55 protein-coding genes (1 of these 55 only partly in view) are annotated in these 57,399 nt (G+C 41.7%); 27 read left to right on the top strand and 28 right to left on the bottom strand.

Features of this window, described 5'->3' with window-relative positions:
* Together ACRZ9O_RS00275 and ACRZ9O_RS00270 are read right to left on the bottom strand one after the other, a co-directional pair.
* A protein-coding gene (locus ACRZ9O_RS00275) for a c-type cytochrome (RefSeq protein WP_459455230.1) crosses the window boundary here: on the bottom strand, positions 1–444 show its beginning. Its footprint begins 606 nt before the window's first position; only the first 444 of its 1,050 coding nucleotides appear in the window; it begins with the start codon at positions 442–444; the stop codon falls past the left edge of the window.
* An 88-nt stretch (positions 445–532) separates the two neighbouring features.
* A complete protein-coding gene (locus ACRZ9O_RS00270; protein WP_459455228.1) occupies positions 533–1,201 on the bottom strand; it encodes a DUF2202 domain-containing protein in 669 nt (222 codons plus the stop codon).
* A gap of 145 nt (positions 1,202–1,346) precedes the next feature.
* Here ACRZ9O_RS00270 and ACRZ9O_RS00265 point away from each other — a divergent pair, with 145 nt between their 5' ends.
* Entirely contained in the window at positions 1,347–2,537 is a 1,191-nt protein-coding gene (locus ACRZ9O_RS00265) for an NAD(P)/FAD-dependent oxidoreductase (RefSeq protein ID WP_459455226.1), read from the top strand.
* Between the two features lie 39 nt (positions 2,538–2,576).
* Entirely contained in the window at positions 2,577–3,563 is a 987-nt protein-coding gene (locus ACRZ9O_RS00260) for a glycosyltransferase (RefSeq protein ID WP_459455224.1), read from the top strand.
* 50 nt (positions 3,564–3,613) lie between these two features.
* Here ACRZ9O_RS00260 and ACRZ9O_RS00255 read toward each other — a convergent pair whose 3' ends face one another.
* Complete coding sequence (locus ACRZ9O_RS00255; RefSeq protein WP_459455222.1) at positions 3,614–4,018, bottom strand: DsrE family protein; 405 nt, start codon at positions 4,016–4,018, stop codon at positions 3,614–3,616.
* Positions 4,019–4,053: 35 nt separating this feature from the next.
* On the opposite strand from ACRZ9O_RS00255, the gene ACRZ9O_RS00250 reads away from it, so the two are divergent.
* From ACRZ9O_RS00250 to ACRZ9O_RS00235, 4 genes are all read left to right on the top strand, one after another.
* Positions 4,054–4,647, top strand: coding sequence for a class I SAM-dependent methyltransferase (locus ACRZ9O_RS00250; protein ID WP_459455220.1), 594 nt, complete (start codon positions 4,054–4,056; stop codon positions 4,645–4,647).
* Between the two features lie 68 nt (positions 4,648–4,715).
* Positions 4,716–5,018, top strand: coding sequence for a rhodanese-like domain-containing protein (locus tag ACRZ9O_RS00245; protein ID WP_459455218.1), 303 nt, complete (start codon positions 4,716–4,718; stop codon positions 5,016–5,018).
* A gap of 113 nt (positions 5,019–5,131) precedes the next feature.
* A complete protein-coding gene (trxA, locus tag ACRZ9O_RS00240) occupies positions 5,132–5,431 on the top strand; it encodes a thioredoxin (protein WP_459455216.1) in 300 nt (99 codons plus the stop codon).
* Positions 5,428–6,129 carry a thioredoxin domain-containing protein gene (locus tag ACRZ9O_RS00235; RefSeq protein WP_459455214.1) on the top strand — a complete coding sequence of 234 codons (702 nt, stop codon included), beginning with the start codon at positions 5,428–5,430 and terminating at the stop codon, positions 6,127–6,129. Before trxA ends, ACRZ9O_RS00235 begins: the two co-directional genes overlap by 4 nt.
* Before the next feature lie 194 nt (positions 6,130–6,323).
* Here ACRZ9O_RS00235 and ACRZ9O_RS00230 read toward each other — a convergent pair whose 3' ends face one another.
* From ACRZ9O_RS00230 to dinB, 5 genes are all read right to left on the bottom strand, one after another.
* Positions 6,324–7,520, bottom strand: coding sequence for an MFS transporter (locus tag ACRZ9O_RS00230; protein ID WP_459455212.1), 1,197 nt, complete (start codon positions 7,518–7,520; stop codon positions 6,324–6,326).
* Positions 7,521–7,583: 63 nt separating this feature from the next.
* On the bottom strand, positions 7,584–8,150 hold the full coding sequence (locus tag ACRZ9O_RS00225) for a Crp/Fnr family transcriptional regulator (RefSeq protein WP_459455210.1): 567 nt from the start codon (positions 8,148–8,150) through the stop codon (positions 7,584–7,586).
* A gap of 116 nt (positions 8,151–8,266) precedes the next feature.
* The gene (gene msrB / locus ACRZ9O_RS00220; RefSeq protein ID WP_459455207.1) at positions 8,267–8,767 is read right to left on the bottom strand and encodes a peptide-methionine (R)-S-oxide reductase MsrB; all 501 of its coding nucleotides are present in this window, start codon (positions 8,765–8,767) and stop codon (positions 8,267–8,269) included.
* Positions 8,768–9,048: 281 nt separating this feature from the next.
* Positions 9,049–11,967: a DNA polymerase III subunit alpha gene (locus ACRZ9O_RS00215; protein ID WP_459455205.1), complete on the bottom strand. Its 2,919-nt coding sequence runs from the start codon at positions 11,965–11,967 to the stop codon at positions 9,049–9,051.
* Positions 11,968–13,215, bottom strand: coding sequence for a DNA polymerase IV (gene dinB / locus ACRZ9O_RS00210; protein WP_459455203.1), 1,248 nt, complete (start codon positions 13,213–13,215; stop codon positions 11,968–11,970).
* Between the two features lie 108 nt (positions 13,216–13,323).
* Here dinB and ACRZ9O_RS00205 point away from each other — a divergent pair, with 108 nt between their 5' ends.
* Complete coding sequence (locus ACRZ9O_RS00205; RefSeq protein ID WP_459455201.1) at positions 13,324–14,022, top strand: XRE family transcriptional regulator; 699 nt, start codon at positions 13,324–13,326, stop codon at positions 14,020–14,022.
* A 103-nt stretch (positions 14,023–14,125) separates the two neighbouring features.
* Positions 14,126–16,222 (top strand): Tex family protein, encoded by a 2,097-nt coding sequence (locus ACRZ9O_RS00200; protein ID WP_459455199.1) that lies wholly within the window; start codon positions 14,126–14,128, stop codon positions 16,220–16,222.
* A gap of 78 nt (positions 16,223–16,300) precedes the next feature.
* Here the strand turns inward: ACRZ9O_RS00200 and ACRZ9O_RS00195 are convergent, their stop codons facing one another.
* From ACRZ9O_RS00195 to ACRZ9O_RS00180, 4 genes are read right to left on the bottom strand one after another with little or no spacing between them, the layout of a single operon-like run.
* Positions 16,301–16,621, bottom strand: coding sequence for a heavy-metal-associated domain-containing protein (locus ACRZ9O_RS00195; RefSeq protein WP_459455196.1), 321 nt, complete (start codon positions 16,619–16,621; stop codon positions 16,301–16,303).
* 4 nt (positions 16,622–16,625) lie between these two features.
* Positions 16,626–16,829, bottom strand: a complete 204-nt coding sequence (locus tag ACRZ9O_RS00190; RefSeq protein WP_459455194.1) for a heavy metal-binding domain-containing protein — start codon at positions 16,827–16,829, stop codon at positions 16,626–16,628.
* Between the two features lies 1 nt (position 16,830).
* The gene (locus ACRZ9O_RS00185) at positions 16,831–18,831 is read right to left on the bottom strand and encodes a TonB-dependent receptor plug domain-containing protein (RefSeq protein WP_459455192.1); all 2,001 of its coding nucleotides are present in this window, start codon (positions 18,829–18,831) and stop codon (positions 16,831–16,833) included.
* Positions 18,832–18,875: 44 nt separating this feature from the next.
* Positions 18,876–19,271: a hypothetical protein gene (locus ACRZ9O_RS00180; protein WP_459455190.1), complete on the bottom strand. Its 396-nt coding sequence runs from the start codon at positions 19,269–19,271 to the stop codon at positions 18,876–18,878.
* A 35-nt stretch (positions 19,272–19,306) separates the two neighbouring features.
* On the opposite strand from ACRZ9O_RS00180, the gene ACRZ9O_RS00175 reads away from it, so the two are divergent.
* Together ACRZ9O_RS00175 and ACRZ9O_RS00170 are read left to right on the top strand one after the other, a co-directional pair.
* On the top strand, positions 19,307–20,905 hold the full coding sequence (locus tag ACRZ9O_RS00175; protein WP_459455188.1) for a S8 family serine peptidase: 1,599 nt from the start codon (positions 19,307–19,309) through the stop codon (positions 20,903–20,905).
* A complete protein-coding gene (locus ACRZ9O_RS00170; protein ID WP_459455186.1) occupies positions 20,902–22,011 on the top strand; it encodes an acyltransferase family protein in 1,110 nt (369 codons plus the stop codon). The genes ACRZ9O_RS00175 and ACRZ9O_RS00170 overlap by 4 nt, the downstream gene beginning before the upstream one ends.
* 160 nt (positions 22,012–22,171) lie before the next feature.
* Here ACRZ9O_RS00170 and ACRZ9O_RS00165 read toward each other — a convergent pair whose 3' ends face one another.
* From ACRZ9O_RS00165 to ACRZ9O_RS00155, 3 genes are read right to left on the bottom strand one after another with little or no spacing between them, the layout of a single operon-like run.
* A complete protein-coding gene (locus ACRZ9O_RS00165) occupies positions 22,172–23,101 on the bottom strand; it encodes an ROK family protein (RefSeq protein ID WP_459455184.1) in 930 nt (309 codons plus the stop codon).
* Between the two features lie 4 nt (positions 23,102–23,105).
* Entirely contained in the window at positions 23,106–24,038 is a 933-nt protein-coding gene (rsgA, locus tag ACRZ9O_RS00160) for a ribosome small subunit-dependent GTPase A (RefSeq protein WP_459455182.1), read from the bottom strand.
* Complete coding sequence (locus tag ACRZ9O_RS00155; RefSeq protein WP_459455180.1) at positions 24,025–25,266, bottom strand: 3-deoxy-D-manno-octulosonic acid transferase; 1,242 nt, start codon at positions 25,264–25,266, stop codon at positions 24,025–24,027. The genes rsgA and ACRZ9O_RS00155 overlap by 14 nt, the downstream gene beginning before the upstream one ends.
* A 53-nt stretch (positions 25,267–25,319) precedes the next feature.
* Between ACRZ9O_RS00155 and ytxJ the strand changes: the two genes are divergently transcribed.
* From ytxJ to metK, 5 genes are all read left to right on the top strand, one after another.
* Positions 25,320–25,652 carry a bacillithiol system redox-active protein YtxJ gene (ytxJ, locus tag ACRZ9O_RS00150; RefSeq protein WP_459455178.1) on the top strand — a complete coding sequence of 111 codons (333 nt, stop codon included), beginning with the start codon at positions 25,320–25,322 and terminating at the stop codon, positions 25,650–25,652.
* Positions 25,645–26,385: a hypothetical protein gene (locus ACRZ9O_RS00145; RefSeq protein WP_459455177.1), complete on the top strand. Its 741-nt coding sequence runs from the start codon at positions 25,645–25,647 to the stop codon at positions 26,383–26,385. The genes ytxJ and ACRZ9O_RS00145 overlap by 8 nt, the downstream gene beginning before the upstream one ends.
* A 7-nt stretch (positions 26,386–26,392) precedes the next feature.
* A complete protein-coding gene (gene lipA / locus ACRZ9O_RS00140) occupies positions 26,393–27,262 on the top strand; it encodes a lipoyl synthase (RefSeq protein WP_459455175.1) in 870 nt (289 codons plus the stop codon).
* Positions 27,263–27,265: 3 nt separating this feature from the next.
* Positions 27,266–28,447, top strand: coding sequence for a lycopene cyclase family protein (locus tag ACRZ9O_RS00135; protein ID WP_459455174.1), 1,182 nt, complete (start codon positions 27,266–27,268; stop codon positions 28,445–28,447).
* A 67-nt stretch (positions 28,448–28,514) separates the two neighbouring features.
* The gene (gene metK, locus ACRZ9O_RS00130; protein ID WP_459455172.1) at positions 28,515–29,771 is read left to right on the top strand and encodes a methionine adenosyltransferase; all 1,257 of its coding nucleotides are present in this window, start codon (positions 28,515–28,517) and stop codon (positions 29,769–29,771) included.
* 62 nt (positions 29,772–29,833) lie between these two features.
* On the opposite strand, the gene ACRZ9O_RS00125 is transcribed toward metK, so the two are convergent.
* Positions 29,834–30,175 carry an HPF/RaiA family ribosome-associated protein gene (locus ACRZ9O_RS00125; RefSeq protein WP_223130952.1) on the bottom strand — a complete coding sequence of 114 codons (342 nt, stop codon included), beginning with the start codon at positions 30,173–30,175 and terminating at the stop codon, positions 29,834–29,836.
* Between the two features lie 518 nt (positions 30,176–30,693).
* A complete protein-coding gene (locus ACRZ9O_RS00120; RefSeq protein WP_459455170.1) occupies positions 30,694–32,304 on the bottom strand; it encodes a VRR-NUC domain-containing protein in 1,611 nt (536 codons plus the stop codon).
* Positions 32,305–32,368: 64 nt separating this feature from the next.
* On the opposite strand from ACRZ9O_RS00120, the gene ACRZ9O_RS00115 reads away from it, so the two are divergent.
* From ACRZ9O_RS00115 to ACRZ9O_RS00100, 4 genes are all read left to right on the top strand, one after another.
* The gene (locus ACRZ9O_RS00115) at positions 32,369–33,559 is read left to right on the top strand and encodes a phosphoglycerate kinase (RefSeq protein ID WP_459455168.1); all 1,191 of its coding nucleotides are present in this window, start codon (positions 32,369–32,371) and stop codon (positions 33,557–33,559) included.
* A gap of 82 nt (positions 33,560–33,641) precedes the next feature.
* Positions 33,642–36,098 carry a bifunctional UDP-N-acetylmuramoyl-tripeptide:D-alanyl-D-alanine ligase/alanine racemase gene (locus ACRZ9O_RS00110; protein ID WP_459455166.1) on the top strand — a complete coding sequence of 819 codons (2,457 nt, stop codon included), beginning with the start codon at positions 33,642–33,644 and terminating at the stop codon, positions 36,096–36,098.
* A 297-nt stretch (positions 36,099–36,395) separates the two neighbouring features.
* The gene (locus tag ACRZ9O_RS00105) at positions 36,396–36,743 is read left to right on the top strand and encodes an ArsR/SmtB family transcription factor (RefSeq protein ID WP_459455164.1); all 348 of its coding nucleotides are present in this window, start codon (positions 36,396–36,398) and stop codon (positions 36,741–36,743) included.
* Positions 36,744–36,767: 24 nt separating this feature from the next.
* Positions 36,768–37,103, top strand: coding sequence for a hypothetical protein (locus tag ACRZ9O_RS00100; RefSeq protein ID WP_459455162.1), 336 nt, complete (start codon positions 36,768–36,770; stop codon positions 37,101–37,103).
* Between the two features lie 90 nt (positions 37,104–37,193).
* Here ACRZ9O_RS00100 and fumC read toward each other — a convergent pair whose 3' ends face one another.
* Entirely contained in the window at positions 37,194–38,597 is a 1,404-nt protein-coding gene (fumC, locus tag ACRZ9O_RS00095) for a class II fumarate hydratase (RefSeq protein ID WP_459455160.1), read from the bottom strand.
* Between the two features lie 57 nt (positions 38,598–38,654).
* On the opposite strand from fumC, the gene ACRZ9O_RS00090 reads away from it, so the two are divergent.
* A complete protein-coding gene (locus ACRZ9O_RS00090) occupies positions 38,655–38,996 on the top strand; it encodes a Spx/MgsR family RNA polymerase-binding regulatory protein (RefSeq protein WP_459455158.1) in 342 nt (113 codons plus the stop codon).
* Here ACRZ9O_RS00090 and ACRZ9O_RS00085 read toward each other — a convergent pair.
* The 8 genes from ACRZ9O_RS00085 to rsfS form a co-directional block, all read right to left on the bottom strand.
* Positions 38,993–40,303 carry an ABC transporter permease gene (locus tag ACRZ9O_RS00085; protein ID WP_459455156.1) on the bottom strand — a complete coding sequence of 437 codons (1,311 nt, stop codon included), beginning with the start codon at positions 40,301–40,303 and terminating at the stop codon, positions 38,993–38,995. The genes ACRZ9O_RS00090 and ACRZ9O_RS00085 overlap by 4 nt on opposite strands.
* A 3-nt stretch (positions 40,304–40,306) precedes the next feature.
* Entirely contained in the window at positions 40,307–41,200 is an 894-nt protein-coding gene (locus ACRZ9O_RS00080; RefSeq protein ID WP_459455154.1) for an ABC transporter ATP-binding protein, read from the bottom strand.
* An 88-nt stretch (positions 41,201–41,288) separates the two neighbouring features.
* Positions 41,289–41,822, bottom strand: coding sequence for a TrmH family RNA methyltransferase (locus tag ACRZ9O_RS00075; RefSeq protein ID WP_459455152.1), 534 nt, complete (start codon positions 41,820–41,822; stop codon positions 41,289–41,291).
* A gap of 2 nt (positions 41,823–41,824) precedes the next feature.
* The gene (locus ACRZ9O_RS00070) at positions 41,825–42,802 is read right to left on the bottom strand and encodes an acyl-ACP desaturase (RefSeq protein WP_459455150.1); all 978 of its coding nucleotides are present in this window, start codon (positions 42,800–42,802) and stop codon (positions 41,825–41,827) included.
* 45 nt (positions 42,803–42,847) lie between these two features.
* Positions 42,848–44,347: a glycoside hydrolase family 32 protein gene (locus tag ACRZ9O_RS00065; protein WP_459455148.1), complete on the bottom strand. Its 1,500-nt coding sequence runs from the start codon at positions 44,345–44,347 to the stop codon at positions 42,848–42,850.
* Complete coding sequence (locus ACRZ9O_RS00060; protein WP_459455146.1) at positions 44,301–45,104, bottom strand: UDP-2,3-diacylglucosamine diphosphatase; 804 nt, start codon at positions 45,102–45,104, stop codon at positions 44,301–44,303. Before ACRZ9O_RS00060 ends, ACRZ9O_RS00065 begins: the two co-directional genes overlap by 47 nt.
* A 38-nt stretch (positions 45,105–45,142) precedes the next feature.
* Positions 45,143–47,302: an ATP-dependent zinc metalloprotease FtsH gene (ftsH, locus tag ACRZ9O_RS00055; protein WP_459455144.1), complete on the bottom strand. Its 2,160-nt coding sequence runs from the start codon at positions 47,300–47,302 to the stop codon at positions 45,143–45,145.
* 68 nt (positions 47,303–47,370) lie between these two features.
* Positions 47,371–47,757, bottom strand: a complete 387-nt coding sequence (rsfS, locus tag ACRZ9O_RS00050) for a ribosome silencing factor (RefSeq protein ID WP_459455142.1) — start codon at positions 47,755–47,757, stop codon at positions 47,371–47,373.
* 93 nt (positions 47,758–47,850) lie between these two features.
* On the opposite strand from rsfS, the gene ACRZ9O_RS00045 reads away from it, so the two are divergent.
* From ACRZ9O_RS00045 to ACRZ9O_RS00030, 4 genes are all read left to right on the top strand, one after another.
* Positions 47,851–48,642: a biotin--[acetyl-CoA-carboxylase] ligase gene (locus tag ACRZ9O_RS00045; RefSeq protein WP_459455140.1), complete on the top strand. Its 792-nt coding sequence runs from the start codon at positions 47,851–47,853 to the stop codon at positions 48,640–48,642.
* Positions 48,643–48,659: 17 nt separating this feature from the next.
* Positions 48,660–50,327 carry an AMP-binding protein gene (locus tag ACRZ9O_RS00040; protein ID WP_459455138.1) on the top strand — a complete coding sequence of 556 codons (1,668 nt, stop codon included), beginning with the start codon at positions 48,660–48,662 and terminating at the stop codon, positions 50,325–50,327.
* A gap of 17 nt (positions 50,328–50,344) precedes the next feature.
* Positions 50,345–51,733, top strand: a complete 1,389-nt coding sequence (locus ACRZ9O_RS00035) for a BamA/TamA family outer membrane protein (RefSeq protein ID WP_459455136.1) — start codon at positions 50,345–50,347, stop codon at positions 51,731–51,733.
* 182 nt (positions 51,734–51,915) lie between these two features.
* The gene (locus ACRZ9O_RS00030) at positions 51,916–52,473 is read left to right on the top strand and encodes a hypothetical protein (protein WP_459455134.1); all 558 of its coding nucleotides are present in this window, start codon (positions 51,916–51,918) and stop codon (positions 52,471–52,473) included.
* On the opposite strand, the gene ACRZ9O_RS00025 is transcribed toward ACRZ9O_RS00030, so the two are convergent.
* Together ACRZ9O_RS00025 and ACRZ9O_RS00020 are read right to left on the bottom strand one after the other, a co-directional pair.
* On the bottom strand, positions 52,470–53,522 hold the full coding sequence (locus ACRZ9O_RS00025) for a branched-chain amino acid aminotransferase (protein WP_459455132.1): 1,053 nt from the start codon (positions 53,520–53,522) through the stop codon (positions 52,470–52,472). The two genes, ACRZ9O_RS00030 and ACRZ9O_RS00025, sit on opposite strands and share 4 nt — an antisense overlap.
* 12 nt (positions 53,523–53,534) lie before the next feature.
* Positions 53,535–54,086, bottom strand: a complete 552-nt coding sequence (locus ACRZ9O_RS00020; RefSeq protein WP_459455130.1) for a cob(I)yrinic acid a,c-diamide adenosyltransferase — start codon at positions 54,084–54,086, stop codon at positions 53,535–53,537.
* An 88-nt stretch (positions 54,087–54,174) separates the two neighbouring features.
* Here ACRZ9O_RS00020 and ACRZ9O_RS00015 point away from each other — a divergent pair, with 88 nt between their 5' ends.
* From ACRZ9O_RS00015 to tyrS, 3 genes are read left to right on the top strand one after another with little or no spacing between them, the layout of a single operon-like run.
* Positions 54,175–54,684, top strand: a complete 510-nt coding sequence (locus ACRZ9O_RS00015) for a hypothetical protein (protein WP_459455128.1) — start codon at positions 54,175–54,177, stop codon at positions 54,682–54,684.
* Positions 54,681–55,889, top strand: coding sequence for an S-adenosylmethionine:tRNA ribosyltransferase-isomerase (locus ACRZ9O_RS00010; protein ID WP_459455126.1), 1,209 nt, complete (start codon positions 54,681–54,683; stop codon positions 55,887–55,889). The genes ACRZ9O_RS00015 and ACRZ9O_RS00010 overlap by 4 nt, the downstream gene beginning before the upstream one ends.
* A 24-nt stretch (positions 55,890–55,913) precedes the next feature.
* The gene (gene tyrS / locus ACRZ9O_RS00005) at positions 55,914–57,206 is read left to right on the top strand and encodes a tyrosine--tRNA ligase (RefSeq protein ID WP_459455124.1); all 1,293 of its coding nucleotides are present in this window, start codon (positions 55,914–55,916) and stop codon (positions 57,204–57,206) included.
* The last annotated feature ends 193 nt before the right edge of the window (positions 57,207–57,399 follow it).

Here is a 57,399-nt window from a genome sequence, read left to right as displayed (position 1 = left end):
TTTTACTTGATCTTCAACCGCGCCTGAGCGAGCCCTAAATTTCGGATAGGTAGACTGAACGGCGAAATAGTTATTTCCCCAAGGCTGTGTCCCGGCATTTAGGTGGCAGTTTTGGCAATTCATTCCGTTAGAAATCGACTTTACTGAGCCTTTGGGACCTAAATATTCAGAGGTATGCGCAATTAATTCGCGACCATAAACAACCAATTCCTTTTCTTCCGGCGCTAAATACATCATGCGCCAGTCAGATGGCGCCGTCCACACATGGTTGAAATTAGAGTCTGGCTCAGCATATACCTGAGTGGAGTCAGTGGAAGCTCCTTTCTCATAGTCGTACGAATGAAAGACCAAGAAGAAAAAAAGCCCCACTAAAGCCACTAATATGGAATAGAGAAAAATGGAAAGGAAATTAGTTCCCGGTGTCGACGAATTTGATGTAGCCATAAGTAAAATTATATCTACGAATTTAGCCTTTAATCAACATCTCAACGTGACATTTATCACTCTGACCCTAAAATATTTGATTTTTCCACTAAAATCTCTCCATAGCTGAATTAACTATCGCATCAAATTCCGCTTGAGTAATGTAGACTGGGGTATACGTACCATTCCAGTTTTTAATATTCTTATAAAAAGAGCGCATATGATTTCTGCTACCCTTGTTTAAGAAATCATAGACTAATCGAACATCCTGATTATTCGTCACTGCTAATGAACTATTCAAATCACTTATATCTAAATCTTCAATCGTAGCTCCTACTTGATAAGCTGCTAATAAACTAACTCGCCCTTGGCTAACTAACTGTGTATAAAGTGACTGCAAAACAGGGTTAGCATATACTCCTCTCGCATTTGTTTCCATAGGATCAACTAAATTATACTTTCTAATAATCAATAACATCGCCTCCATGTGACTCAATTCACTGTTTGGGATATTTTGAAAAACATTTACGCCATAAATATCAAACATCGTTTGATATACATCATAGGCTAATTTTTCTTCTTCTCGAATAAAAAGAATGCGAGCTTTTTCAGCATCGTCTAAAGGTTCCGTAGGCAAATTAGATACGGTTTGCTGCATGGCCGCTAAACTCGCTGTCATATTTACTTGAGTCGTATTAATTGGGTCATCGTTTTTTGTACAACTTGCTAATCCAATTAAGAGTGCAAAGGCAAAGAATTTTGTGGTTAATTTTTTCATGTTATTATTTTTTGTTTTGCCAAAGGTCATCCTATTGAACCAAGCAAAACGTGATAAATCGCACGAATTCAGGAAAGTGACTATAATCACGTTTTACATTTTTGGTTTTGGCTAATATTACAGATCATACAGTAAATCGTTAACCATGAAAACTCATCACAGCATTTTAATCGTTGGCGGAGGGAATGCCGGCATATCAATCGCAGCACAACTATTAAGAAAAGATTCCACCTTAGATATAGCCATCATAGATGGAGCAAAGAGGCATTATTACCAACCAGCCTGGACCTTAGTAGGCGGTGGAGAATTTAACATAAAAGATACCGAGAGAGAGGAATCCTCTGTAATTCCTGACGGCGCCACCTGGATTCAACAAATGGTGTTAGGGTTCAAACCAGAGGAAAATAAAATCACCTTAGCAGACGGCACAGACCTAAGTTACGAATTCCTTGTTGCTGCCCCTGGCATTCAATTGAACTGGGGAGAGATAAAAGGATTAAAAGAAAACTTAGGAAAAAATGGGGTGTGTTCTAACTATAGCTTTGAAACGGCACCTTATACTTGGAAATGCATTCAAAATAGCAAAGGCGGAAAAGCCATCTTCACGAATCCGAATACGCCTATTAAGTGTGGTGGAGCTCCGCAAAAGATTATGTATTTAGCAGCAGATTATTTTAAAAAGAATGACATTGACTCGAAGGTCGAGTTTTGGAGCGGAGGAACACGAGTTTTTGGCGTAGAGAAATACGAGAATACATTAAAAGAGGTCATCGATCGTTATGGCATTTATACGCAATTCTTTGTCAAATTAACCGAAATTGACGGCCCTGCTAAAAAAGCAAAATTCGTGGGAATAGGAGAGGCAAATAAAGACCAGGAATACTGGGTGGAATTTGATATGATCCACGTAACCCCTCCTCAATCCGCCCCCAATTTTATCAAATCAAGTCCTCTTGCAAATCCTAATGGATGGATAGACGTGGAAAAGCACACGCTACAGCATACGAAATACAAGAATATATTTGCCTGCGGAGATGCCGCAAATTTACCTGTTTCTAGAACTGGTGCAGCGATTCGCAAGCAAGCACCTGTAGTGGTAAATAACTTATTAGCCGTAATGAAAGGAAAATCGATGACTGCTTCCTACAGTGGTTATTCTTCCTGCCCCATCATTACGGGTTATGATAAACTAGTCTTAGCTGAGTTTGATTACAACAATAATCCAATGGAAACTTTCCCCTTTGATCAGTCAAAAGAACGCTGGTCAATGTACCAAATGAAGAAATACCTACTTCCCTATTTGTATTGGAATCAGATTCTACCTGGTAAAATGTAGGATATTTTTGTAATTTAGATGGGTCAATTTCTCCTCAAAATGCACATTTTAATCGTACACGATCAGCAAATTCCAGTATCTGGTTACGGAGGAACCGAACGAGTGATTTGGGGGCTGGCAAAATCATTAAACAGTCTTGGTCACCAGGTCACTTTTTTAGTGCCTGCAGGATCCAGTTGTCCATTTGCTTCCATTCTTGTTTGGAATCTACAAAACCCATTAAACGAACAAATCCCGGAGTATATTGATGTGGTGCATTTAAATCAATTACCAAAAGAAAGCCTATCAAAACCCTATGTGGTAACCATTCATGGTAATCTTAATTCAGATACCCTTCTCGATAAAAACGCCATTTTTGTATCGCAAAATCATGCGCTTCGCTATGGTTCTAACTCATTTGTTCACAATGGATTGGATTGGAGTGATTATGGAAAACCTAATTTAGCTCAAAAGAGGACACATTTTCACTTTTTAGGTAAAGCAGCATGGCGCGTTAAAAATGTACAAGGGGCTATCGATACTATATTACAAAGCCCCCATGAACGGCTTGCCGTACTAGGTGGCACAAGATTAAATCTAAAAATGGGTTTCCGGATGACTTGGAGCTCTCGTATTCAGTTTTATGGAATTGTGGGAGGACAACAAAAGCTCGAATTGCTTTCCCAATCTAAAGGTTTGGTATTTCCCGTTCGGTGGCATGAACCCTTTGGACTAGCTATTACCGAAAGCCTTTATTTTGGCTGTCCAGTATTTGCTACTCCCTATGGCTCTTTACCTGAATTAATTACACCTGAATTCGGATTTTTAAGTGACCAACAAGAGGAAATGACTGAGGCTATTTCACACGCATCAGACTATAACAAACAAGATTGCCATTCCTATGCACGAGATGTATTTGATGCGTTAAGTATGGCTAAAAAATACCTAAAAGCTTACGAAAGCGTATTAAATGGAGAATGCTTAAATACACAAGAGCCTCAGCTTTTGGATAAACAAACTCCTAAATTTTTACCCTGGAATAAATAAAGCCTGTGATTTAAGTCACAAGCTTTATCATTTAATCGATCTAATTTACCCTAGTATTTTAAATAAGCCCAACCGGCTTCTTGCTTGAGGACAACCTCAGCTACCCCAGAAGGGACCGTTCCGGCTTGCATTAAAATGGTTGTGCGATCAATTTTACGCTCGCGAATGGTATTTTCACACGCTTTGAACAAAACTCCTGTTGCAGCTAATTCTGCGATTTTAGCTTTCTGAGTTGTTTTACCATCGATTAAAATACTTATACCAGAACCGTGAGCCACAAGTTCGATTTGCGTATTAGGCCCTAATGCAGTTTGAAGATTAGAGATATTCTTCAATGCTCCGTGCCAAACTAACGTGTCAGATGAATTTAATTGAAGAACTACTTTGTGTGATTGAGCATTTGCCGCAAAGGAAAACAAAGCCACAAATAAGGTTAACAATAGGATTTTTTTCATAGTTATAATTTTTTACTAAACTACAAATTTTACAAATGAAAGCAATGTGGAATGAGCGTTATCAAGCGGAAGAATACCAATATGGAATAAATCCAAATGATTTTATGAAACAGCAAATCACACCCCTACCTGCGGGCCGCATTTTATTTCCAGGTGCTGGAGAGGGACGAGATGCCGTTTTTGCTGCCAAAAAAGGATGGGAAGTCCACGCCTTTGACCTAAGTGAACAAGGGAAAGCAAAAGCGGAAAAATTAGCCTCAGCCGAAAAAACACGGATCCACTATAAAGTGGCAGATGCCGCGCTGGTAAAATTCCCTTTGGAATCTTTTGACGTCATTGCCTTAACCTATTTCCATTTGCCCTTAGAGACTCGATTACACTTTTACAAGCAATGCGTTTCGTGGCTTAAACCTGGCGGCTTACTTATTTTAGAAGGATTTAACCAGCGCCAACTCGGTTTAAGTTCAGGAGGGCCAAAAAACATAGATTGGTTATTTTCCTCTGCAACCATTGCTGCCGAATTCCCTGGTTTAAAGATTATTTTAAACGAAGAGAAGCAACGTACCTTAGACGAAGGCCCACTTCATCAAGGTTTAGCAGAGGTATTACAATTTATAGGTCAAAAATAGATAGCGGACAAATGTCACGATTATGCTAAATCCAGTGAACTATATTTGCCTTTATAAACACAGAAATTATGTTAGCATTACTAAAGAATTTATTTGGCTTTGGCCCTAAAGTAGACTTCAAAGCACTTTTAGCAGACGGCGCAACACTTGTAGACGTTCGTACTCCTGCTGAATTTAGAGATGGGCACATCAAAGGTGCCATCAATTTACCTTTGCAAACTTTAGGTTCTAATATGAACAAATTAAAGAAAGATCAGGTTATCATTACTTGTTGCCGCTCAGGAAGCCGCAGTGGAATGGCTCGCCGCCAGTTGCAAGCTGCCGGATTTACGCAGGTGTACAATGGAGGGGCGTGGAGCAGCTTGAGATAAGAGATTATAGAGTAGAGAGAGGAGTTATTTTGAATGGTAAATGGTGGATGGTGAATGTTTCCTCCGGACCACACACTGCCCACTGACAACTGCCCACTGAAAACTGAATACTTATGAGCAAATTCGCCGACTTATTGAAATCGCCAGAACCCGTTTTAGTTGATTTTTCAGCTGAATGGTGTGGCCCCTGCAAGCAATTAAAGCCTATTTTAGAGCAATTGAAGTCTAAAATAGGAGATTCTGCCAAAATCATTAAAATTGATGTCGACAAGAATCGTACCTTAGCAGATAAATTCCAAATCCGTTCCGTACCCACCTTAATCCTATTTAAGGATGGAAAATCGGTTTGGCGCCAGTCAGGAGTAATTCCTGCGAGTACTTTGGAAGGAATCATTAAACAACATTCAAAATGAGAAACGTATTATATTCATTCGTAATAGTTGGACTATTATTTTCTTGTGGGCCAAAAGAAGGACAACAAGATTTAGGTGCCACTGAATTTAAAACCGCTTTATCAGCTGAATCCACCGCGCAAATTTTAGACGTTAGAACAGCAGGCGAATTCCAAAACGGTCACATCGAAGGCGCAATTAATGCAGATGTAAGCTCAGCAGGTTTTCAACAAATTGCTTCTAGTTTAAACAAAGACGAAACCGTTTTCGTCTACTGTCTTTCCGGTGCAAGATCTGCTTCTGCAGCAGGAATGCTAAAAGAAATGGGCTTCAAATCCATCGTTAATTTAACTGGCGGTATGTTAGCTTGGCAATCAGCCAATCTTCCTATTGCTACTGTCGAAGCTAAACCAGCAGCTTCTGCAGGTCTAACAGAAGCGACTTTCGCAGAAAAAATAAAAGGTAAACCGATGGTCATCATCGACTATAACGCTACTTGGTGTGGCCCTTGTAAGCAATTAAGCCCTATTTTGAAAGAATGGGTGAAAGCTCAAAACGGGAAAGTCGAATTGATCGAAATCGACGTTGATGAAAACCAAGAACTAGCTAAAGCAAAGAAAATCGAATCGATTCCTTATTTAGAAATGTACAAGAACGGGGTTAAGACTTGGACGAGTGTGGGGTTGATTGGGAAAGAGGAATTAGATAAATCTCTCTAATCATTGCGACGGAAATTGTGCTCTGCAATAATTTCTTATCGCAATAATTAGAGAGATTATCCTATCTTTCAATTGAAAAGAGTCCGAAGGTAACATTCACCATTTACCATCATTTCTTCCCTCCTTGTTCAGTTGTTAAGGTTGATTCTTTTTTGAAAATTATTGCGCAGCACAATTTTAAAAAAGAATCAACCTTAACAAATCATCCTCCACTTAATCACCCCCGCGGAACCCAGAGTCAATAATCCAATGACGATTACACTTACTTCTAGTTCGAAATAGTCCGCTAAAATTCCAGTTAATATAGCTCCAAAAGCATAGCCTAAATCACGCCACAAGCGAAACGTACCTAAACTAGCGGCCCGATCAGCTGGGTGTGTATTTTCAGCGATGGACGCTAAAAAAGTCGGATAGACAATCGCTGTTCCTATGCCTATCACAAAGGATAGGATGGCGAAAGCGGCGAATGTTTGAGCCCAAATAAGACCTAATATGGCAAAGGCTTGAAGAAGCATGCCGATAAACAACAAATCTTTTTGGCAAATAAAATCAGATAAACGTCCTGTCCCTAATTGCGCTAGGCCCCAAACCAGGGGATAGATGGCCGTTATAATCCCTATTTGGCCTAAATCAAATCCTTTAGTAGCTAATAACAGGGGAAATAGCCCCCATATCATCCCATCATTCAGATTATTGACGAGCCCTGCTTGAGAGATAGCTCCTAAGTTTCTATGTAATAATGAAGTATCCCAAAATGGATTTTTAAGCAAAGGAAGGGTACTTTCCTGAGATGCTTTTTGGACAAATGACCGAGTATCTTTCACCCAAATCCAAGAAATCAACAGGCCCAAAAACACAAATACAATCCCTATATAAAAGGGATAAGGCCTAATTCCATACGCATTCGCTATCCAGGCCGTTAAAAGCGCCACCAAACCTACGGATAAATAACCCGCAAATTCATTAATTCCCATGGCTAAACCCCGCTGCTTATCCCCCACTAGATCAATTTTCATAGTCACGGTACTAGACCAAGCGAGGCCCTGATTAATTCCCAAAAGTACATTAGCAGCCACAATCCAATTCCAAGTGGGCGCCCACATCAACAAGAACGGAATGGGAATCGCAAAAAGCCAACCGAAAATTAACAAACGCCTTCTGCCTAACGCATTCGCAAAATGACCAGCGAAGTAATTTGTTAAAGCTTTGACAATACCAAAAACGACAATAAAGGAAAATATGGCCGAATGAGAGGCAATATGGAATTCCTGAGCCGCTAATTGAGGTAAAATAGAACGTTCAAGTCCGACCATCCCGCCCACAAAGGCATTCACTAAAACCAACAAACTGAACTGCTGCCAATTCTCTTTCAAGCCGAACCGAACTTCCATTTGTGCTATATTTAGACACAAAGGTGCTCAGCTGAACACTAAAAGCATTTAACAAATGTTAAATTAAGATTTCTTCGCGCGAATGCGACTCAAACTTACCTGTGTGATTCCCAGATAGGAGGCAATAAATTTCAATGGAGCCCTTTTTAATACCTCAGGCTGCTCCTTTTCTAATAAATGGTAACGTTCCTCTGCCGCATGAAACTGCAAATTTTCTATCCGTTGTATAGTCTCCACATAGGCCTTTTCAAACAATTTCGAGAACAATCGCTCGATATCCCGGTGATCTTCATACAGAGAAGTTAAAGCGGACGTATCTATGGACCAAAGCACCGAATCCTCCAAAACCTGTATGCCTTTTTGACTAGGCTTGCCCGCAAAAAGGCTTTCAGCCCGCGCAATCAAGTTGAATTCGCCATAAAAACCCTCTGTCACATCCGTTCCATCTTTGACGTAATAAATACGTGCCATTCCTTTTTTCAAAAAATAAAGGGTCTTGCAGGTTTGGCCGATGGATTGTAAATCCTGGTTTTTAGCAATACTAATCTCCCGGCAAATACCTGCCAAAGCCTCTTGAGAAGCTGCGCTCAGAGGGTAAATAGACTGGAAATAAGTGATGATGGGGGACATAATTAACAGTTGTCAGTGGACAGTGGTCAGTCGGCAGTGGAGAGTAGAGAGTAGAGAGTAAACATTTACCATTCATCGCTTACCATCCACCATCTCTTCTCTATACTCTCCTATCTCTACTCTTTTTTCACCGCTTCAAACCCAATCGACACCGAATTCACGCAATAGCGTAATCCCGTATCCGTAGGGCCATCGTCAAATACGTGACCTAAATGGCCTCCGCACTTCGCGCAGGTAATCTCGATACGTCGCATGCCTAAGGTATTGTCTACGGTTTCTTTGATAACGCCGGCCTTTACTTCTTTGTCAAAACTAGGCCAACCGCAATGCGAATCGAATTTAGAATCAGAACTAAAAAGAGGAGCTCCGCAACCTTTGCACGTATACATCCCTTTTTCGTTGTGCAACAAAAATTTACCAGTATAAGGCTGTTCTGTACCTTTTTGGCGTAAAATATAATACTCATCATCTGTTAATTTAGCCTTCCATTCGGCTTCTGTCTTAGGCAAATTTTCCATTGTCTTTTTTGCTATCGTTTGTGTAGGCGTTTGTTTGGGTTGTTGTCCACAAGCCTGCAGGCTTATGAATACGAGTACTAATCCTAGAATGTTTTTCATGTGATTATATTTTATAGCATAACGCAAGATAAGGGAAAAAGGTTTACGCGCCGCAAGCGGCAGTCACTAGTCGGGAGTCGATAGTCACTAGTCGATAGTCCGGAGGAAATGAGTCCGGAGGAAATTAAAGAGCATAGATTACAGAGTAGAGAGTATAAATTCTCCATCTCCTCTCTCTACTCTCTTATCTCTAATCTCCTTTATTCTTTGTGCTTTATGCTCTATGCTTTCCATCTCCTCTCTCTACTCTATTATCTCTAATCTCCTTTATGCTTTGTGCTTTAGACGTACCGCGGATCCACCCGCCATGCTAACTTCCGCAATTGTTGCACGCGCAGGGTTCTATGGCCAAAATCGTCCATCGAAACGCCCTGCATCCAATAAATTCCACTACCCCGGAAAGAATAGTTCTTCAAGTCAGAGGGGAAATGGACGGTATCAAAGAACTCGCCTTGCAGGTCCACAAAGTAGCCAAAATACATCCGTTCGCCCTGTTTGGTTCGGGTGGACTTCAAGGTGACGAGGTAGCCGATGATATCGCCTTTGGGCAATACCAAATCCGCATTCAACAAGGTTTCTGGTAATTCCTCTAATAATAAAAAGGGCGAACAGAGGGGAAAACCGAGAATTTCCCATTGGTCGAAAGCATCCTCCTCCGGTTCGTGGATAAGCGGTGGCAAAACCCCGATGTCAGGGGAAAGTTCCTCGAACATCTCCATCGATACCACCGTAGAGACTTTGCCTTGGAAACGAGCGTGCGCCTCCCATAATAGGGGCTTTTTGGCCTGACCAAGGTTACGAAAGGCGCCTATGCGAATCAACAGAATCGATTGCTCTAGCCCGATGGACACGCGGTGCACGAAATCCTCCCAAGAACGGAAAGGCCCAGACTGCCTCCGCGCCTCGAGTATTTCTTGGATGACCCGCTTCTCCAGCCCTTTGATGTGCACCCAGCCTAAATAAATCCGCTTGCCTTCGATCCGGGTTAGGTACTCGCTCTCATTGATCTCTGGCGCCTCCACCTCTGCTCCACAGCGCCGAGCCTCGTGCACGTAAAATTCAGTCCGGTAGAATCCCCCAAAATTATTAATCACTGCCACCATAAATTCGAGCGGGTAATAGGTCTTCAGATAGAGACTTTGGTAGCTTTCTACGGCAAAAGAAGCCGAGTGAGCCTTCGAAAAGGAATAGCCCGAAAAGCTTTCCATCTGCCTCCACACCTCGCGTGAAACGGCTTCTGGATAGCCTTTGGCAGCACAATTCTCGAAAAAAGCCTGCCTGATGCGGTCAAATTCAGCTCTAGAACGGTATTTACCTGACATCCCGCGACGCAGTACATCGGCCTCCGCTAAGGTCAAACCGGCAAAATAGTGAGCCACCTTGATGACATCTTCTTGGTAGACCATCACGCCATAGGTTTCCTTCATCAGCTCCCCCATCAGCGGATGCACCGGCTCGTAGGAATCCGGGGCATGGAAACGCTCGATGTAGGCCTTCATCATCCCGGACGAGGCGACGCCGGGACGAATAATAGAGGATGCGGCGACTAGGGTAATGTAATCTTGGCAACGTAGCTTCTTTAAAAGCGAACGCATCGCGGGCGATTCGATATAGAAACAACCCATCGTCTCGTGGCGCATCAGCTGTTTGCGCACGCCTTCGTCTTTCATAAAGTCCTGAACTCGGTGGACGTCTACATCGACTCCCCGGTTTGCACGAATGATATCGACGGACTCTTTGATGTGGCCGAGGCCTCTTTGGGACAAAATATCAAACTTCGCAAAGCCGATCTCCTCCGCCACGTACATATCGAACTGACAGATGGGGAAACCTTTGGGCATTCCCTCTAGAGCCGTGTAAGCGGATAAAGGCGCATCCGAAATCAGGATGCCGCCCGCGTGAATGCTGAGGTAATTAGGGAAATCGAGTAGGAGCTGGCCGTATTTGACGATCAGCGCCTGTATTTCGGAAGTCACTTCCCGCATCGCCGTGGCGGGATCGAGCCAGGCGTCTATCTCGGCTTTGGGAAGACCAAAAACTTTAGCTAGCTCCCGGTAAATCGACTTATCCCGAAACGTGACATAGGTGGCCAGCAGACACACATGCTTCGCCCCATAGCGCTTAAAAATGTAATCGATGATGTCATCCCGCTCATCCCAGGAGAAATCAATGTCAAAATCAGGCGGACTCGTCCGGTGTTTGTTGATGAAACGCTCAAAATACAGATCTAATTCGACCGGATCCACGTCTGTAATCCCGATGCAATAGGCCACAATGGAATTAGCCCCAGAGCCACGCCCCACATGAAAATAGCCCCTAGAGCGCGCATAGCGAATAATGTCCCAGGTGATTAAGAAATAGGCATTGAAATCTAGCTCGTGAATAATCTTTAATTCCTTCTCCACCCGCGCCTTCGCCTCGCGATTCCCTCGCGGATAACGATAACGCAAACCCTCGTAAGCTAGCTTGGTGAGGAGGGCTAAATCGTCTTCTTTGGAAGAACTAAATAGCGAACGATTCTTCGGCTTTTTAAAATCAAAACTAAAAGAGCAATCGGCTAAGATCTGATCCGCCTCCGCTAATAGCTGCGGATAATCCGCGCAAGAGGCCGCTATTTCAGCAGGAGTATAGAAACGTTCGTCTACCTGCGCCTGGTCTTTAGGCGAAAGTTTGCTCAATAAAGTATTCAAATCGATCGCGCGCAGCAATCGGTGCATCGAAAATCCACGCTGATCCAGAAAGGTAAACGGCTGACACCAGACAAAATCACGTAGGTCTTTTTCTTTCCAAAGCAAATTCCGATCACTCGCCCGCACGCCCCAGCGCTCCCGCGGACCAACCAGCATCTTGATCTTTTTCCGCATGGCTAACGGGTAAATCGTCCACACATCGTCTGAAACGGGAGGTCGCTCTGGCCAGGGCTCTTTGGAGACTAAATACTTCGTCGCAAAATCATTAATCTGTAAAAAACCGCGTTCATTCCGTGCTAAACACACATAACCCGCCTCGAATTCCATCCCCACCACGGGCTTAATCCCCTCCTGCTGACACGCCTGCACGAAATCAAAGACGCCGGAACTCCGGTGGATATCCGTTAAGGCTAACGACGTAATGCCGCGCGCCTTCGCCTCCTGAACTAATTGTTCAGGCGAAAGCGTACCATAGCGCAAGCTGTAGTAGGAATGGCAATTCAAATACATCTATTCGTCGTTTTTAGCAGGTAAAGTAGCAAGTGGCGCCCCAGCGGGTAAAGTAGCGAGTGGCGCACCAGCACCAGGCAGCCTATTTCTGCGTTCGGCACTCCCCATCAATCCACTCGCGCGCAAGATGGAAAACTCGCCATAGCGGTTCTTCAGGGAATCCATCGCCTGATACAGCGGCACAAGCTTCGCCCCGTCATCAAACAGGTTCAATTGCTCCTGCCCTTGTAGGAGTTTGGAGAATCGCACGCCGATCAGTCGGATCAACAACCTCCGATCATACAGCTTCTCGAACAATTCGTAGACCGCCGGAATCAGGCGGTGGTCGCTGGCGGAAGCGGGGATACTGATTTGGCGGGTATGGGTGTCAAAATTCGAGTAACGCACCTTCACCGTAATACAGGAGGTACATTGCCCCAGCTTGCGCAAATCATAGCTCAGCTGCTCAGTCAGCGAACCTAGGATCCGTCGTAATAAAATCACATCCGTACTATCCTGCTCAAACGTTATCTCCTTAGACAAGGACTTCTGTTCAGAATAAGGCACCACAGGACGCAGATCGATGCCATTAGCTCTTTCCCAAAGCATCGTCCCCGACTTCCCAAAGGTTCGCTCTAACACCCGTTGTGGCATTTGGCTGAGCGTCCCCACGTGGACGATGCCCATATTACGCAGGGTTTGGGCCGTGACGGCACCGATCATCGGGATCTTGTTCACCGTCATCGGCGCTAAAAAGGCTTTCTCCTGACCGGCTGGCACCTGGTATTCCCCGGCGGGCTTGACGTGATTCGTCGCGACTTTGGACACCGTCTTATTTACCGATAAACCAAACGACATCTGTAACCCAATCTGCTTTTTAATCCGATCCCGCAGATCCTGTGCAAAGGCATAGGAACCAAAAAAGCGCTCCATCCCCGTCATATCTAAATAAAACTCATCAATCGAGGCTTTCTCTACTAGCGGCGCGCGCTCCATAATCAGCGAGGTCACCATCTCCGAATGCTGCACATACGCCTCGTAATCACCCCTCAACACAATCGCATCCGGACACAATTTCAGCGCCATCTTCATGGGCATCGCAGAACGCACCCCAAAAGCCCGCGTCTCATAACTACACGCCGCCACCACGCCCCGATCCGAGCCACCGCCCACAATGACCGGCTGGCCCACGAGTCGCGTATCTCGGAGTCGCTCTACCGAGACAAAGAAACTGTCTAAATCCATGTGCACAATCGCGCGCTCCTGCATAAAATTGGTAGATATTTGGGTATTTTGAATACCTTTCGTAACTTCGAAAAGTATACGAAGAAATTTTAGATACGAATTTTATTCATTTTCCTTTAATAAGCAAATCGCATGAGCACTTTTTTTAGTCAGAATTTACGTTTTTTACGCAGCAAGATGTCGGAGAAAACTTCGCAGGAAAAACTAGCGGAATTACTGAATATTAAGAAACCTACTTTGGGCTCGTATGAGTCCGGAAGAGCGGAGCCTAAATATGCGGATTTGATCTCTCTAGCGGAATTTTTTAAGGTAGAAGTGGATGAATTATTGAAGGAGGATTTGTCCAAAAGAATCCCCGGCCTAGCCAGCAAGCCTAAGCTACGAATTTTAGCTACGACGGTCGATGCGAACAATGAAGAGAATATCGAGATGGTTCCGGTCAAAGCTTTGGCAGGATACACCGCCTCCTACGACGACCTCGACTTCGTTCGCGATCTCCCTACGTTCCAAGTGCCTTTCCTACCTAAAGACAAGAAATACCGTGTTTTCCCCATCAAAGGCGAATCGATGTTGCCCCTACAACCGGGCTCTTTAGTCTTCGCTGAATACGTGGAAGACTGGACCCAAATCAAGGACGGCACCATCTGCATCGTCGTGACCCGCGAGGACGGCGTCGTGTTAAAGCAGGTCATCAACCACCTCGCAGAACGCAAAGTCTTGATCCTGAACTCGACGAACAAGACCTACGATCCTTACCCGATTTTAGGCTCTGAAATCCAGGAAATCTGGAAGTTCGCGGGGTATTTCCACGATGCGTTTCCGGAAGTATAAATAAAAGAGTAGAGATTATAGAGTATAGAGAGGAGATGATTTTAATCCCTACTCTATTATCTCTTATCTATACTCTCTACTCTCCTACCTCTACTCTACTACCATGTACCAAAAGATATCCACCTCCCTTTCCATTTCCGAAAACCAAGTTCGCAAAACCATCGCCCTATTGGACGAGGGCGCCACGATTCCCTTTATTTCCCGTTACCGCAAGGAGGCCACTGGAAGTTTAGATGAAGTACAGGTGGCTGCGATTCGTGATTTACGGGACCAGTACGTGGAATTAGAGAAGCGCCGCGAGGCGATTTTGAAGTCGCTACAGGAACTGGATAAATTGACGCCAGAATTGGAGAAGGCAGTTAGAGGGGCTGAGACTTTGGCCAAATTAGAAGACATCTACCTTCCCTACAAACCCAAGCGCAAAACGCGCGCGATGGCGGCCCGTGAAAAAGGCTTACAAGAGCTCGCAAACCAAATCCGCTTACAAGGCCTAAAAGATTCAGAGGTCTTAGCGGCTGAATACTTAGACAACGTAGAGGAAGCACTTGCAGGCGCTCGGGATATTTTAGCCGAGGAGATGATGGAAACGGCTGAAGCGAGAGAGGAAGCGAGAAATCTATTTACGCGCAAAACGACGGTAAAATCGACGGTTGCCAAAGGCAAAAAAGACGAGGGTATTAAATACAAAGATTATTTCGACTGGTCCGAATCCTTGGCTCAAGCGCCGTCTCACCGGGTTTTGGCCTTATTCAGAGGCGAAAACGAGGGGATTCTAAATCTGAACTTAACAGGTCCAGACGAGGACGTATTAAATAGATTAGAGCGCCGCTTCTTAACCGGAAACAACGCCTGCGCGAAACAAGTGGGACTAGCGATTCAAGATGGCTATAAACGCTTGCTGATGCCAGCGATGGAAACCGAAATGCGGGCTGAAGCGAAAAAACGCGCAGACGAGGAAGCTATTCGCGTATTCGCAGAAAATATCAGACAACTGTTATTAGCGGCACCATTAGGCCAAAAACGTGTTTTAGCCCTCGATCCCGGCTTCAGAACAGGCTGCAAAGTCGTTTGCCTGGATGAACAAGGAACGCTATTAGCTAACACGGCAGTTTATCCGCACACCGGACCTGGACAAGCAACAGAAGCTGCTCACACCATCCAAGCTTGGGTGAAACAATACAAAGTACAAGCGATTGCCATTGGAAACGGAACGGCAGGTCGGGAAACTGAATCCTTTGTGCGTGGACTAAAGCTAGAGGGAATTACCATCATTATGGTGAACGAAAGTGGAGCATCCATCTATTCAGCCTCAGAAGCGGCGCGTGACGAGTTCCCAGACAAGGACGTGACGGTCCGTGGGGCAGTTTCGATTGGTAGACGTTTGATGGATCCTTTGGCAGAACTTGTGAAGATTGACCCTAAATCCATCGGTGTGGGACAATACCAGCACGATGTAGACCAAAAGAAATTACAAGCCTCCCTAGACGACACCGTTATCTCTTGCGTGAACTCGGTAGGTGTCGAATTAAATACGGCCTCTAAACAGATTCTATCTTACGTTTCTGGCCTAGGACCTCAATTAGCCCAAAACATCATCGATTACCGCACTAAGAACGGGCCATTCTTAAAACGTTCAGACTTGAAAAAGGTCACGCGTTTAGGCGAAAAGGCTTTCGAACAAGCCGCCGCTTTCTTACGCATTCGCAACGCGAAAAACCCGTTGGACGCCAGCGCAGTGCATCCAGAACGCTATGAAATCATAGAAAAGATGGCAAAAGATTTGAACTGCAAGGTTTCTGATCTTTTAGCGAACGAATCCTTACGCAAACAAATTCGCTTAAGTCAATACGTGAATGCGGAAGTAGGTATGCCTACGTTGACAGATATCATGGAGGAATTAGCAAAACCAGGTCGCGATCCACGGGAGCAATTTGAAGCTTTCGAATTCACGGAGGGCGTAAATTCGATTAAAGATCTTCGCGTAGGAATGATGCTTCCGGGAATTGTGACGAATATTACGAATTTTGGCGCCTTTGTCGATATCGGCGTTCACCAAGATGGACTAGTGCACGTCAGCCAATTAGCCGACAAGTTTGTGAAAGACCCGAATGAAGTGGTAAAAGTGGCACAAAAAGTGCAAGTCCGAGTGACGGAGGTGGATGAAGTAAGGAAGAGGATTGCGTTGAGCATGAAAAAATAGAGTATAGATAATAGAGTAGAGATAATAGAGTGTAGAGTAGAGATAAAGTGCTCATCTATACTCTATACTCTCCTCTCTTTAATCTACTTTCTTCTTACAGCAATTAGGCAACTTAGCATAATCTTTTGCTACCGCCTTCACCTCATCTGCATCGTATCCTGATTCAGAGATCACTTTTTTGATTCCAGCGGCATCGATTTTTGCTGCATCGAATTCGACAGTAATCACCTTGTCATCTAAATTCAAATCTGACTTAGCCACGCCTTTCGTCAGGGCTAAATTCTTTTCGATACGCTCTTTGCACATTTCGCAAATGGCTGAAGTTTTGATCTTCACTGTTTCCTTAGGGCCCATAAAAGAGAACAAAGGCAACATCAACAGAAATAGTAATTTTTTCATTGGTTTATTTTTTTACGAGTTTTAAATCCATTGTACAAGCAGGACATTTACCCTTTTTAGAATAGGTCTTTTTGCCTTCGCACTTCATTGGACACGCATATTCTTCTTTTTTGTTCTCTTTTGCAGCCTTTTGAGTGGCTTGAGATGTGGACGCAAAGGCCCCAAACATTCCCATTACTAGGGTCGAAACTAAGATGTACTTTTTCATATTAATTGATTTTATAACGTATTCCTGTGTAAACCATGGTGCCTACAATCGGCCCCCAAACCATGGAGGCATCAAATCCAGGAGCAAATGGATCCTTAGCACTCATAATTGGATTAGCCTGAGTAAAATTAAAAAGATTTTCGGCACCTAAGTATAATTCCCACTTTTTAAATTGACGGGTTACTTGCGCATAAACAGTAGAGAAAGGCGGTGCCGTTACTTCTTGAATTGCTCCCGTATGCAAATGGGATAACTTATGATCAGGTATCCTTCGAGAACCATTCCACTGCCAGGTTAAATCATATTTCCATATCTCATAAGGAGTCGAATAAGCTAAATTAACCAACACACGATCTTTGTTTAAGTAAGGCTTAGAAAGACGAATTAAACCACCTTCATGCAAATAATCTGCTTGAACATCCTGGTAACGATAGGCAGCCTTGATTTCAAACCGTTTGAATGGACTGTAATTAAACTCCCCCTGAATACTGGTAGAATAGGATACTCCAGGCATTGAATACATCCTTAGCCTGCTACCTGCCTCCATATCCACCATCCATTGGTGGGTAAAATCGGTCTGAAAAGCATCAATCACCAGATTTGCCTTTCGCGATCCGATGTTCATATTCTTCGTTAATGTGATCCCGTAATTCCAACTTACTTCTAAAGGATTAAGATTGCCAACCAGTTTTAAGGCACGGTTATTAATTAGGTAGCCCATATTTTCTGCCAAAGGATTCACCCTTCTCCACCCCTTTCCGGCAGATAATCGAACAATCCAATCAGGTACTGCATCCCATTTTACATGCAAACGTGGTACCCATTGGGTGCCTAATTGATTATGAAAGTCGACTCTTTGGCCTAAGACCAAAGTCAACGCATTCGGAATCGTCCAGGTGTATTCTCCATAAATACCAGGTACTATTTCCGTGCGAGCAAAAGTGGAGTCTATATACGACTCTTGATAGGAGTCCATCAAGAAACTCGCTCCAGCTTTCCAAGTGTGGTTCGTGTTATCGATGATGGATTGAAAAATCAAATTTCCATAAATACTTTGCTCCCGACCTTGGTATTTTTTGACTGAAAAATAAGAATCGTTCACGTGATTAGCCGTACTTAAAATGAGCGCTAAACCTTGATAAGGCTTTTGAGGAAACAAGCGAGCAATTTTAGCGAAGGTTTCCAAACGCTCCGTCTTACTTCCAAAACCATAGATTTTATAGCGATCAGAATTCGATTCGATGCCATTTTGACCACCTAAACGATCCTCCATTAAGTAATTAGCCCCCCATTGAATCATCCAGCGATCCGTCGCGTATTTCCAGCGATTTAGGACGTTGATTAAATTAAATAATGGTAAATCCAGAAAGCCATCCCCATTTCCATCCAAGCGAGCCGCCTGCTGAGAATAATGGGTAAATACCCCGGTTGATAAGCGTGAATTAAATCGGTGTGCTCCTTGTTGATTGACTTCAAAACGACCCTGAGAGTTCGTATAGGTATTTAAATAATAGACCTCCGAAGTATCTGGCTTTGCCAGCTCTACATTAATGGCCCCCGCCATCGATTCATAACCATTGACGACAGAGATGGTACCTTTCGCTAAATCAATTGATTTAATCCAAGTACCTGGTAAATAATTTAAGCCGTAGGTAGATTTCAAGCCCCTAATCGACGGGATATTTTCCACGTTTGTTTGAACATAATTTCCGGCCAAACCCAATAATTGAATCTGTTTCGAACCCGTCACCGCATCCGCATAGCTAACGGAAACGGATGCATTTGTTTCAAAACTCTCAGATAGATTGCAGCACGCCGCCTTCCCTAAGGTTTTGATGGTCATTATCTCGGTGGCGAGAACCGCATTATCATCTTTTTGGCCTGGATTAGCAATGACACGAAATTCTTTCAATTCCGTATCGCGTTCGATACTGTCTTTGCGCGCAACCTTTTGAGCCTGCAAAAGCGTTGAAAAACTTAAAAACAAAAGTAATTTACACATGGTCATTTGATTTAGATGTTAGAAATAGATTTTACCCTATTTCATCAAATCAAATACGTTTGCAATTGAGCTAAGCGAACCTGCCTAGCGAGAGGTGGTGCATTAGATGGGTGAGAAAGAGAACCCTTTTCTTGGTAAATTACAGAGGGTGCTTCAAACTTTGGAATTATTGGGGTAGTTGAAAAAGCAAAAATGATATTATTATTCCCCTTCGTCAGATCAAAATTAAACTTCACTTGGTATTTATCCAGCAAACAACATTTCGCTCTTGATAAATGCGCTTGCAGTGGATTTTCACAACAAGATGCCGCTTTCGAAAAAGTCGACTTTTTGGCGCCTGTAAATACACACGTTTCCTCTGTCCAAGAAATTCCTAAGCTACCGACTAAAATCCAGGCGGCGAGGAAGAGGGATGTAAAGCTTTGGACAAAGAATTTCATACCACGAAATTAAGGACAATTCACTAATTTGCTTTATGTTTCAGCGATTTATCTTCTTTTTACTTTTTAGTGCAAGTCTGCCATTACAAGCACAAACGTATCGCTATCTGGTTTTGTTTAAAGATAAAGCCTCTTCAACGTTTTCAGTAAACAATCCCACTGCTTTTTTAAGTTCCAAAAGCCTCGAACGCCGTCGAAAAAATCGCGTTCCCGTCATTGAACAAGATCTACCCGTTAGCATTACTTATCTAAACCAAGTAAAAGCAACAGGTGCAAGAATTGTTTTCCCCTTAAAATGGATCAATGGTGCACTGATTACTCAAAAACCCAGTGAACTCAAAAAAACACTTGCTCTAAGCTGCATTAAAGGGCTTTATTGGAATTTTCCAGCTGATTCAAGTTCATCGAATCAAATTACATCTGGGACACAATCAAACTTAATAAGTCCTGATTATGGAAATTCATTAACCCAAATCGCCCAACTTGGAATCGATCAAATGCACGCTAAATCCATTCGTGGCGAGGGCACGCTCATAACATTGCTAGACGATGGATTCAAAAATGCGAGCACAGTACCTTACCTTCAAAAATTAGTCGCCGAAAAAAGAATCATAGCCACACTTACTACAGATCCAACTGTAAACTCTGTTTATGCGACTGGAGGCCATGGAACGAATGTACTTTCTACCATTGCCGGTTTTGAATCGGGAAAATTAATCGGGACGGCCTATCAAGCCTCTTTTGCCCTTGCCCAAACAGAAGAAAATAGGCACGAATTAATCGTGGAAGAAGCTAATTGGCTAAGAGGAGCTGAATGGGCAGATAGCTTGGGGACAGATATTATATCATCTTCTTTGGGCTATTCCACCTTTGACAACCCCTTGCATAATCATAGCTATGGAGACATGAATGGAAAATCTACACTTGTCTCCAAAGCCGCCAGCTGGGCCGCCAGTAAAGGGATCCTATGTACCATTAGCGCAGGAAACGAAGGGGCTAATGCCTGGAAATATATCACAGCGCCAGCAGATGCGGATTCGATTTTAACGGTAGGTTCAGTCAATGCCCTAGGAAGTTTATCTTCGTTCAGCTCCATTGGTCCTAGTTATGATGGCCGAACGAAGCCCGATATGGTAGCCATGGGATCTTCCACCGTGGTAGGACTTATCGATGGAAGAATTGGTCTCTCTAATGGAACCTCCTTCTCAGCTCCCTTAATTGCTGGACTAGCCGCAGGCCTAATGCAAGCTTTTCCTACACACACCACTCAACAAATCAGAAATGGCATCCTAAAATCAGGATCTCAATTTTCACGAGCTGACATGTTGCTGGGATTTGGCATTCCCAATTTTGACAAAGCAAGTAAATCTATGGATCTCATTTTAAGCAACTCAGAAGAACTTAATTTTAAGATCTACCCTAACCCCGTATCACCAGGTATGGCTTTACATATTTCTATCCCAATTCATTCTGCGCAGGTAGAGATTTTAAATAACGCAGGACTAGTCGTCCAAACCTTTCAGCTAAATCAACGAGAATCAACAATTTACCTTGGACCTTTCGTTTCTGGGAAATATTATTTTAGATTTACTACTGAATCAACCTTAACTATCAAACCTATCTTAATTCTATGAAAACACGCTTTCTATCACTTGATATCCTCCGAGGAATCACACTTGCGGGCATGATTCTTGTGAACAATAATGGAAATGGGGATTTCACATATTGGCCCTTATCACATGCAAAATGGAATGGATTTACACCTACTGACCTCGTTTTCCCTAGTTTTCTCTTTATGGTGGGCGTTGCGATGCGCTTTTCATTCAAGGCTTTTAATTATGAATTAACACCATCCGTTCGGAACAAAATTTTAAAGCGGACTATCTATTTATTTTTAATCAACTACTTCGTTTTTTACTTTCCCTTTACTGATTTCTCTTTGGGGAATTTACGTATTCTAAACGTTTTACCCCGAATAGCACTTTCCTATTGCGCAGTTTCTTTCATAACGCTTCAGGTTCCTTCCAAATGGCTCACCTGGATCAATGCGGGTATTTTATTGTCATTCTGGGGGATTTTATATGCTTTTGGCGATTCTGGATTATGGATGGATATTAGTCATAATGCGGTACGAAAATTAGATCTATTCTTATTTGGCGAGTCTCATTTGTATCATGGAAATCTAGTAAATGGCATTCGAATCGCTTTCGATCCAGAAGGATTTTTGAGTACACTTCCGGCTATTTCCACCTGCCTATTTGGCTACCAAGTCAGTTTATATTTAGAGAATCAGGCCAAAGAGGGTAAATCAGCCTTAACTGGTTTACTTGGATGGGGTGCAGCATTAATTGTAGTAGCCTTGATCTGGGATCAGGCATTTCCCATTAACAAAAAGCTGTGGACCAGCTCTTTTGTTCTTCTATGTGCCGGCATTGACTTTATCTTAATCGGACTTTTAAACTGGTGGATTGAGACCAAAGAACGTCACTTCGGAAATACTTTCTTTCTCGTTTTGGGTACGAATTCCATACTAGCCTACGGTATTTCAGAAATCATCGCGATCCAATTAGGTAAATACCAAATCCAGGGTCAATCTGGCAGTGATTGGCTGTATTGGCATATTTTTGAACCCATCTTTGGCAAATACAATGGGTCATTAGCCTATGCGATTTCTTTCGTCTTGGTGTGCTGGGGAGTGTGTTGGGTGTTTTGGCGCAAGAAATGGTTTCTCAAGGTTTAATAAAAAAGAAGTTCTAAAATTGGGCTTTGCCATAATTTTGTGAACTTCTTTTTTATTAAACCTTTCGAGTCTTATTAGAGAGCGAGCAATTTTTGGCTGAGGGTAGTTTAGTTGAGGGATTTTAGAAATTATGGCGTAGACCAATTTGAAAATCCCTCAACTAAATAGCCTCAGAATGAAAAAGGAGCGCCGCACCAAAAACCCCAGCCGAATCACCTAACTTGGGCTTCACTATCGGCGTCAGGACTTCCCCAGAATTGAAAATGTATTTCTTGATTCGTTCGATTCCTTCAGAATAAAGTAAATCGATATTGCCTACTCCACCACCTATAACGATGACTTGGGGGTCTAACACATTTATTAACGTGGAAACGGCGCGTCCAAAATTCTCCAGCATTCGATCGATCGTTGCAGATGCGAAAGCGTCCGTACCAGCTAGATGAGCTTGTAAGATTTGTGGCAGGCGGAGTTTTTGGCCTGAAATAGAAAAATAAAAATCTTCGAGAGCGGGCCCTGAGATCACATGTTCTACGCAGCCTGATTTACCGCAATAACACGGCTTTCCGCCCTCCTCCAAGATATTATGCCCCCATTCGCCTCCAATTCCATGCAAGCCGTTGATTACTTGGCCGTGAACGACTAATCCACCGCCTACACCGGTACCCATGATGATTCCAAAAACAACTTCAGCCTTTGGATTAACGTCCTGCACAGCACCCATCAAGGTTTCTGCCAATGCAAAACAGTTTGCATCATTGGCTAAGCGGACTTCAGCACCCAAAGCTTTCGCTAAATCAGCTGCCATCGGACGACCATTCATGGAGGTCGTGTTGCAGTTTTTCATCGTTTGGGTGGCTGGATTCAAAACTCCAGGAGTGGCGAAACCAATTTTAGAGGGAGCTACCCCTACTTGTTTTGAAACGCGAGAAGCTAAAAGAGCAACTTGTGAAATAATGTGCTCGTAGCCTTTTGAAGCTTCTGTATCGATACGTTCTCGGGCGATGACTTGCGTTACATCAGTGGCAGACAATACGGCACATTCGATTTTGGTTCCCCCTAAATCGATGCCCCATAAATAGGAATTTTCCATAGGTTTAGCGACGGTTATCGTTGTTCTCAAAAATACTCAAATAACTCAAATATCGGCTATGCGCAATATCTCCGGCTTCAAAAGCTTTCAAAACGGCACAAGACGGTTCCGAAATATGGAGGCAATTATTGAATTTGCATTCGCCAATCAGCGCGCGCATTTCGGGAAAATAATGAGAAAGTTCTTCTTTTTCGATTTCCATGACTCCTAATTCATTAATGCCAGGGCTATCTATTAAATAGGTTTCAGGGCCTAATTCCCACATGGTGGAATAAGTGGTGGTATGCACCCCTTTTTGGGCAAAATCAGAAATCTCATTCACTTTAATATTCAAATGTGGAGATACTAAATTCAATAAACTGGATTTCCCTACGCCCGAATGTCCTGCTAATAGCGAAACTTTCCCGGCAAACATGGCTTTAAACTCGTCTACACCTTGGCTTCGAGGTATGGACGTAAACAAAATGCCATAACCTAATTCTTGGTAGAGCGCTGCGTATTCGAAGATTTGATCCTCTTCCTCCTCGTTCAATAAATCCATCTTGTTAAATACGATGGTTACGGGAATTCGAAACGCCTCTGCAGTTACTAAAAAACGGTCTAAAAAACCCAAAGATGTTTTAGGAGATTTCAAGGTCATCACGAAGATGGCTTGATCCACATTCGCTGCCATTAACTGCCCCTGCCCTGTTTTGTGAACAGATTTTCGAATGATGTAATTCGTACGTGGGATGATTTCTTCGATGATAACCGTCTCGTTAGCCTCATCTTCGACCGCATAAATGACACGGTCACCTACGGTGATTGGATTCGAAGTTTTAGGACCGTTGAGTTTAAATTTACCCTTCAAACGTCCCTTAAAGACCTTTCCTGACTCGGAACGAATTTCGTACCAAGAACCGGTTGAACGCATAATTAAACCCTTACTTCCTTCCATTAGCTGCTAAATTACGCACAAATTCGATGATTCTTTCCGTTGCTCCCGCTTGTAATTGCACGTATGCCCGTGATTGTACTTGCTTGTTCACAAACACATCGTCATTTTCATAAATCACGCGCATAGCCTTTTCTAATTCATCCGTCGTTTCTATAGGAAATGCCAGCCCTAATTCAATCAGTTCTCTTGCCTCCCGGAATTTTAGGTAATTTTTATTGCCAAAAAAGACCGTTGGTCCAAAAACCGCAGCTTCCAAGGTGCTATGCAAACCATCACCAAAAGCCCCACCAATATAGGCAAAAGATGCACCCCGGTATAGATTGGCAAGACGTCCTACCTCATTGACAAAAAGAACATCTGCTTTTTCGTGAAAAAGGCCCTTTGAATAAGAAACAGTTAAATCGATCTTCTCCTCCCATGCCTTCAATTCTTCGGTGTGAATTTCGTGCGGCGCAATAACCCATTTAAAAGGATATTTCTTCGAATTGATGAGCGGAATCAACACATCCATATCGGCCTGCCAAACAGAACCCACCACCATAAATTCTGTATTGTCTAAAAAATTCGTCAACAAATCCCATGAAACGGGATTTCGCAAGGTATCCAGCACGCGATCAAATCGGGTATCTCCCGCTACCGTTACATTGACGCGATTCAACAAATCTGCAGATGACTGATCTTGCACAAATAAATGCGTAAAACAGTCCAATAAACGACGGTAAAAACCACCATAACATTGAAAAAATACCTGGTTTGGTCGAAAAATGGCGGAAACTAAAATAGTTGGAACTGCGCGCTTTTTTAACCCTGTTAAATAGTAATGCCAAAATTCATATTTGATAAACACGGCCAAAGAAGGCTTTACTAAATCTAAAAAACGGGCACTATTGAAATAACCATCCAATGGTAAATAACTTACGAAATCTGCTCCAGTATAGTTTTTGCGCACTTCATAACCAGAAGGTGAGAAAAACGTAACCAATACAAAATGCTGAGGATTTTCTTTTTTATACGCCTCGATAATGGGTCTTCCTTGCTCAAATTCCCCCAAAGATGCACTGTGAAACCAGGCCACCGATTTATCATTCGAGTTGAAGTGTCGCTCAAGACCTACCCAAACCTGATTTTGGCCCTCATTCATTAACGCAGCTTTGCTTTGAAATAAAGCAAACAATCGAACAAGAACTCGATATAAAAACAAGACAAAAGAATAGAGGCAAACCCTCATTTTTTACTAAATTTGAAGTTGAATTGATAAAATTACGAAAAAGGCAGGTGAATATGAATTGGATACCCTTGACAGACGAGAAACAATTAGCTGAAATTGTGGAAACTTCACAGGAAAAACCGGTGGTTATTTTCAAACATAGTACGCGTTGCTCGATCTCTTCTACCGCTTTGAATCGCTTTGAAAGAGCCTGGGATTCAGAAATTACACCCGCTTATTATTTGGACTTAATAGCCTACAGACCTATTTCAGGCCAAATTGCTGAACAATTTGCTATTGAACATCAGTCACCTCAAGTTCTTGTGATTGACAAGGGAATTTGTCCTTACTCGGCTACCCACTGGGATATTTCTGTAGATGAAATTAAACCGTTTCTCCATGCCTAGATTTTTTTTATTGTGGGTTATTTTAGGGATACCATTCGTTCTGATGGGTCAAAGGAAATCAGCCGTACCTCAGAAAAAAGAAATCAACAATACGGGTTCTTGGGGCATTGGAATTAACACAAATACCAATTCTGGTCTTTTAGGAGGTTTTAGTTTTGTCAAAAACTTGCCTAATCGCTCCTTTATAAATATCGACTTTACCAATACCAAAGACTACCAAGAATTCGACTCCCCTTATTCATTTAATGGACGAACCTATGTAGAAGGTAAATTGAATTACCTTCTTAATCTTAGAGCGAGTTATGGTAAACATTATTTGCTTTTGACTCAGGCGCAAGAAGGAGGAACTAGTTTAGCTGGCCGTATTTCCACAGGACCTACCATAGGTCTATTAAAACCCTACTATGTAGATTTAGCATATACTGACGCTGGAAAAACAATAACGACCAGTGTACCAATGGCTGATGCATTAGACAATACCTACAACAAATCCTCCATCAATGGCGAAGGAAGTTTTTTTTCAGGGTTTTCTCAGTCTAAAATAGTACCTGGATGGCATGTGAAAACGGCTCTAGAGTTTAAATTTGAAACCTTAAAGCAAAATTATCTAGCCATCGAAACAGGTTTTATCCTCGATGTTTTCAGCCAACCTGTTGAAATTTTAAACCAAACCAATCCTCGTTCTGTTTATACGACGGGTTATGTGACCTTTTTCTTTGGAAAGAGTAAATAGAAAAAAAATGATTGAATTACCTCAAGTAAGTCCTGCCGCTAATACCCGCAAACCAGACTGGCTGCGCGTTAAATTGCCCATAGGGGAAAAATATACGAATGTTCGCAAAATTGTAGACGAGTACAAATTGCACACGATTTGCCAATCCGGTAATTGCCCTAATATGGGGGAATGCTGGGGCGAAGGAACGGCCACATTCATGATTTTAGGTAATGTCTGCACCCGTTCTTGCACCTTCTGCGCCGTAGCCACCGGCCGTCCAAACGAATACGATGAAGACGAACCACGCCGCGTGGCCGATGCCATCCAATTAATGAAAGTAAAGCATGCGGTAATCACCTCTGTGAACCGCGACGAATTGAAAGATAAAGGAGCTGAAATTTGGTACCAAACCGTTCGCGCGGTGAAAGAAACCACCCCTTTGACGACCATCGAAACCTTGATTCCAGATGTGAAAGCGAATTGGGATGCTTTAATCCGAATGATCGAAGGTGGACAAGAAGTCGTTTCACACAATATGGAAACAGTGGAACGTCTGTATCGTTACGTTCGTCCACAAGCGAAATATGCACGAAGCTTAGAGCAAATCAAGCGGACGAAAGAGTTTGGCAAACGCAATAAATCAGGCATCATGCTGGGACTAGGCGAAACCCAAGACGAAGTATTGAAAGCGATGGATGATTTAGTAGAAAACGGATTGGATGTGTTGACTTTAGGACAATATTTACAGCCTACTAAAATGCACCACGAAGTAATCGAGTGGATTCACCCTGACACTTTCGCGATGTACAAGGAGGAAGGATTGAAACGCGGGCTAGCCTATGTGGAATCTGGAGCCTTAGTACGTTCGAGTTACCACGCAGAAAAGCACATCTAGTTTATGCAATTACCCGCTCCAGCCTATCGAGAATACGATTTTATCCTGGCGGGAGGGGGTATGGCCGGTTTATCTTTTGCGTATTATTTAGCCCAAAGCAGTCTAGGCGACAAGCGCGTTCTGATCATCGATCGAGGCGTTCGAAACGAACAAACCTTTTGTTATTGGAACTCCAATTCAGGCGAATTCGATTTACTAGCCGAAAAATCCTGGGATTCCCTTTATTTTCATAGTGCCAGACCTTCCTCATTGAAGATTTCTATTCAGCCGTATACTTATCAAAAGATTAACGGTAATGCGTGGTTTTCATACATAGAAGCGGAACTCGGTAAACACCCTAACATTCATTTTTTAGCAGCCGAAATTCAATCGATTAATTACCAAGGGCTAGGATCTTGTGTTACTACCTCAGAAGGGACTTTTTATGCTTCTGAAAAAATCATCGATAGTTTCAGCCCTTTCCCTTGCGAAAATGACAATCCCAAACACCTCAAGCAACACTTCTTGGGCTGGGTAGTCGAATGTAACTTCAATAACTTCGAAACAGACGCAGCTCATTTATTCGACTTCAGAGTTGCATTTGGGACTGAATGTGTATTCATGTACGTATTACCCACTAGTCCACGTAGGGCCTTATTTGAATATACTTTTTTCTCTACAGCTTTACGTGAACCCGACTATTACCGCGATAAAATCAAATCCTACTTATTTGCCTACTATGGGCTAACAGAGGATGATTATTTGTTAAAGGAAGAAGAAAGTGGTGTGATTCCTATGCGAAACAATCCGAATAAACCGGAGAATTTATACCAAAAACACCTAAAAATAGGAACAAGTGGTGGCTTCGTAAAATCCACAACCGGCTATAGTTTTTACCGCACCCAAAAATTCTGCAAAGACCTCGTTGCCGCACTTGAAAAAGGTCCATCTGCCACACTGGTTATTCCTGTTAATCCTTGGAAAATTTGGCTGGATGAGGTCTTATTACAAGTACTGATCGATCAAAAAATTGCTGGCTCCAAAGTCTTTGAAAGCCTTTTTTACAACAACAAACCAGCGCTCTTGTTGAAATTTTTACAGGAAGAAACCTCCTGGAAGGAAGACCTTCGATTGATGTGGTCTGTTCCTACTTTGCCCTTTGTAAGAGCCGCGCTGAAAACTATTTACCGGTCAAAAATTAAATAAGTGTGACACTTTTGTTGCTCCTAGTATTTGACTAAATTTGCACTTTATTTAAACATAATATTCGCCCATGGCTTATCTATTCACCTCTGAATCGGTTTCTGAAGGACACCCAGATAAAGTAGCTGATCAAATCTCTGATGCGTTAATTGACCATTTTATGGCCTTTGACCCCACTTCTAAAGTAGCTTGTGAAACACTTGTAACCACAGGTCAAGTCGTGTTAGCTGGAGAGGTGAACACAACAACGTATTTAGACGTGCAAGCCATCACTCGTGAAGTCATTCGCAAGATTGGTTATACGAAGTCAGAATATATGTTTGAGGCAAACTCTTGCGGTATTTTATCTGCGATTCACGAGCAATCAGCTGATATCAACCAAGGTGTTGATCGCAAAAACCCAGAAGAGCAAGGTGCAGGTGACCAAGGAATGATGTTCGGTTTCGCTACAAAGGAGACTGACAATTACATGCCTTTGGCCTTAGACTTAGCTCACAAAATCTTACAAGAACTTTCAGCTATCCGCAATAACGAGCCATCCTTAATCGGATACCTTCGTCCTGATGCAAAATCTCAGGTAACGATCGAATACAGCGACAATCACGTACCTCAACGCATCGATACGATCGTTGTTTCGACACAGCACGATGATTTCGCCTCAGAAGCAGAGATGTTAGCTAAAATCAACAAGGACATCATTGAGATTGTTATCCCTCGCGTTAAGGCTAAATTGAAGCCTGAATTGCAAGCATTATTCAACGATGCGATCACGTACCACATTAATCCTACAGGTAAATTCGTGATCGGTGGTCCACACGGAGATACAGGTTTAACAGGCCGCAAGATCATCGTAGATACGTATGGTGGAAAAGGTGCTCACGGTGGTGGTGCATTCTCTGGTAAGGATCCGTCCAAAGTAGACCGTTCTGCTGCCTATGCAACGCGTCACATCGCGAAAAACTTAGTTGCTGCTGGTTTATGTGACCAAGTATTAGTGCAAGTTTCTTACGCGATTGGTGTAGCTAAACCTTGCGGTTTATTCATCGATACGTATGGTACTGCCAAAGTTGATATGACAGACGGCGAAATCGCACGTAAAGTAGAGGCGATCTTCGATATGCGTCCATACTTCATCGAGCAACGTTTGAAATTACGTAACCCTATCTATTCTGAAACAGCAGCCTATGGCCACATGGGACGTAAGAACGAGATCGTGAAGAAACAATTCACTGGTCCTAACGGTCAAATAGTAAGCAAAGAAGTGGAGTTATTCACTTGGGAAAAATTAGACTACGTAGATGCGGTGAAGTCTGCATTCGGAATCTAATCTGAATTACCTTGATATGAAAAGAGGCGACCTTCGGTCGCCTCTTTTGTTTCATTTTTTTTCTAAAATTCCTCGCTCTCCAAATCTTCTGCTCGAAGCGCCTTTACGGAATTGTTTTTCGATTTAAATCGCTTAATCTGTTCTGCGATGGCATTCAACGCTAAGTCTAATGCCTCTTCAAATGATTTCGCTGTTTCTTTGACAAATAACACCGCCCCGGGGACCGTGATCTTAATCTCTAACATTTTCTCCTTTACCTTTCCTAGACTTGTCGCCACTTTCAGGAACACCTCACCTCCGGTTATTCGGTCATAAAAGGTATCTAACTTGTTTAACTTTTCTTGAATGCTTTCTACCAATTTGCGGTCCGCAGTAAAGTGGATCGCGTGAACTTGCACTTTCATAAGCTTAAAATTTAATGGTGAAACACGCTTTGGGAATCTTAGCAAAGCTGACAGAAAAAAGAACGTTTTAGATTCGTTATAAACGTATTGTATTTTTTAGGGGAAGTCAAGTTTTTAACAGATTTTATTTCTGTGGGCAGTGGACAGTCGGCAGTGGACAGTCGGCAGTGGACAGTGGACAGTAGGCAGTGGGCAGTGGGCAGTGGCAAGTCCGGAGGGAATGAGTCCGGAGGAAATTAGGACGAAGAAAAATAGGCCGGAGGCCGCACCACTATACTCATCGCCGCAGGCGATTACACATTTGATTTTTTAACTTTGCTCTTTGAAATTTGCCTCGGCGATTCCACCATTCACCACTTACCATTCACCATCTCTCCTCTCTCTAATCTAAACCACCATACCATCGCCACAGGCGATTCCACATTTGAAATTTGAACTTTGCTCTTTGAAATTTGCCCTCGGCGATTCCACCATTCACCACTTAACATTCACCATCTCTACTCTATACTCTCCTATCTCTAATCTTTATATTTCAACCTCACCAACCTCACATTCACCCCATTTTTTCTCATAAAATCGTGCCAGAAATGCTGAATAGCCGATAAATGATCATTAGGAGACTTCACTTCGACGAAGGCAAATTCATCGCCTTTTTGGATAAATAAATCAGGGAAACCCTTCACATGCGTGCCTAAATGTTCCCATAGGTATTGAGCTATTGCGGCTAACCCATCCGGTGGCATCACTTGTAAAAACCGTTCCATCAGATCGAAATCAAGGGAATACCAATCCACTAAAGGATTCATCGCACCTTGATTTGCCTCAGCACGAGAGCGCAAAATCTCAAGAAGCGCGTAACGATCTTGCAACAAATGCAAAGGCAATTCACCTGCAAAACTTTCTTTTCCATAGTGACTCGGTGCCCATTGAAAGGGATGGTGAAAGCCTTCTTTACGATCTGCAAAAATCAAATCCCAGGCAAAAAGACCGAGGAAATTACGCCAAATCTGGTTCTCGGTAAAAGCCGCATAATAGCCTTCTGCCTCAAAATAGGCCACCACACCGGCTTCCACTTGACCGATGTATTCCGGAGATATTTCAATTAATTCAGCCTGCTTCAGCGAGGCAGTCACTTGTTTGATGGATTTCTTGGAGGCTTGTTTGGCCAGAAAATCTTCAAAAAAATGAATCTCCGTGGGCGAAACACACAGCTCTAATCCCACCCTGGCCCAAGAAATCGCTTCGTCTAACTCCCCCATTTTCTGTAAAACACGCACACGCCGCTCCAAAGATGCACCCGTTAAGGAGACCTCATATACTTCCAAAGCTTCTATATAAGCCTTTTCACGCTCCAACAAACGCCCTAAAGCATAACAGGTCTTTTCAAATGCGCGAATCGAAGGCTCTAACAAGGAAGAAGCCAATGGCAACATATGCACTCGCCAGGAAGCCAGCACCTCATCTGCATTTAAGTCAGTCGTGTAAAACCATTCCCTCCACATTGAAATGGCCCATTTCTGTTCTGCCTCTTCCCTGGTTTGAAAATAGGGCTTCAAGTCCTCCTCTTGCACCTCCACAAAGGCTCGATGCCCTAAATCACGCACCACGAAGTCTGTTAAATCCCGAGATCGAGTCCCAAAAAATAAGAACTGAATGAACGCAAACTCCTCCACTCTCGCTGGAGCAACCACGCCAGAAGAAAATGCAGCGATTAAGTCAGAAGATGAAACGAGTGACGCAGCCTCTTCTTTAGAGGCTGAGCTAGGGATTTTGATGCCTTGTTTTTTGGCCAAAGAAACACATTCTTGCTTCGTAAATATCCCCTCCACTCCTTCCGAAACCTCTAATAAAAAACCGGATGTGCGTAAAACTCGCAGCGGAGTTGCTAAATCCCCTATTTCTGGATAATTCAACTTCTCAATTCTAAAACAAGCTGAACGACGTGACGCCAGACGCAAATACAGGCATTGTGCTGCAAATGTGAGTTCAGAAAAATCTTTTAAAAATGCTATTTCTATTTCCTGCAAAAGGGGTAAATAATGGCGGTCAATGTAGCGCAGAATATAGCTAAAATGATCCCAATAATAGGTTTCAGACAATTCTATCTCAATTTTTCGATCATTCGCCATTATTGTTTATCTTTGTCTACCTTTTTAGGGGAATATCCTTTTATTCATAAATCAAAACAAAAATATGCAAACTGTTGCTAATTTCAATTTTGCTGGTAAAAAAGCGCTAGTACGTGTTGATTTCAACGTTCCATTGAATGAGCGTTTCGAAATTACAGATGATACCCGAATTAAGGCGACGATTCCTACGATTCAAAAGATTTTGAAAGACGGTGGATCGGTTGTATTGATGTCTCACCTAGGTCGTCCGAAGGATGGTCCTACCGAAAAATATTCGTTAAAACACTTAGTGACGCCTTTGTCATTGGTTTTTGGCGTGAAAGTAAAATTTGCAACAGATTGCATTTCAGATGAAGCGGTTGAATTAGCGAACGGTTTACAACCAGGCGAAATCTTGTTATTAGAAAACCTTCGTTTCTACAAGGAAGAAGAAAAAGGGGATGTTGATTTTGCCAAAAAACTGGCTCGTTTGGGTAATGTTTGGGTAAATGACGCTTTCGGAACTGCTCACCGTGCGCACGCTTCTACTGCTGTGATCGGACAATTCTTCACTGATAAAGTGAGTGGATATGTGATGCAAGCGGAATTAGATAACGCACAAAAAATTCTTGAATATTCAGAGCGTCCGTTTACAGCAATCATGGGAGGATCGAAAATCTCTGATAAAATCTTGATCATCGAACGTCTTTTAGACAAAGTTGATAACTTGATCATCGGTGGTGGAATGACTTATACCTTCTCCCTTGCTTTAGGCGGAAAAATTGGTAAATCCATCTGTGAGCCAGATAAAGTGGAATTAGCAAAGCAATTAATAGAAAAAGCGAAGGCAAAAGGCGTGAACTTAATTATGCCTTTGGACAACGTTTGTGCAGATGATTTCAATAACAACGCAAACCGTCAAACGGTAGAGCGCGGATGTATTCCAGACGGCTGGGAAGGTTTAGACATTGGTCCTAAGTCGATCGCTTTATTCCAAGAAACGATTGCGAAATCCAAAACAATTCTTTGGAACGGTCCAATGGGCGTATTTGAGTTCTCAAACTTCGCTATCGGAACGAACGCAATTGCGGATGCTGTGGTTAAAGCTACGGAAGAAAACGGAGCGTTCTCTCTTATCGGAGGGGGCGATTCAGCTTCTGCGGTCAATAACGCAGGTTATGGAGATCGCGTGAGTTACGTTTCTACAGGCGGTGGAGCATTACTAGAATATATGGAAGGTAAAACTTTACCAGGTGTGGCTGCTTTAGAAGCTTAAAACCTAATTTTCATTAAAAATGTAAAAGGCAAGGAATGTTTCCTTGCCTTTTTGTATTTTAGTATTTTGACACGGATTAATCATGATTCAGCATAAAAACCCTGCCCACCTACGCGCAAGCTACTTAAGTCTTGATAGCCGCCAAATTTATGAACCCGCTAAAACTGCCTTCTTTGCAGTAAACGGTCTTAATCACGATGGGCACCAATATGTGGAATCTTTGTATGCTAAAGGAGTTCGGGAATTTATTGTTGAAGAATCGGCCTGGCATGGTTCAATAATTGAAAAAGCGGCCAAATGGGAACAAACAAATATATATGTAGTTGAAAACAGCATTAAAACGCTGCAGACTATAGCAAAACAACACCGGGAGCAATTCAATTTCCCTGTCATTGCCATAACAGGTTCGAACGGTAAAACTATTTGTAAAGAATGGCTTGCCACCCTTTGCGGTTCCAGATACAAGGTGGTTAAAAGCCCTAAGAGTTATAATTCCCAAATTGGGGTTCCATTATCACTCTGGGCGATTCAAGAGAAACATAACTTAGGTATTTTTGAAGCAGGTATTTCCCTAAAAGGCGAAATGAGCAAAATAGAAACCATGCTCCAACCTGACTATGGCATTTTTACTCATTTTGGTGAGGCACACGGCTCTAATTTCAGTTCAGATGAGGAGAAACTAAGAGAAAAGTTACAACTCTTTAAAAAGACTAAAAAACTCGTCTATCGAATCACTAATCTCCAAGATGATCCCATCAAACGAATCATGCAAGAAACCAACCCCTCTTGCGAACTCATCGGATGGAATACCATTAGCCCAGACAAAGGCTTGTTCACTTTTTGGCAAACAAAAGGTAAAACAGCCCAAATCAAAGTAATAAAGGCAGCACAAAGTGAAACATTTATCGACAGTCTAATCGATTTTAACGACGAAGCTTCACTTGAAAACAGCACACATTGCCTCATCTTGGCATCGATTCTAGGACTCAGCAAGGAAGAATTAAGTATAAAATCACACGCATTGAAGCCCATATCTATGCGGTTAGAGATGAAAGAAGGTTTACGTGGAAATACCTTAATCGATGACTCATACAACAATGATTTAGACGGTCTGCGACTAGCATTGCCACTTTTGAAAAAAAATAGTACGAAGAAAAGTGTATTAATTCTGAGTGATTTTCTAGAAACAGGCATACCCGAAGAAGAACTATACACAACCATCGCCACCTTAATTCATCATCATAAAATAGATCGAGTTATTGGTATAGGCGATCAAATAATCCGAAATAAAAGTTATTTCAAAGAAATTGACGTTTATCACAATACAGAAGATTTGATTGCTTCAGGACAATTAAACACCATTAGCCATAGCCAAATCCTGCTGAAAGGAGCTAGAAAATATAATTTTGAAAAATTAGCCAACAGGCTTGAAAACAAGTCCCATAGAACACAGCTAGAGGTCAATTTAGACGCCATACAACACAATCTAAGGTATTTTAAACAAGATATAGGCCCAGAAACAAAATTAATGGTAATGGTCAAAGCCTTTGCCTATGGCACTGGCGCCATCGAAATTGCCACCTTATTACAAAATAGTGGTGTTGACTATTTAACAGTAGCCTATACAGACGAGGGAGTTTACCTCCGTAAACAAGGAATATATCTACCTATCATGGTCATGAATCCTCAAATAGATGATTTAGATATACTAACAGAGCATGGATTAGAGCCCGAAATTTATAGCTTCGAACTACTAAAAGCCATTGACGAATACGGCACTCAACAAGGTAAAAATATCAAAATCCATATCAAGCTTGATACTGGAATGAAAAGACTAGGTTTTGACAGTTCTGAAATAGAAGAATTAAGCGAAAATTTAGCTCAAATGCCTCACTTATGGGTAGCCAGCATATTAAGCCATTTGGCAGCTGCAGACAGTCCACAACACACAGCATTTACAGAAGATCAAATCACTAAATTCAAACTTGCTGCCGCTAAAATTGAAAGTAGCTTAGGCTATCAAACCATAAAACACATCGCTAACTCGGCAGCCATCTCCAATTTCCCATCAGCGCGACTAGATATGGTCCGTTTGGGCATCAGTTTATATGGAATTACCGGTAATCCGAACGTAAAAAACAAAATCGAGAACGTATTAACCTTAAAAACGTCTATCTCACAGATCAAAAACATCGCTCCCTATGAGACAATTGGCTACGGAAGACGTGGTAAATTAGCCGGTACTGGACGCATTGCTACCCTCGCCATTGGCTATGCTGACGGCTATTCTAGAGCCCTGGGAATGGGCAAAGGAAACTTCGAAATCAAAGGTCATTTATGCCCCACCGTAGGGTCGATTTGTATGGACATGTGCATGGTTGATATTAGTGAATTTCCAGACATTTCTGTCGAAGATACCGCTATTGCCTTTGGCGGAAAAATACTATTATACGAATTAGCAAAACAAGCCGAAACTATCCCATACGAACTGATGACAAATATCAGTGAACGTGTGAAGAGGGTTTATGTTACGCAGTAGGCAGTAACCAGTTGTCAGTCGACAGTCGGCAGTGGTCAGAAGACAGTCCGGAGGAAACAAGTCCGAAGGAGTGTGTCTATCTCTACTCTATACTCTCTAATCTCCACTCTATTATCTCCTCTCTCTAATCTAATAATTAGCAATATTGCTATGTACAAACTACATATTTAACATTTTTGCTAATTATTGATTACCCATTCCGCTAATTAATTAGTACGACTGCTAAATAGGCCATCAATAAACTGATTTGGAGATTTAATATCAATATATTAACTTAGCTAAATATCAAATAATAGCATGGCTGTAGAGAACATAGCAAAAGCTTTAGGGGATGAGTCCAGAAGGAAAATCATCGAACTATTGAAGGAAGGAGAACTTCCTGCTACGGCTATATTTGATCAATTTGAGTACGCTGCCCCTACTATCTCCAGGCATTTATCTGTTTTAAAGGATGCTGGCTTAGTGAGTACACGCAGAAATGGAGTCTTTATTTACTATCAATTAGAGAAGGATGCGCTGCGTCAATTAGACGAATGGCTCTCCCCTTTCCTACCGAAAGCAAAGGCCACACCTAAAGAAAAATCGAATCCTGTACCTAAAATTCCGAAAGAAAACCCTTTCGATAAATTTCAGTCTGAATTCTAAAATAGTAGAATAATACAATTTAAAATGAAGCGATTTGTGTTCATCATTCGAGGTCCAGTAGCCGGAATTTCCAGCGAATCTAGCTTAGCATCGGAGGCAGAATTAGACCAAATTCGCACCTGGTTAAAGGGCTTAAAATCGACTTATGCGGACATGCTTTTTCAGAAATTTTCAGGTGAATTACAGGCGCTAAATCAGAGTGGAAAATTAGACAGCCGACTGATCCAACAAATTGATGGAGGAGAAATTTCTCAGATCGTTACACTGATTTTGCCTAGCTTAGAAGTGGCCGAAGAAATCGCAGCCAGTTTCCCCTTCCCTAACGAGTTTTATAGTCTCGAATTAAGAGAAATGGCCTAGACATCCATAAAATCAATAAAAAAAGGCCTATACATAGCGTACAGGCCTTTTTTATGCATTCGCGACGAGAATCGCGTATTTTTTCTCTCCTTATAGATTGATCTCGCCTACCATATTCTCAGGCTTTACCCAAGCATCGAACTCTTCGGCAGTTAAATAACCTAAAGAAATCGCTGTTTCCTTAAGCGTAGAGCCATTTTTATGAGCTGTCTGCGCAATCTCCGCTGCTTTATAGTATCCGATCTTCGTATTTAAAGCAGTTACTAACATCAAGGAGTTATTCACATGCTTCTTAATGTTATCATGAAGTGGTTCTATACCTACCGCACATTTATCATTAAATGCAACACACACATCTCCGATTAAACGAGCTGAATGTAAGAAGTTATAGATCATCACTGGTTTGAAAACGTTCAGCTCGAAATGGCCATTTGAGCCACCAATTCCGATGGCTACGTCATTACCCATCACCTGCGCCGCAACCATCGTCATCGCTTCGCATTGCGTTGGATTCACCTTACCAGGCATAATAGAAGAACCAGGCTCATTATCAGGGATATAAATCTCACCAATACCCGAACGAGGACCAGATGAAAGCATACGAACATCGTTACCAATCTTCATTAAACTTACTGCAACCGTCTTTAAAGCACCGTGAGCCTCTACAATCGCATCATGTGCGGCTAAGGCCTCAAACTTGTTCTCAGCCGTTACAAAAGGTAATCCTGTCAATGTAGCGATATGCTTTGCTACGTTCTCTGAATAGCCTTTAGGCGTATTAATACCCGTTCCTACCGCAGTACCTCCTAAAGCTAGCTCTGAAAGGTGTGCAAGGCTGTTGTTAATCGCGCGTAAACCATGATCTAATTGCGACACATAACCAGAAAATTCTTGGCCTAGGGTCAAAGGAGTCGCATCCATGAAGTGCGTACGACCGATTTTAACCACGTTTTTGAAGGCTTTTGCTTTGGCAGCTAAGGTATCTCTCAACTTCGTAATGCCAGGAATCGTTACCTCCACTAAAGATTGATATGCAGCGATATGCATCGCCGTAGGGAACGTATCATTCGACGATTGAGACTTATTCACATCGTCATTGGGGTGTACAAATTTCTGCTCATCAAGCAAATTTCCTCCTTGTAAAACGTGAGCGCGGTAAGCAATCACCTCATTACAATTCATATTAGATTGCGTACCTGAGCCTGTTTGCCAAACCACTAAAGGAAACTGGTCTGCCCATTGTCCACCTAGAATTTCGTCACAAACTTGACCGATTAGATCTTTTTTCGCCTCATCTAAGACACCCGCCTCAAAGTTCGTAATAGCCGCTGCTTTCTTTAGGTAAGCAAATGCTCGAATGATCTCTTTCGGCATTTTATTAATATCCTGAGCTATCGGGAAATTCTCAATCGAACGCTGCGTTTGAGCTCCCCAATAAACGTGAGCAGGCACTTGCACCTTACCCATAGTATCTTTTTCAATTCTATACTCCATACGATGTTTTGTATTAAATTTGTCTTAGTCCACAAAAATACCACCAAAATCAATAAGATGCTTACTATTTACGGAATTCCTGCTTGCAATACGATGAAAAAAGCGTTTGATTATCTAACGGAAAAGGGGATTCCTTTTGTGTTCCATAATTACAAGAAAAGTGGCATTGATGCAGCACAATTGCGCTATTTCATCGAGCAATTAGGCGAGGAAACGGTGTTAAACAAACAGGGAAGCACCTATCGTCAATTAAGCGATACGGAGAAAGAAAATTTGGATGTTTTCTCGTACTTACAAGAAAAAACATCTGCCATCAAGAGACCTATTTTCGTCTTGAATAACAGATGTTTTGCTGGGTTCAAACTAGAAGAATTAGAACTTTGGTTAGGCAAAAATTAGCCTTTATAAAAAAGCCATTTGGTCATTTCTTTGACCGTAATTTTCTTACCGTACATCAAGATTCCTACGCGGTAGATTCGTGCGGATAGCCAGCTACAACCTAAGAATCCTAGCACTAATAAAACCATAGAAGTGGCTAATTCCCACATGGGAACGCCATAAGGCAAGCGAACCATCATATTAATAGGTGATGTGAATGGGATCATTGAGGCCCAAAAAGCAATCGTACTATCAGGCTCCTGCATCGTAAACTGCGCCATTACAAAAGCTAAAATGATTGGCAACATGACGATAAATGTAAATTGCTGCGCTTCAGCTGTATTCTCTACTGCACTACCTATCGCCGCGAAAAGAGAGCTATACAATAAATAACCAAACAGGAAATAGAATAGAAATCCACCTACTACCAAAGGTATATTTGTACTTTCAATCACTTTAGTCACTTCAGCCATGGGAGATGCATCATCTACCTGCTTAGCTACTTCGGGATCTGCCTTTTTCATTTGCTCCATTTTCTGCTTCACCGGACTTGCTGTATAGAAAGTTGAAGCCACCTGTGATAAGCCAATCGTCAACACAATCCACAATAAAAACTGGGTTAATCCCACCATTCCTACTCCTAAAATCTTACCTAACATTAACTGATAAGGCTTGATGGACGATATAATCACTTCAATTATTCGACTACTTTTCTCCTCAATCACCCCATTCATCACTTGGGATCCATATAATAACAAGGTGATGTAAAGTAGCATTCCCATCACTCCAGCTAATATCATAGCCCCTCCAGATGATGAGCTCGTTTCATTACCTGAGTCAGAAACCGTAATCGTCTCACTACCCACATCTACTTGCGTTTTATCATAAATATCTGAAGCTATTCCTGCTTCTTTCATGAGTGTAGCTCTTACCTTTTTCTCAATGACCCGCTCAATCGTCGACTTTAAAGGCAAGCTTAAATTCTTCTCAGAATAGATTTTGAGCTCTTTTGATTGCGTCAAAATATCCTTGGGAAGATGTACAAAAGCAGCATATCCCTCCTTCGTAAATGACTTTTTCAATTCCTCTGCAGGCTTATTCACCAAGGTAAACTCCACTTCCTTGTCCTTCAGATCAGCAACTTGAAACAAACCACTCTCATCTAAAATCTCTACCCGTTTTACTTCCTTATCTTGCATAGCTAACCAAATAGGCACCGCATAAATCGCCGTAATTAAAATAGGCCCTAACAATGAGGCTATCCAAAAGGATTTTTTTTGAATGCGGGTCAAATACTCCCGCTGAATCACTAATAATATCTTGTTCATGGCTTATTTCGTTTCGGCTACTACTTGAATAAATATGTCATTAAAGGACGGAACCACCTCTTTAAACTCGAATAAATCTACTTGCTTTAGTAAGGCTGCAATGGCCTGATTCGTTTGATCAGGCTGGGTCAACTTAATTATGGCTCTGTTCTTTTCAGGAGCAACACTAATTAGCTCAAATGACTTAGAATCGGCTAATTGGCCTGAATAAGAGATCTCATATTCAAATTTTTTGAATCGATTTCTAACCTCATCTTTCTCACCCGTCAACACCACCTGAGAATGATTAATCAACGCAATGCTATCGCATAATTCCTCAACAGATTCCATGCGGTGAGTAGAGAACAAAATCGTTGTTCCTCTATCTTTTAGGCCTAAAATTTCGTCTTTGAGCATATTTGCATTGATAGGGTCAAAGCCAGAAAAAGGCTCATCAAGAATCAATAATTTAGGCTCATGCACCACGGTAGCAATAAACTGAGTCTTTTGCTGCATCCCTTTGGAAAGATCATCAACGTGCTTATTCCACCAATCTTTTATATCCAGACGGATAAACCAATCTTTCAATCTATTCTGCGCCTCAGCTTTAGAAAGCCCTTTCAACTGAGCTAAATACATTAGCTGCTCCCCTACTTTCATTTTCTTGTACAAGCCACGCTCCTCCGGCAAATAACCTATCTGCTCGACGTGCTTCGGTTGTAACAATTCTCCATCGAATAACACCCGTCCTTCATCAGGAGCAGTAATCTGGTTAATAATTCGAATAAGTGAGGTTTTGCCGGCACCGTTGGGGCCAAGAAGCCCAAAAATTTGTCCTTTGGGAATGTCTAAACTTACCCCTGCAAGAGCTGTATGTTCTGCATAACGCTTTACCACGTTCTGAATAGATAGTATCATAGATTGAAATTAACGAAACGAAAGTAAACAAAAATTGCGCTCAAATCCTGGTAAAAGGATGAACGCAAAATATAAAGGATGAACGAAATTAGGCGATGATTTTGGACACAAAATCCCAAATAACCACCCCCATGCTAACCGACACATTTAAGGAATGTTTTGTTCCAAACTGAGGTATTTCTAAGCTAAAATCAGCCTCTTGAATCCAAGCATCATTTACCCCAAAAACCTCGTTTCCAAACACAAAAGCATATTTCTTACCTTTAACAGGTTCGAATTTCTCTAAAGAAACCGAGCCCTGCACTTGTTCTACACATACGATTTGGTATCCATCAGCACGTAATGACTGACGACTCGCAGCTCCATCCTCAAAATAGAACCAATCCACGGACTCATCAGCACCCAAAGCAGTTTTAGATATCTCACGATGAGGAGGTTGTGCCGTGATTCCGCACAAATGAATGGCAGCACACTTAAAGGCATCCCCTGTTCGAAAGGCTGAGCCAATATTATTCATACTCCTGATGTCATCTAAAACGATCACATAAGGGAATTTTTCAGTGGTTTTATACGCGGATATATCGAGCCTATTTAGCTCATCCATGGATAACTTCTTTGACATATTTAGGCAATCCAAGAGAAAGGATACGCTAATTCAGGCACCTTTACTCGATCTGCTAATTTTTCTAAACGGGCTGGCAAATTAGCCACATAATCACGTGCCTTTTCTGCCGTTTCATTCAATCCCTTCATATTTTCGATATCCCAATCTGAGATTAAACCTTTCATGATAGTCACATAGTCAGTGGTCGTATAAACCCCTAAACGCTGTGCCGCATCAGAAAAATGCTCAAATAATGAACTCTTCGCTCCATTAATCTCACGCAAGAAATGAGCTGGCATCACAATCTTCTTTTTCATCATGTCTGCAAAAGCTATCATCATTTCGTTCGGATCTAAATTAAAAATTTCCGAAACGAAAGCGCGATAAGCCTTGTGGTGACGTAACTCATCTGCTGCAATTTGTGCACACATACGAGATAAAAGAGAATTGCCGTGCTGCTTAGCTAAAGAGGCCGTACGACGGTGAGAAATATTAGTTGCTAATTCTTGAAACGAAGTATAAACGAAATTCCGGTAGGGATCAGCTGAAGTGCCTATATCGAAACCATCTGCAATTAAATATTGAGTGGAAACCGCTACAGCCTTCATATCTACCTTTCCTGATAAGTATAAATAGGTGCCTAGTAAATTTCCGTGACGATTTTCCTCTGCAGTCCAGGTACGAATCCAACGTGCCCAGCCATCATTTTGATCTACTTGATTCACTGTATCCATACCTAATAACCAAGATTCGTAGGTAGGCAATGCCTCTTCAGTAATGGTATCCCCTACTAAAACGGCCCAGTAATCATAAGGCAATTCGTTCGCTGCCTCTTGCAAGGCTTTCACATCTGTAAAGAATGAATCCTTAGTAGAATCAGGGAGCATGTCAGCTGGTTGCCAGTTGGTCTCGATCGGAACTAAATAGTCCTTCACATAAGAGTCCATGTTTTTGGCCAGTTCTGTCATGACCTCTAAGCGTGTGTGAATTTGCGACATCAGTTTTTGGTTAAATTTTAAGTTTAGGAAGATACAAATAAATCGCTATTTTATCTCCCAAATGCGTAATTCCTTTATCCTGAGTTCTCCACCCAAGGAGACCAGGCGAACTGACTCTTTTTTCGTAGGAAAACGTAAAGAACTGATAGCTACCGTGCCATCCTGCGCTAACAATTCTAATGTGGAACGGTCTACCACCAGTTGTAAAATTTTATCTTCTCCTTTCATAACAGGAGCAGATTGAACCATATCAAAACCGGGAGCTGGAATTTGACCACTTAAACGGCGATCAATAAACCACTCTTGGCTCTTCTCATCGAACCCAATACGCGTTATTTCCGGATTTTCTTTGGCCTCATTACCCAATTCAATACCCCATTGCTTGGCATTGCTTGCATCCACTTTTAATTCGATGACATAGGTCTTATCCTGAAGAAACCTCATCCCAGATAAAGTCTTGCTTCCCTTCAATACTAAATTATTAGCCTCAAAACTGGGTTTCGCCTTCGTTAAATCGGGCTTTAATACTTGCTTTAATTTTAATCCCTGCGCAGTACGTTTCAACGACAGCGTTCTAGCAAGCGACATTTGACCTTTCCAAGGGAAAGTAGGCTGCTCTTTAGCATAGGACCAACTCAACATCCAAGATAGCCAAAATACCTCCTTATCAACCGTATTATAGAAGGGAATCGCGGCATAGAAATCTCGACCATAATCGACATAATTTATCTGCTCTTTAGGTGCATCATTCGTAAAGGTCTTGCCATCAAAATTTCCCACAAAATACTGCATTCCCACCGCCTTTTTATAAGGTCCTTGACTAGATAAAGCTAAAACCCACTTTGTTTCTTTCGAATTTTCAACCGGCAATTCTAATAAGGAAGGGCATTCCCAAATCATGTCCGCATCGCCTTGCGGGCCAAATTCACTTAATAAATTCCAATGAATCAAATCCTGCGAGCCATAAAACTGAGCCTTGTACTCCCAAGGCTTGACTACTGTCATCACAAATTGCTTTGAAGGGCCATGGTAAATGATGTTAGGATCTCTAAAATCCTTCAAATTAATGCTTAAAACGGGATTTTGGCTATATTTCGTCCAAGTTAGTCCTTCATCATTTGAGTAAGCTAAATGCTGCTCTTGTAAGGTATTGGGATAATCAGCCGTATAAATGGCTATCAATAAAGGCTTATTGGGATCTCCTAAACCAGATACATGGTCTTTGTCATACACTACGCATCCAGAAAAAATGTATTCTTTTCCGTGGGGAATTGCCACGGGCAATTCTTCCCAATGCAATAAATCGGTGCTTTTTGCATGCCCCCAACTCATATTCCCCCATTCGTTTCCTTGTGGGTTATGTTGATAAAAAAGATGGTAATTCCCGTTGATGTAGATTAACCCATTGGGATCATTTGTCCAATTTTTCTTTGGGCTAAAATGAATGGCTGGGCGCCATTGCTCCGTTATTTTTGGCGTACTCTGCTGAGAAAACGTGTTAAACGCGATCAGCGTTAAAATGAATAAAGTCGATTTTATTTTCATCTAGTTGGAGGTAATAAGCATTTTTAAAATGAGGATTAAACCAATCCCCAAGGTTGTAATAAGTGGCTCCTGTGTCAAGAGGGAAAGCAATAGGATGGTGTCGATGGCCAAAGACGAAGGCTTGAACGGTTGGCTGCAATTGTGCTAGATCACGCACATAGGATAAAATATAATCTGTATCTGGATTAAATGCTTGCTCCCCTTTCGTCATCGTACTTTCCTTACTAGTAGAAGACCAAAAATTGGCCAAACTAATCCCCACATTCGGGTGTAAGAATCCAAAAAGCCATTGTGCCACACGATTCGTAAACACTTTCTTCAATAGCTTGTAACCTGTATCTCCAGGACCTAAACCATCGCCGTGACCAATGTGCAAGTGAAATGTAGCGTTCGCTGACTTGATCTTCAAATCACTCGGTTCTCTGTAAATTTTAGCGCCTAATTCCTTTTCGAAATAATCCCACATCCACAAATCATGGTTACCCACAAAAATATGAATCGCAATGCCTTGATCAGCAAGGGCAGATAGCTTCCCTAAAAAGCGAACAAAACCTCGCGGAACTGCTGTCTTGTATTCGAACCAAAAATCAAATAAATCACCTAACAGAAATAAATCCTGCGCATCTGACTGAACCTGATCTAGCCAAGAAACCAGCGCCTTTTCACGCTCTCTTGAAGTCTTTTCATCGGGAAAACCCAAATGAAAATCAGAGGCGAAATATACTTTCTTACCAGAAATCAGATTAATATGAATCATATCAAAAAAATGGGGCGATTGTTAGGCGCCCCAATTAATTAACTATCAGTACCTGTTGATTTAGGCTTTCTTGCTCTTGGCTTAGCAGCCACCTCTTTCGAAGCAGCTGGCTTTTTAGCGGCAGGCTTTCTTGCAGGAGTCTTTTTAGCCACCTCAGCTTTCTTAGGAGCATTCTTTTTCTCCTCAGCTAAATCACGCTCATCTTTCGCCACCTTGCGTTTCTTCTCAGTCTCACCCTTGATAAACTCTTGGTAAGACGTCAGTTGTTCAAATGGACGAGGGCCTACCAATGCTTCTAAATCGCTCTGGAACAATACCTCTTTTTGCAATAATTGCTCAGCTAAAATCGTCAATTTATCTTGCTTCGATTTCAACAATTTCTTCGTACGATCGTAAGCTTCTTTGATGATTTTACGAACCTCTTCATCAATTTCACGCGCTGTCGTTTCCGAATAAGGCTTGTTAAATTGATACTCAGATCCTTTGGAATCGTAATAGGATATATTGCCTAATTTCTCATTCATACCATAAATGGTCACCATCGAGTAAGCTAATTTCGTAATGCGTTCTAAGTCATTTTGAGCGCCCGTTGAAATCTTTCCAAAGACAATTTCCTCCGCCGCACGACCGCCTAAAGTAACACACATCTCATCCATTAATTGCTCTGTACGGTATAAGAATTGTTCTTTAGGCAAGTATTGCGCATAACCTAAAGCCGCCACTCCACGAGGGACAATCGAAACTTTCACTAATGGATTTGCATGCTCTAAGAACCAACCTGCAATGGCATGACCAGCTTCATGGAAGGCTACGATTTTCTTCTCCTCTGGAGAGATTAACTTGTTTTTCTTTTCTAATCCCCCAATCACGCGATCCATCGCCTCTTGGAAGTCATTCATATCAACTGCCGTTTTCGAACGACGTGCAGCGATTAAGGCTGCTTCGTTACAAACATTGGCAATCTCTGCACCTGCAAAACCAGGCGTCTGAGCTGCTAATTCCTTAGGGTCTGTGTCAGCCGCTAATTTCAAAGGCTTCAAGTGAACTTTAAAAATAGCCTCACGACCGATGATATCAGGTTTATCGATAGAGATCTGACGATCAAAACGACCTGGACGCAATAAGGCTGGATCTAATACATCTGGACGGTTCGTAGCCGCCATAATGATGATACCTGAATCTGTTGCAAAACCATCCATCTCCACTAAAAGGGAGTTCAAGGTATTTTCACGCTCATCATTCCCACCAGGCATCGAGCCACGACCACGAGAACGACCCACAGCATCAATCTCATCAATAAAGATGATACAAGGCGCTTTTTCTTTCGCTTGTTTGAACAAATCACGTACACGCGCTGCTCCCACACCTACGAACATTTCTACGAAATCAGATCCTGATAAAGAGAAGAATGGGACGCCTGCTTCCCCAGCAACCGCTTTTGCAAGTAAAGTTTTACCCGTACCTGGAGGGCCTACTAAAAGCGCTCCCTTTGGAATTTTACCACCTAAGTCAGTAAATTTTTTAGGAAATTTTAAGAACTCAACGATCTCCTGAATCTCTTCTTTTGCTTCGTCTAAACCAGCTACATCATTAAATGTAATCTTCACTTTCGATTCACCTTCGATCAAAGTAGCACGGGATCGACCAATATTGAATATTTGGCCACCACCACCAGCTCCTCCTCCCATTCGGAAGAATAGGAAATAGAAACTTAGACCCATCAAAATAAAGAATCCCCAAGTACCTAACCAATCCAAGGGACCAGTTCTAGTCTCGGGCGAAGCCATAATTTGCTCGTTTCGGGGAAAATCTTTTTGACGATCTTCTAAAAAACGCTCGAAGCTTTCTTTCGAATTAATCTCAAATTCAAAGTGAGGAACCTGACCAGTAGGAACGACTTTCTGAGTTGTATTTTTCTTGAAATACTTAGGAATAAAGGCTGGTTTTAGACTAACCTCGACGATTTTATCATTGACTATTAATACCTTTTCTACTTCTTTTTGAATCAACATCGATTCAAATTGCTTGATAGTTATCGGCTGTAAAGTCGTTTCCTTTGAAAAGAAAAACATACTGATGACTGCGATTACTAGTCCTACTACCATCCAGCTTTGGAATCCCCCAGCTGGCTTTTTAGGCATTCTTGGTTGTAAGCCAGAGCGCTTCGCATTTTTAAAATTATTCCCTTGTTTGGCCATTTTGAATTTTTATTGTTGGGCATTAAACACCTGGATAGGTGCAAAGGTTCTATAAATCTAAAATAATATTAATCAGGGATCACCGTAAATTTAGCATCACCCCACAACTCTTCTAATTTAAAAAACGCACGTTTATCCTTCAAGAATACGTGAACGATGACATCATAATAATCCATTAAAATCCACTCCCGGTTTGCCTTACCTTCTACCGCATGGACATGTATTTTACCTGATTCCCACACTTCCTTATCCACTGAATCAGCAATTGCATCAATTTGCGTATCTGAAGTACCTGAACAAATCACAAAAAAATCAGTAAATGCATTATCCACTTTCCGCAAATCCAACACCGTAATTTCTTGTGCTTTTTTATCCTGCATGCCTTTTACCACCCAGCTCACCATTTCCTCAGACGCATCGACTTGCTTAGCGGCTTTCTTAAGAGTTTTACTCATAAATCTTTTTTCTGTATTAATTTGTACAACAAGAAACCCTTACCGAATAAAAATCTAAATTTGTTCTTGTAACCCTAAAATTACAAATAATAATTGAACAATTACCAAGCAAATACTCGCTTCGTCGGCAAAAAGAGTAAATATCTAGACATTTGTCCGTCAACTAATTCTTTGGCCTTCTCTGAGGCTTTAAAGGAAGATTTAGAAGAAGGATTTGCTTGGATCGCTGGGCATCAAACCGAAGGAAGAGGTCAAAGGGGAAATACTTGGAATGCTGAACCAAATCAAAATCTTACGCTCTCCTATTTGCTTCGTCCACCGCATCATTTATTAGAGAAGCAGTTCTTTTTAAGCAAAGCCATTGCCAATGGAATTTTATCCGGTTTGGAGGCATGGTCACGGACTACTCAAGGTGAAAATTTCAATTTTAAGATTAAATGGCCGAATGATATCTACCTAGATGGCGTTAAAATGGGTGGTATTCTGATTGAAAACAATATTCAAGCAGGCAAATGGAGTTTCTCCATCATCGGAATTGGATTAAATATCAATCAAAAACAATTTGAAAATATCAGAGGCACCTCACTCCGCTCTTATTTAGATTTACCACAACCCATTGCATTAACAGAAATTTACCATTACCTATCCCAAGGCATTGAGGAAGCCTACGGTCAATTTTCGAGTGAAGCATTTAACAAAATAGACGAAATTTACCACGATAAACTATTCAGACGCGCTGAATGGGCTTTATATGAAACAAATGACGAAAAATTCGAAGGCAAAATTCTAGGTGTAAACGAAAAGGGATTATTAGAAATTGAAAAAGAATTCACGGTAGAATCCTATGATTTAAAGGAAATAAGTTTTATTTTTCCTTCTTTATAAACCTCTAGATACATTACATGATTTCGCATTACCAAAGCAATTTGGAGAACTTTCTTCATTGGGCTAAGTACACTCCTAATAGCCTTTATTTAAGGCAACCCATTGGAGATCAATACATTGATTACTCCTTTTCTGCGGCTTCAGTAGAGGTTAAAAAAATAGCCCAATTCATTCAGGATAAGCTTAAAAAAGGCTCAAAAAATGTGGGTATCCTTTCTAAAAACTCTGCCCATTGGATGATGGCAGACTTAGCTATTGCAGCTGCAGGAGGCATATCAGTACCCTTTTATGCTACCTTAACAAAAGAACAACTTAACCAAGTATTGGTACATTCTGAATGCCAAATCCTGATCGTAGGAAAACTGGATCATTGGAACAAAATTAAGGAGGGAATTCCAGAGCACATACTGCTGATTCATACTCCAGAAAGTTCTGAAAAAACAGGTGTGCAATGGGCTGATATTTTGGAAAACACCATAGAAATTACCAAGTTACCTACACCAAAACCGACGGACATTGCAACGATAGTGTATACCTCAGGCACTACTGGAATGCCTAAAGGTGTTATGATTACCTACGGTGGCATTAAGGCAGGGATTAATATGGCGCGCGAAATCGCCTTATTAGACCAACCTAACACCCGTTTTATTTCCTACTTGCCCCTCTGTCATATTGCCGAACGAAATTTTGTAGAATTTGCAGCTACAGCAGCTGGTGGAACCATCCACTTCGTCGAAAACCTTGACACCTTCTCTAAGAATCTTGCTAGTGCGAGACCGACCCATTTCTTGGCGGTACCTCGTATTTGGGCTAAATTTCAAGAAGGAATTTTACAAAAAATTGGAGGCCAAAAGAAACTAAACCTATTACTTAGCCTCCCGATAGTCAAAACACTTATTCAGAAAAAGATTCAAAAAGGACTAGGATTAGACCAAACTACTTTAGCAGTTACCGGAGCTGCACCCATCTCCGCTGAGCTACTGACTTGGTTTCAAAAACTAGGGATTTATATTCAGGAGGCCTACGGGATGACGGAAAATATGGGACTCAATACCGTCATGCCTCGTGACATCATAAAACTGGGAACAGTAGGCAGAATACATCCCGACTGCGAAACTCGCATCGACCCAGATACAAATGAAATCCAAATGAGAGCGCCTTATAATTCCACCGGATACTTCAAAGAACCAAAGCTAACGCAGGAATTATTTACCGAAGACGGCTGGTTAAAAACGGGCGATCAAGGCAAACTGGATCAGGAAGGCTTTATCTCAATAATCGGTCGCGTTAAAGATAACTTCAAAACTGCCAAGGGACATTACGTGGCGCCAGCGCCTATTGAAAATAAATTAAATACTCACGAGTTTATTGAACAGGTTTGTGTGGTGGGAGTCAATTTGCCACAACCGATCGGCTTGATTGTATTGAGTGCACTGGGTAAGTCAAAAGAGACCGCTGAAATTCAGGAGGCTTTTGAAGCACTTCGCCAGGAAGTAAACCCCGCATTAAAAAATTATGAACATTTACGTAAAATGGTCATTGTTAAAGAAGATTGGACTATTGAAAATGAGTGTTTAACACCCACGATGAAGATAAAAAGGCCATCTATCGAGCAAAAATACCAAGCAAACTTTGAGAGATGGTATGCGCACCAGGAGGCGATTGTTTATGAACTAATGGATTAAAATTTTTACCTTGCAAGGTGAAATTCCTCCGCCTTTCTTTACTAATTACCTGCTGCTTTCTTCTTCAACAAAAGGCTAAGGCTCAGTACGTCATTATCGATAGTGTCATTTTTAAAGGCAACGATAAAACGCGAGATAACATACTGAGAAGGGAATTAGATATTTTCCCTGGAGATACGTTACAATTTTCAGAAATAGACTCACGTGTAGAATTTAACAGACGGAAGTTAGTAAACACCAATTTGTTTATTTGGGTAAAGAGCAATTCTCATCCAAAAAACTCAGATCACATCACGGTCACCTATGAATTTTTAGAACAATGGTATCTCTTAGCATATCCCGTTTTTCAATTAGCTGACAGAAATTTAAATGATTGGTGGGAAAGAGGACATTCCTTTGAAAGAACAATTTATGGGGCCCATTTTATCCACAACAACTTCATGGGCAGGAATGAAAAACTTAGCTTCAAAGCCGAGACAGGATTTACCCAACGTGTAGAACTAGGTTACTCAAATCCCTACTTAGATCGCAAAAAAACGCTTGGACTTGGCGCCGCATTAACCTATATCACCAATAAAAATCTAGCCTTCAGGACGATCAATGATACTCTAAACACCATTAGTAGCGATAAAATACTAAGGGAAAGGTGGAGCGGGGCTCTTAGTTTTAGAAAGCGTCTTCGCTTTTATGATTTTCATTTCGCTGAAATCAGATATAGCCACACTATCATAGCTGATACCATTAAACAATTAAATCCTAACTATTATTACAAAGGATCAAATGAGCAAAACTTCCTTCAATTAACCTACGCATTCTCTTATGATTTCAGAGATTTTGCTCCCTACCCACTTAGAGGAAGAAAAATTGATCTAGCGTATAATTTTTATGGAATTCTTGCTCAGGACGCCTTAAACTACTGGGATATAAAAGCTTCTTTCGCCTATTACTTTGATATTGGATCAAATTTCTTCATTAGCTCCCAATGGAAAGCAAAAGTCACTCAAGAGAACAAAAATATCCCCTATGCGAACATTATGGGCCTTGGATATGGTGGCGATAATGTACGTGGCTATGAATTGAATGTGATAGACGGTACTAATTTTTTACTTTCAAAAACCACATTCAAATACCAGCTATTTAATAAAATCATTCCGATAAGATTTTTACCCTACAAGCAATTCAACCAAATGCCTGTTTCACTATATCCTACCCTTTTCTTTGACTTTGCCTACGTGTACCAAGCACAACCAGAATTAACCTCTAGCCGGTTTTCGAATCGTTGGATTTATGGAATGGGAGTTGGTTTTGACATTGTCACTTATTATAATTTCGTCTGTAAATTAGGATTACCTTTATTAAATAGCGGCAAATCCGGACTTGTGGTTAGTATTGGCAGAGAGTTTTAGCCAAAAAAAAGCCGATCAAAGACCGGCTCATTTTAAAAATACCTAACCACTAATAATCTTAAATATTCGTAAGGCCTAAGCCCATTTAATGCATAATTTTTTCAAAAATAACATTTTTTATTATCAATGACGAAATTCATTTATTTTTGACAGATAAAATTATTCTACTTAACTACAATTGTATGAAAAACCCGTTAAATAAACTAATCGTTCCAATTTTGGGCATTTTTATTTTTCTTAACTCCTGCAATCAAGATAAGCAAAGTGAAAATAAAGAAATTGCTAAAAATGAAGCAGCGGTATCTGCTTGGGAGGATAGTGGCGAATGGGTACAAAAATTAAGTTTAAGCCCCGATAAGGTAATAAGAAACGCGACTTGGGGTCAAGATATGGGTAGCCTTCAGGACACTTTGGAGTTAGCCGAATCACAACCAGAAAAAGGAAAGTCCTATACCTTGTATTTTGATGATACGGATTTAAACTTCAGTGATATAACCTACGTTCCTAACGAACAGAATAAACTACAAGAAATTGACTTCGATATTTTTGTGGAAGCTGGAGAGGATGTCCCTCCTTTAATTGAGCATTGGAAAAACTATTTGGACGCTAAATTCGGACCATCAGAGTTAAAAGGTAAAACCATTCTTTGGTCTAAAAACAAAAATACCCGAATCCTATTAGAGAACGTAAGTACTCCTAAGGATCCGGGTATCAAAATTAGCTTTAAATCCGCAAACTAGATTTTGAAAATCCAGCCTCGTGTATCAGGAATTTCACCTAGGCGAATTTGATTAATTTCGGTAAATACTTTAACAGAAAAGTCACTCTCTTTAGAGGCTGGCAATTCGTAATCAACGCCCTCAAAACCTATGGTTTTAATAGGGGCAATTACCGCGGCAGTACCAGCACCAAAGGCCTCAGTCACTGCACCAGAGTTAATTCCTTCTACTAATTCTTTTACAGATAAAAGACGCTCTTGAACATCTAAGCCCCAATCTTTGGCAATCTGAATAACCGATTTACGTGTCACTCCATCCAAGATCGTATCTCCTGTAGGTGCAGTAACAAGCGCACCGTTGATAACAAATAAAAGATTCATCGTACCTGCTTCCTCCACATATTGGTGTGAAGCCGCATCCGTCCAAATAATTTGATCGTACCCCTCTTTCATCGCTTGAACTGTTGGATACAAAGAACCTCCATAATTCCCTGCATTTTTTGCGAAACCAACGCCTCCTTTTGCAGCACGAATGAAATTGGTTTCCACTCGAACACGCAATGGTTTAGTATAATAAGAACCTACTGGGCAATTAAAAATAATAAACTTATAAGTGGTGGAAGGTGATACACCCACGTACTCATCAGTTGCAAACATGAAGGGACGGATATACAATGAGGAACCCTCTTTTTCCGGTACCCAAGCATTATCTAATTCGAGTAATTGCTTTAAACCTCCTAAAAAAATTTCTTCAGGTACCTCTGGCATACACATGCGTGCCGCTGATTTGTTAAAGCGCTTCATGTTTTCCTGAGGACGAAAAACTAAAACCTCTCCTTTCTTCGAGCGATAAGCCTTCATTCCTTCAAAAATAGCTTGCCCATAATGAATGGACATCATCGCTGGCTGATAGGAAAGGGGGCCATATGGTTGAATTTGAACGGATTTCCAGGCTCCATCTGCATATTCAGCTACAAGCATGTGATCAGCAAAAGTGCGGCCGAAAGCCAAATTGTCAAAATCAACCTCGCTTAAGCGAGATGTAGGCGTTTTTTGAATGGTAATTTGCATAGGTTTTTGTTTCTACTTGCCGGAATTCCAAGGTATCTCGGGGATATCCAATGAATGGTGTAAATAACGGCACATCATAAATAAGTAATCTGATAATCTATTCAAGTAGGCGATCGCAGTCGCATAATCTTCTTTTTCTTCTTCCTGCACCCATCGAATCAGGCTTCGTTCTGCTCGACGACAAACGGTACGAGTAATTTGGGCTGCAGCAATAGTGGGGTGTCCACCTGGTAAAATAAAGAAGCGCATAGGCGCTATTTTACCATCAATTTCATCTATCATTTTTTCGATAGCCACGATATCGTGCAAAGAAATTAGCTTCATATTACCTAAATATTCTTTCGAATCACTGGCAACATGTGCGCCCAGAACAAACAAACTTGACTGAATGGATTGTAAATATTCCGCCAGATGCGGCTCCATTTGACAAACTAATGCACCGATATGGCAATTCAATTCATCAATATCCCCGATCGCATCCATGCGAACATTTGACTTAGACACTCCTTTACCATCCGCTAAGCGGGTAAATCCACCATCTCCGTTCTTCGTATAGATTGCCATTTTGTAGGGGTTATCCACAAAAATAATAGAAATAAAGATTAGGTCGGTATGATTTTCAAAACTAATTTTGCAGACATTTTATTCAACTATGTCGATAGACCATTTTGCATCTCGAGTTTGGCGAATTTTGTCCATGGTGGCATTCGGAATCTCTTTGTTATTTATTTACCGAGGGCTTCCTGATCCTACAGCTGTGCATTTTGGAGAAACAGGTCGTGGAGATGGATTTCTACCCAAAGAAGAGGTCTTCTACCTAGTTGCAGGTGTCATCACCTTATTAAATGTCTTAACGCTCTCATTAATCAAAGCCATTGATAAAATCCCTACCGAAAAATGGGGTCAAATTCTTCCTGTTTTCGCAGAGAAAGGAAACGATACCATTAAAAGTACCTTTATCAACTGGCTACATTTCTTTCCTGCACTCATCAATACCTACTTGATCCTCGTGATGAGAGCTTTATTAATGCTGAATGACGAAAGAACTTACCAAACCGATTACAGTTACATTCCTTCATTAGGCATTGTATTCCTATTAGTTTGGTTAATTTACCTTCCCGTACGTCTTTTTGCTAGCCCTAAATTCGAAGAGGAACTATGAGTATCCAAATGCCGAATATTTCCATTCAGGCGTTTGATTACCCCTTACCTGAATCGAAAATCGCTCAATTCCCTTTAGCGAATCGCCACGATTCGAAGCTTTTAGTCTATCAAGATGGCGTAATCAAGCACGAAGCTTTCCGACAATTAGCAAATCAACTTCCGGAAAACGCTTTATTGATATTTAATAATACCAAAGTCATTCCAGCCCGGATTCCTTTATTCAAGGATAATGGCGTCGCGGTTGAACTCTTTTTATTGCATCCACTTTCAGATTCAGTTCCTACAGAACAATTAATGGAGAGTACAGGTGAAGCCAGCTGGGAATGTTTAGTTGGTAATAAAAAGCGTTGGAAAGAAGGTGATGTCCTTTTTAAAGGGGATTTAGCTTTCTCCTGGATCGATCGCGAGAAAAATCAGATAAGGATCAGTTGGGAGACGGATAAAAGCTTCGCCCAAATTTTGGAAGAAATTGGTAAAATACCCCTTCCTCCATACATGGAAAGAGAGGCACAAGTTTCAGACGCTGAACGTTACCAAACCTTGTTTTCTGAAAAACCAGGTGCCGTGGCAGCCCCTACAGCTAGCTTGCACTTTTCAGATGAGGTATTGGCTGATTTAGATCGAATCAACATTCAGAAAGCGTATCTCACCTTGCACGTGGGAGCGGGCACCTTTCTTCCTGTTAAAGAAGAGGATGTCAGCAAACACCCGATGCACCGAGAGCAATTGGTTTTTAAACCTGAATTAATAAAAACACTTTTGGCTCATCAGGGGCCATTTATTCCAGTAGGAACAACGGCTTTGCGTGCATTGGAGAGTTTGTATTGGAGTGGTGTTTGGTTGATTGAAAAAAGACCTATTGAAAACGGGGTAATGGTGTTGCCTAAAGAATTTGCGTACGAGGAGCGCTCTTATATCCCATCTGTTCAAGACGCACTCGATGCCGTCTTACAGTTTTTAAAAAAGGAGAATAGAAATTATTGGGTGGCTGAAACTGAATTATTAATCATGCCGGGCTACACCTTGCATTTCTGTGATGGCATTGTGACGAATTTCCACCAGCCAAAATCCACTCTTTTAGTGTTAATCGCTGCCTTAATTGGGGATGATTGGAAAAAGGTTTACGAAACCGCTTTGGCCACTAATTACCGCTTCCTCAGCTACGGTGATTCGTCTCTATTATTTAAAAAGAAGGATATTTAGTACTTTTGCAAAAAAGAATACATTATGACAAATTTCATTGAAGAATTACGTTGGAGAGGGATGTTACACGATATGATTCCTGGTTTAGAGGATCAACTTGCCAAAGAAATGACGGTGGCATATATCGGTTTCGACCCTACTGCACCGAGTCTTCACATCGGAAATTTAGCGGCAATTATGCTCTTGAAGCATTTTCAATTGTCTGGTCATAAACCCATTGCCTTAGTAGGTGGTGCCACCGGAATGATTGGTGATCCCTCAGGAAAATCAGCTGAACGTGATTTTCTTTCAGAAGATACGTTACGCGAAAATCAAGTGGGCATTCAAGCACAACTAGAGAAATTCTTGGAATTCCATTCTGGAGCTAATTCCGCTGAGGTGGTTAATAATTACGATTGGTTCAAAGAATTCAGCTTCTTAGGTTTCCTACGTGAGGCTGGCAAATTCTTAACCGTGAATTATATGATGTCCAAAGACTCTGTTAAGAAACGTCTAGAAACAGGTATTTCATTTACTGAGTTCTCTTACCAATTATTACAAGGATACGATTTCTATCATTTATATAAGCACAAAAATGTGCGCCTTCAAATGGGTGGTTCTGATCAGTGGGGTAATATCACGACAGGTACCGAAATCATCCGCCGTAAAGAAGGACACGATGAAGATGCGACAGAGCGTGCCGCTTTCGCGTTAACTACTCCATTAGTAACAAAAGCAGATGGAACTAAGTTTGGTAAGTCTGAATCGGGTAATGTTTGGCTAGATGCTTCTAAAACATCCCCATTCGCTTTCTACCAGTTTTGGCTAAATGCCGCTGATGCAGACGTTCCTCGCCTAATCCGCGTGTTTACTTTATATACGAAGGACCAAATCGAAGAAATGGAGCGTGCCCACGCTGAAGCACCACACTTGCGCATCTTACAAAAGGCCGTCGCAGAAGAAGTAACCACACGCGTTCACGGCGCAGACATTTGTGCGCTTGTCATTGAAGCATCTTCCCTGCTCTTCTCTAAAGATGCAGTAGAATTATTGAGTAATGCCTCTGATGCCTTAATCGCACAATTACCTGTCTATGAAGTTTCAGCCACTTTACTAGCTGAATGCCAAAACCTCACCGACCTAATTAGCATAGGAACAGAAAATCTCATTTGTTCTTCTAAAGGTGAAGCCAGAAAAGCCATCCAAGGAAACGCCATTAGTGTAAATAAGGTGAAAATAACTGATCCTGCTTCTCCCCTACAATTCGATAAAATCAAAGGTAAGTTCCTATTAATCGGAAACGGAAAGCAGAAAAATTATATTTTATCCTTCAAATAGTCTAGGATTAGTCTTCTCCACAAAAAAATATCAAAAAATTAGAGTGCAGGTTTGTAGATTATAAAATAATCCTACATCTTTGCACTCCCAATCGCTAGGAACATACGGTTTCTAGAGCAAGACTGAGAGTAGATCAGGTGATTAAGTTCACGACAGAGCGGGTTGCTTTGGAAGATTTATATCGAGGTACAAG

It is taken from the genome of Aquirufa sp. HETE-40SA (assembly GCF_054558635.1).
Note: the sequence above shows the minus strand (reverse complement) of the source record. Positions and strands in the feature narration are given on the sequence as shown.

What these genes read in the sequence shown, in the direction of transcription:
- ACRZ9O_RS00270 (WP_459455228.1), bottom strand. Translation starts at nt 1,201, where the DNA reads ATGAAAAAATTAACCACAAAATTCTTTGCCTTTGCACTCTTAATTGGA.
- ACRZ9O_RS00265 (WP_459455226.1), top strand. Translation starts at nt 1,347, where the DNA reads ATGAAAACTCATCACAGCATTTTAATCGTTGGCGGAGGGAATGCCGGC.
- ACRZ9O_RS00260 (WP_459455224.1), top strand. Translation starts at nt 2,577, where the DNA reads ATGCACATTTTAATCGTACACGATCAGCAAATTCCAGTATCTGGTTAC.
- ACRZ9O_RS00255 (WP_459455222.1), bottom strand. Translation starts at nt 4,018, where the DNA reads ATGAAAAAAATCCTATTGTTAACCTTATTTGTGGCTTTGTTTTCCTTT.
- ACRZ9O_RS00250 (WP_459455220.1), top strand. Translation starts at nt 4,054, where the DNA reads ATGAAAGCAATGTGGAATGAGCGTTATCAAGCGGAAGAATACCAATAT.
- ACRZ9O_RS00245 (WP_459455218.1), top strand. Translation starts at nt 4,716, where the DNA reads ATGTTAGCATTACTAAAGAATTTATTTGGCTTTGGCCCTAAAGTAGAC.
- trxA (WP_459455216.1), top strand. Translation starts at nt 5,132, where the DNA reads ATGAGCAAATTCGCCGACTTATTGAAATCGCCAGAACCCGTTTTAGTT.
- ACRZ9O_RS00235 (WP_459455214.1), top strand. Translation starts at nt 5,428, where the DNA reads ATGAGAAACGTATTATATTCATTCGTAATAGTTGGACTATTATTTTCT.
- ACRZ9O_RS00230 (WP_459455212.1), bottom strand. Translation starts at nt 7,520, where the DNA reads ATGGAAGTTCGGTTCGGCTTGAAAGAGAATTGGCAGCAGTTCAGTTTG.
- ACRZ9O_RS00225 (WP_459455210.1), bottom strand. Translation starts at nt 8,150, where the DNA reads ATGTCCCCCATCATCACTTATTTCCAGTCTATTTACCCTCTGAGCGCA.
- msrB (WP_459455207.1), bottom strand. Translation starts at nt 8,767, where the DNA reads ATGAAAAACATTCTAGGATTAGTACTCGTATTCATAAGCCTGCAGGCT.
- ACRZ9O_RS00215 (WP_459455205.1), bottom strand. Translation starts at nt 11,967, where the DNA reads ATGTATTTGAATTGCCATTCCTACTACAGCTTGCGCTATGGTACGCTT.
- dinB (WP_459455203.1), bottom strand. Translation starts at nt 13,215, where the DNA reads ATGCAGGAGCGCGCGATTGTGCACATGGATTTAGACAGTTTCTTTGTC.
- ACRZ9O_RS00205 (WP_459455201.1), top strand. Translation starts at nt 13,324, where the DNA reads ATGAGCACTTTTTTTAGTCAGAATTTACGTTTTTTACGCAGCAAGATG.
- ACRZ9O_RS00200 (WP_459455199.1), top strand. Translation starts at nt 14,126, where the DNA reads ATGTACCAAAAGATATCCACCTCCCTTTCCATTTCCGAAAACCAAGTT.
- ACRZ9O_RS00195 (WP_459455196.1), bottom strand. Translation starts at nt 16,621, where the DNA reads ATGAAAAAATTACTATTTCTGTTGATGTTGCCTTTGTTCTCTTTTATG.
- ACRZ9O_RS00190 (WP_459455194.1), bottom strand. Translation starts at nt 16,829, where the DNA reads ATGAAAAAGTACATCTTAGTTTCGACCCTAGTAATGGGAATGTTTGGG.
- ACRZ9O_RS00185 (WP_459455192.1), bottom strand. Translation starts at nt 18,831, where the DNA reads ATGTGTAAATTACTTTTGTTTTTAAGTTTTTCAACGCTTTTGCAGGCT.
- ACRZ9O_RS00180 (WP_459455190.1), bottom strand. Translation starts at nt 19,271, where the DNA reads ATGAAATTCTTTGTCCAAAGCTTTACATCCCTCTTCCTCGCCGCCTGG.
- ACRZ9O_RS00175 (WP_459455188.1), top strand. Translation starts at nt 19,307, where the DNA reads ATGTTTCAGCGATTTATCTTCTTTTTACTTTTTAGTGCAAGTCTGCCA.
- ACRZ9O_RS00170 (WP_459455186.1), top strand. Translation starts at nt 20,902, where the DNA reads ATGAAAACACGCTTTCTATCACTTGATATCCTCCGAGGAATCACACTT.
- ACRZ9O_RS00165 (WP_459455184.1), bottom strand. Translation starts at nt 23,101, where the DNA reads ATGGAAAATTCCTATTTATGGGGCATCGATTTAGGGGGAACCAAAATC.
- rsgA (WP_459455182.1), bottom strand. Translation starts at nt 24,038, where the DNA reads ATGGAAGGAAGTAAGGGTTTAATTATGCGTTCAACCGGTTCTTGGTAC.
- ACRZ9O_RS00155 (WP_459455180.1), bottom strand. Translation starts at nt 25,266, where the DNA reads ATGAGGGTTTGCCTCTATTCTTTTGTCTTGTTTTTATATCGAGTTCTT.
- ytxJ (WP_459455178.1), top strand. Translation starts at nt 25,320, where the DNA reads ATGAATTGGATACCCTTGACAGACGAGAAACAATTAGCTGAAATTGTG.
- ACRZ9O_RS00145 (WP_459455177.1), top strand. Translation starts at nt 25,645, where the DNA reads ATGCCTAGATTTTTTTTATTGTGGGTTATTTTAGGGATACCATTCGTT.
- lipA (WP_459455175.1), top strand. Translation starts at nt 26,393, where the DNA reads ATGATTGAATTACCTCAAGTAAGTCCTGCCGCTAATACCCGCAAACCA.
- ACRZ9O_RS00135 (WP_459455174.1), top strand. Translation starts at nt 27,266, where the DNA reads ATGCAATTACCCGCTCCAGCCTATCGAGAATACGATTTTATCCTGGCG.
- metK (WP_459455172.1), top strand. Translation starts at nt 28,515, where the DNA reads ATGGCTTATCTATTCACCTCTGAATCGGTTTCTGAAGGACACCCAGAT.
- ACRZ9O_RS00125 (WP_223130952.1), bottom strand. Translation starts at nt 30,175, where the DNA reads ATGAAAGTGCAAGTTCACGCGATCCACTTTACTGCGGACCGCAAATTG.
- ACRZ9O_RS00120 (WP_459455170.1), bottom strand. Translation starts at nt 32,304, where the DNA reads ATGGCGAATGATCGAAAAATTGAGATAGAATTGTCTGAAACCTATTAT.
- ACRZ9O_RS00115 (WP_459455168.1), top strand. Translation starts at nt 32,369, where the DNA reads ATGCAAACTGTTGCTAATTTCAATTTTGCTGGTAAAAAAGCGCTAGTA.
- ACRZ9O_RS00110 (WP_459455166.1), top strand. Translation starts at nt 33,642, where the DNA reads ATGATTCAGCATAAAAACCCTGCCCACCTACGCGCAAGCTACTTAAGT.
- ACRZ9O_RS00105 (WP_459455164.1), top strand. Translation starts at nt 36,396, where the DNA reads ATGGCTGTAGAGAACATAGCAAAAGCTTTAGGGGATGAGTCCAGAAGG.
- ACRZ9O_RS00100 (WP_459455162.1), top strand. Translation starts at nt 36,768, where the DNA reads ATGAAGCGATTTGTGTTCATCATTCGAGGTCCAGTAGCCGGAATTTCC.
- fumC (WP_459455160.1), bottom strand. Translation starts at nt 38,597, where the DNA reads ATGGAGTATAGAATTGAAAAAGATACTATGGGTAAGGTGCAAGTGCCT.
- ACRZ9O_RS00090 (WP_459455158.1), top strand. Translation starts at nt 38,655, where the DNA reads ATGCTTACTATTTACGGAATTCCTGCTTGCAATACGATGAAAAAAGCG.
- ACRZ9O_RS00085 (WP_459455156.1), bottom strand. Translation starts at nt 40,303, where the DNA reads ATGAACAAGATATTATTAGTGATTCAGCGGGAGTATTTGACCCGCATT.
- ACRZ9O_RS00080 (WP_459455154.1), bottom strand. Translation starts at nt 41,200, where the DNA reads ATGATACTATCTATTCAGAACGTGGTAAAGCGTTATGCAGAACATACA.
- ACRZ9O_RS00075 (WP_459455152.1), bottom strand. Translation starts at nt 41,822, where the DNA reads ATGTCAAAGAAGTTATCCATGGATGAGCTAAATAGGCTCGATATATCC.
- ACRZ9O_RS00070 (WP_459455150.1), bottom strand. Translation starts at nt 42,802, where the DNA reads ATGTCGCAAATTCACACACGCTTAGAGGTCATGACAGAACTGGCCAAA.
- ACRZ9O_RS00065 (WP_459455148.1), bottom strand. Translation starts at nt 44,347, where the DNA reads ATGAAAATAAAATCGACTTTATTCATTTTAACGCTGATCGCGTTTAAC.
- ACRZ9O_RS00060 (WP_459455146.1), bottom strand. Translation starts at nt 45,104, where the DNA reads ATGATTCATATTAATCTGATTTCTGGTAAGAAAGTATATTTCGCCTCT.
- ftsH (WP_459455144.1), bottom strand. Translation starts at nt 47,302, where the DNA reads ATGGCCAAACAAGGGAATAATTTTAAAAATGCGAAGCGCTCTGGCTTA.
- rsfS (WP_459455142.1), bottom strand. Translation starts at nt 47,757, where the DNA reads ATGAGTAAAACTCTTAAGAAAGCCGCTAAGCAAGTCGATGCGTCTGAG.
- ACRZ9O_RS00040 (WP_459455138.1), top strand. Translation starts at nt 48,660, where the DNA reads ATGATTTCGCATTACCAAAGCAATTTGGAGAACTTTCTTCATTGGGCT.
- ACRZ9O_RS00030 (WP_459455134.1), top strand. Translation starts at nt 51,916, where the DNA reads ATGAAAAACCCGTTAAATAAACTAATCGTTCCAATTTTGGGCATTTTT.
- ACRZ9O_RS00025 (WP_459455132.1), bottom strand. Translation starts at nt 53,522, where the DNA reads ATGCAAATTACCATTCAAAAAACGCCTACATCTCGCTTAAGCGAGGTT.
- ACRZ9O_RS00020 (WP_459455130.1), bottom strand. Translation starts at nt 54,086, where the DNA reads ATGGCAATCTATACGAAGAACGGAGATGGTGGATTTACCCGCTTAGCG.
- ACRZ9O_RS00015 (WP_459455128.1), top strand. Translation starts at nt 54,175, where the DNA reads ATGTCGATAGACCATTTTGCATCTCGAGTTTGGCGAATTTTGTCCATG.
- ACRZ9O_RS00010 (WP_459455126.1), top strand. Translation starts at nt 54,681, where the DNA reads ATGAGTATCCAAATGCCGAATATTTCCATTCAGGCGTTTGATTACCCC.
- tyrS (WP_459455124.1), top strand. Translation starts at nt 55,914, where the DNA reads ATGACAAATTTCATTGAAGAATTACGTTGGAGAGGGATGTTACACGAT.